Origin of the sequence: Streptomyces sp. NBC_01334, assembly GCF_035983595.1 — a bacterium.
Classification (GTDB): Bacteria; Actinomycetota; Actinomycetes; order Streptomycetales; family Streptomycetaceae; genus Streptomyces; species Streptomyces coriariae.
In genome coordinates, this window is record NZ_CP130718.1 from 4,806,316 (window position 1) to 4,860,514 (window position 54,199).

Here is a 54,199-nt window from a genome sequence, read left to right on the forward strand (position 1 = left end):
TGGGGGCACGGTGGCAGGTGCCGATCGTCGTGGCGTCGCCCACCCATCTCGCCTACGACGGCATCGTCCCGGAGTTCTTCGGCGTGCCCGGCCTCCCGCAACTGCCGGGCTTCGCGCGGTTGGCGGCCGCCTTCGCCGACCAGGGGATCGAGGCCGCGCGGATCCAGGACCTCGTACGGCCCGAACACGCCGTCGCGTTCTTCCCCCGGACCTTCCAGCGCAGGGCGGACACCGTCGAGGCACAGCGCGTCGCGTACGTCGGGCCGGCGCTCGGGGACCGCTCCTACCAGGGTTCCTGGCAGCCGCCGCGGCCCGACGTGCCCGTCCTGCTGGTCTCGCTGGGCTCCCAGTTCACCCGGCGGCCGGAGTTCTACCGGTCGTGCGTCCAGGCCTTCGCCGAGCTGCCCTGGCATGTGGTCATGTCCGTCGGCGCCGTCCCGCCGGACGGGCTGGGGCCGCTGCCCGCCAACGTCGAGGTGCATCCCCACGTGCCCCAACTCGCCGTGCTCGCACACGCGGACGCCTTCGTCACCCACGCCGGAATGGGCGGCACGATGGAGGCCCTGCACTACGGCGTGCCGCTGGTGGCGGTCCCGCAGATGGCCGAGCAGCGGGTCAACGCCGCCCGGATCGAACACCTCCGGCTGGGCGTCCACCTGCCGCGCGAGAGCGTCACCCCCGAGGCGCTGCGCGAGGCCGTCCTGCGGGTCTCGTCCGACCGGGACATCCGCGCGGGCGTGTCCGCCATGCGCCGGGAGATCGCGGCGGCCGGCGGGGCGGCAGCCGCGGCCGACCTGATCGAGCGGGCCCTGTAGACCCGCAGTCCCTGTAGCTCCGGCACCGGTACCGCGTACCGGCCAGGAGGCCGGGACCCCTGTTCCGATGTTCCGAGGAGTGACACCTTGACCCTGACCCATGCCCTGGCGTCCGACATCCGCCGCACCGGCACCGGCCGCCCGCCCCTCGATGTGCCGGACTGCCGACCGCACCTCTATCTGCGCCAGGTACGCATGAGCGACCTGGACTCCATGAACCATGTGAACAACGTCCGGCTGCTGGAGATGATCCAGGACGCCCATATCGACATGTTCTATCTGCGCCCCGGACTGCCCGGGCAGGAGATCCGCCCGAGGTTCGTCTACGCACGCCACGAACTCGACTACACGGAGCCCCTCGTCCTCCAGCCGGAGCCGGTCACCATCACCACGACCATCGGTGACCTGCGCCGCTCGACCCTCCGCGTCACCAGCCGCGTCACCCGCGACGCCCGGGTGTTCTGCACCTGTGTGAGCACGGCCGTCGCCTACGACCCGGACGCCCGGTGCTCCCGTCGGCTCGAGGAGGAGGAACGTGCCCTCGCGGCACGGCACGCCACTCCCGACCCCGCGCGCTGACCGGCCGTCCCGCCGGGGGCGGACCGCTGTCTCAGCGCACGATCTCCACCGGCTTCGACTCGCTCACCTGGTCGGTCTCCGACACCCGTACCGTCACCTTCATCTCCCAGGTTCCGGGCAGTGGCAGGTTGACCGTGTCGGCGGCCCAGTAGCCGCCCCGGTCGGTGACCTTGGCGTCGAGGGGGCCGATGTCCTGGTCGGGCAGGCTGAAGGAGACACGCAGCTCGGGGATGCTGACGAAGCCGCCGTCGGGGCCGTAGACCACGGCCTGGAGGCCGTTGTCGCCGACCCGGCCCGGATCGAGCGTGACCTGCACCTTGCCGCTGACGCCGCGGACACCGGGGGAGTCGGAGCCGATGGTGAAGGGGATGTTGGTCACGGAGGCCACGGGCAGCCCGGCGGACTGTTCCGCCGTCGCCGCCTCGGCCGCCGCCCGGCCGGGCAGGGTGCCCGTCAGGACGGTCGTGAAGACGAGGACCACGACGGAGACGACGACCTCGGCCAGTACGGAGCGGCGCAGCGCCCGGCGTTGGGCGTCCTCGGCCGGGGTGAGGGCCGCACCGGCCGGTGGCCGGTGCTTCTCGGGCAGCGACGGGCCGTCCACCGGGGCGTCGGTCGTGCCGTCCACCCGGCCTTCCGCCAGGCCGTCCGCCGCGCCTTCGGCCCGGCCGCCCACCGGCTCCGGTACCCGCGCCTCCCGCACCTCGGCAGCCTCCACCGTCACGTTCCTCGCCGTCCTTTCCCTTGTCACCGTCTGCCGCGACCGGGCCCCCGCCAGCAGCAGGAGCGTCACCGCGACCAGCTTGGCCAGCAGGACCCGCCCGTACGTCGTGTCCGTCAGCGCGGACACGGAGCCGAGGCCACGCCAGGACTGGTAGACGCCCGTCACCACCAGGACGGTCACCGAGAGGCCCGCCAGCTGCGAGAAGCGGCCGACCACGCGCGACGGGACGGACGCGCGGTAGAACAGGGTGAGCAGGGACGCCAGGCCGCCCAGCCACACCGCCATCGCCAGCAGGTGCAGCACCGTGGACGTCATCGCCACCGGGACCTGGATACCGGCCGACGCGTGTTCGGCGCCGGCCCAGGTCAGGGCCAGGCCCGTGGCCAGCGTGGCGCCGGTCAGCAGCGCCGCGCGGGACGGTCGCCTCCCCTCCCCGAGGGCCTTGCGCTGCCACAGCAGCAGGGCCGCGGCCGCCGCGAGCAGCGCGAGGCGGGCCACCAGGGCCAGGCCCGGCCGGGTGGCCAGCGTGCGGCTCAGACCCGACGGGTCCAGGGCCTGCGCGGGGCCGGTGCCGGTCTCGTAGGGGCCGCGGAGCAGCAGCAGGAACACCGTCGATCCGGCGAGCGCCCACCAGCCGGCCAGCAGCAGCCTGCGCAGCGGCCGGGCGTCCGGCGGGCGGCAGACGGCGATGAAGGCGGCCGTGCCGACGAGGAGCGCCGCGGCGAGGTACGCGAGGTACCGTCCGATGTTGAAGAGGCCTCCGGTGGCCGGGTTCTCCACGGAGGTGCCGGGCAGGGCCGGCGGGATCGCGGAGGGTGTGCCCACCGAGAAGGTGAAGGCGCCGGCGATCGGGTGGCTGTCCGCCGACACCACACGCCAGGCCACCGTGAACGTGCCGGTGCCGAGCTTCGCGGGGAGCTTGATCCGCGCGGTGTCGGCGCGGCCGTCCGCGTGGCCCGCCTCGCCCGTGTCGACCCGCCGGTTGTCGGGGTCGAAGACGCGGAAGGAGTCGTCGAGCAGGCCTACGGACTCGGTGAAGGTGAGGGTGATGGCGTCGGGGGCCGTCTTGACGACGCTTCCGTCGGCGGGATCGGCGCCGCGGAGGGCCGCGTGGGCCGAGGCCGGGCCGCCGCCGAGGAGGAGCAGGACCAGCACGGTGCCCAGCAGCACCAGCCCTTGAAGTCCCCTTCGGCCGTCGCCGTGCCCCCCGCTGCCGTACCGCCCACCACCGTGTCGTCCGCCATCTCGCCCTTCGCTCACGTCACCGCTCCGCCTTGCCTGGGACTCGAGACTCGTGTGCTCGGAGATACGTACGCATGCACGGGGCATCCGGTTCACCACGTCGGCCGCGCCGACACCCCGCCGTCCACCACCAGGTCGTGTCCGGTGATCCAGGACGCGAGCGGCGAGGCCAGGAAGACACAGGCGTCGCCGACGTCCTCCGGGCGGCCCAGCCGGCCGACTGCGACCGCCTCCCGCCACCGCCGCACCCCCTCGGGCCACGCCTCGGCCAGCCCCTCCCGGTCGATCAGCCCGGGCGAGACCGTGTTCACGCGGATGCCGTACGCCCCGTACTCCTGTGCCGCCGCCCGCGCGTGCATCACGACGGCTGCCTTGGAAGCGGCGTAGTGGGCGTGCCCGGGAGCCGGCCTCGCCGCTTCCACGGAGGCGATGTGCGTGATGCTGCCCCCGCGCTCGCGCATCACCTCCGCCGCCGCCTGGGTACAGGCGAACACGCTGGTCAGGTTGGTGTCGACGACCGCACGCCAGTCGGCCGCCGGCATCCCGGGCAGGTCCCGCACCGGCTGTACGCCCGCGTTGTTCACCAACGCGTCGAGCCGCCCGCCGCCCCACTCGGCGGCCCGGTCCACCACCCTTCGGCACTCGTCCTCGACGGTCAGATCGGCGCCGGCCAGGACGACGGCCCGCGCGCCGACCTCGTCGGCGATCTGCTCGGCGAGCGCGTGAGCCGCCTCGGTCCCCGTACGGCAGTGCAGCGCCACCGCCGCGCCCTCCTGGGCGAACCGCAGCGCGATGCCGCGCCCGATACCGCCGCCCGCACCCGTGATCAGGGCCACCCGGCCCGCCAGCAACGTCATGGACGGCACAGTTCCGTGATGAGGGCGGCCCGGTCCGGGTGCCGCGCCGTGAGGTCGGCCGCGTCGCCGTGCTCGTAGTCCCCGTAGGTGAAGCCGGGGGCCATCGTGCAGCCGAAGAAGGTCCAGGCGCCCCCGGTGGCCACCCGCGCGCCCATCCAGGTGTGCGCGGGCACCGTGAGCTGCGGCTGCTGCCCACCGAGGAGGTCCGGGCCGAGCACCGCCGTACGGGAGGTGCCGTCGGGGGCGAGGAGCAGCAGCGTGAGCGGGTCGCCGAGGTAGAAGTGCCAGACCTCGTCGGTGGGCAGGCGGTGCAGGGCCGAGAAGTCGTCGGCGGTGAGCAGCGCGACGATGGCGGAGCCGGCGGGGCGGCCGTCCGGACCCTCCGGACCCGCCCAGGTACGGCGGAACAGGCCTCCCTCGCGGGGGATCGGCTCCAGGCCGTAGTGCGCGACGAGGTCTTCGGGGGTGAGCGGTGAGGTCACCCGGGGAACGCTACCTCCCGGCGCAGAAACGCCAGCTGTGCCTTCTTCTCCGGCAGGTACACGTCCGGCAGGTCGATCTCCGGCAGCGTGACGACCGGCCCCTCCTCGAAGCCCTGCCGGAGGAAGCGGGCGACCGCCTTCTCGTTGCGCACGTCGGGGTCGACCACGACGCGCGGCCGGTCCAGGCCGACCAGGACGTACGAGGCGAACGCGCCCATCAGCACCGCCGACCAGCCCGGCCGCGCCCCGCGCCCGCCGGCCGGTGCGATGAGCACGTGGACGCCGATGTCCCCGGGCTCGACCGGGTAGCACTCGCCGACCCGGTCCTCGGTCGGCTCGTAGGTCTGGAGGAGGGCGACCGGTTCGCCGTCCAGCTCGGTCAGGAAGGCGTGATGGGTGTCGAGGCCGGCCATGTGGGCGTAGATCTCGGCGACCTGGTCCCGCGTCAGACCGTTCATGCCCCAGAACGCGGCCCGCTCCTCGCTCACCCACCCGTGGACGACGTCCGCGTCGCCCTCGGCGTCTAGCGGACGGATGCCGACGGTCCCGAACCCGTCGACCATCTGCTCGTGCACGTAGACGTCCCGCGTGTTCCGGCCGTCCTGGCGGTCACTCATCGTCGCTCTCCTTCTTCAGCTGTGCCCAGTCGGTGACGACCGGGGCCAGTTCGCCCTTGAGCCACAGGGGGAGCTGGTCGTGGTGGTGGGGGTGGTCGGGGAGGCCGGACGCGCCGTACGGGACGACCCACAGGCTGTCCTCGCGGCGGGCCAGGTCCCACACGTAACGGGCGGCCGGGCCCCGCGCGGCGAGGTCGGTCCAGCCGGGCACGGCCGAGGTGCACAGCACGCAGTCGTGATCGCCGGCGAGGGGCGGGGCCTGCCGTCCGGGGTCGGGCAGCGCCTGCCAGGGGGTCAGCCGGTGGGTGTCGCCCCAGCGAGCGGCGGGCCCGCCTGCGACCTCCTCGAGGGCCTCCCGTACGAGTGCCGCCCGGTCGATGCCGTACAGCTCCTCGGCGCGCAGCAGGTGTTCGAGGGCGAAGCCGATGCGCGGGAGCAGGGCCAGCCAGGGGAGGAAGACCTCCGGGTAGGCGGGCGGCGTCGTGAGGGCCGCGAAGGCCGGGTGGGCGGCGAGACGGCGGACCAGGGCGCTGCGCAGGGCCGCGAACCGTGCGGCGTCCTGGCTGTCGGCGTCCATCCGGCGGTCCCAGCGCAGCAGGCGGTCGCGGAGCTCGGCGGCCGGGCCGGTCAGGTCGTCGAGGGCGGACACCCGGTCCAGCAGGGGTGCGGCGGAGGCCAGATGGGTGTCCATGTGGACGGCCGGCATGTCGGACGCGGACCACTGCCGACGCTCCGCCAGCAGCGCCCGGATGCGGTCGGCACGGTGCGGCGGGGCGAACTCGACGCCCAGCTCCGCGGCGGGACCCCGCTGGTTGGCCATCACCGCGACGCCGTCGGCCAGTCCCGCGCGGGGCATCTCGTGCCAGCCGGTCCACTCGTGACCGGGTTCCCAGGCGGGCACCAGCCGGGTGCCGTTCGCCTCGGCGCGCAGCGGCACCCGGCCCGCGACCCGGTGCAGCAGGCCGCCCTCGGTGTCGGCGGCCTGGACGACGTTGACGGGCTCGACCCAGAGGTCGAAGGCGCGGTCCACGTCGGCGACCCGGCGGGCCCTGAGCAGCGGGAGGAGGGCCTGGAAGCCCAGGTCGGCGGTGACGCGGGGCGGGTGGCGCAGGGTCAGCGCGAGCGGGGTGCCGTCGTCGAGGCCCTCCGGGCCGCCCGCGATCACCGGGCCCCGCTCGGTCTCCAGCACCTCCACCTCGACGGTCTCCTCGCCCGCCACCCGTACGAGTTCGGTGTGCCGGGCGACCCGCCGCCAGGTGCCGTCCGGGCCGAGCGCCTCGACGCCCGCGCCGGTGCGGCGCAGCCGTTCGCGGTAGAGGTCCTGGTAGTCGGCCATGGCGTTGGTGATGGCCCAGGCGACCGTGCCGGTGTGGCCGAAGTGGGCGATGCCGGGGACGCCGGGGACGGCGAGCCCGACGACGTCGAACTCGTCGCAGGCCAGGCGGATCTGCTGGTAGACGCCGGGGTCCTCGATGAAGCGGTGCGGGTCGCCGGCGATGACCGCCTGCCCGGTGACCGTCCGCGCCCCTTCCACCAGCCAGCCGTTGCTGCCTGAGCTGCCGGGCCCGTCGGTGGCGAACAGGCCGACCGCCTCGGGGCCGAGGTGCCGGGCGGCCTCCTCGCGCCACAGCTTGGCGGGGAACCCGGCGAACAGGATGTGCGTGGCCAGCCAGACGGCCAGCGGGGTCCAGGGTTCCCAGCGGCCGGGCGCGAGGCCGACCCGGGTGAACTCGGGCGCCTCGCAGGCGGCCAGCCCCTCGTTGACTCCTTCGACGTACGCCCGGACCCAGTCGGCCGTCTCCGGGTCCCGTCTCGCGAGCTCGTCGAAGCAGCGTCTCGCCGTGTCGTCGAGGCGGGCGCGGCGCACGAACCGGTCCCAGGGGAGGGCCTCGGGGCCGAGGAAGGACGCCGAGGTACCGCGCGCCCTGTGCCGTTCGACCTCCAGTTGCCAGGCCCGGTCGCGGGCGGTGACCGATCCCTGGAGACGGGCGAGGGCGTGCGCGCTGTCGGCACGCAGATGCGGGACGCCCCAGGCGTCACGGTAGATCTCGGTGGTCACCCTCTGGCCCCATTTCGCTTTAGGTTAGGCTTGCCTAAGTAGGTTGTGCCGAAATCGTACGCGAGGGGCGGAGAAGCCATGGCGCAGGGGCGGGGCTGGGAGGGCACGGTCCTCAGACTGATGCGTGCGAAGGACTTCACGCTCACCGTCACGGGCGTGGAGGAGGTCACCGGCGAATACCGCAGGCTGCGCCTCTCGGACGGCGGGCTGCTCGCCGCCACCGGCGTCCACCCGACGATCTGGATCCGGCTCTGGTTCGAGAACGCGGGCCGGCCGCACCAGCGGGCCTACACCCTGGTCGAACCCGACCCGACGGCCGGCACCCTCGCCCTGGAGTTCGCGCTGCACGAGGGCGCGGCCAGCGACTGGGCGCGGGCGGCGAAGCCCGGCGACACCATCGAGGCGACCGTCCAGGGCACCGGCTTCGAACCGCCCGCCCCGGCCCCCTCGCACGTCCTCGTGATCGGCGACCCGGCCTCCCTGCCCGCCATCAACTCCCTGCTCGGCGAGGGCGAAGGGGCGCTCGGCTCCGCCCCGGCGACCGTCTGGTTCGAGGGCTCGCCCGACGGTACGGACGGCCTCCCCTTCCGGACCGACCCCGCACGCCACGAGATACGGCACGTGCCCCGGGTGGACTCGGGCGCCCACCTCGTCGAGCGGGTGAAGGCCGAGCTGCCCGCCCTCCTGACGGCCACCCCCGACCCTTACGTCTGGATCGCCTGCGACACCCGCACCACCAGGACGCTGTCGGCCTACCTGCGCAAGGAGCTGGGCCTCCCCAAGGAACGGCTGCACGCGCTGGGGTACTGGCGCGCGAGCTGACGGCCCAGGCGGGATCATCGACGCATGGACGTCACCCTTCACCTCTCCCAGGACCCCGAGGCCGACGAGCTCCTCGGGCGGTCCCCGCTCGCCGCGCTGGTCGGGATGCTGCTGGACCAGCAGGTTCCGATGGAGTGGGCGTTCAAGGGACCCCGGACGATCGCCGACCGGCTCGGCGCCGACGACCTGGACGCGCACGACATCGCCGCCCAGGACCCGGAGGCCTTCGCCGCACTGCTCTCCGAGAAGCCGGCCGTGCACCGCTACCCCGGCTCCATGGCCAAGCGCGTCCAGCAGCTCTGCCAGTACCTCGTCGACCACTACGACGGGGACGCCGGTGCCGTCTGGAAGGACGTGAGCAGCGGCAAGGAGCTGCTCGGGCGGCTCCAGGAACTGCCCGGCTTCGGCAGCCAGAAGGCGCAGATCTTCCTCGCGCTGCTGGGCAAGCAGCTCGGTGTGCGGCCCACGGGCTGGCGGGAGGCGGCCGGCGCCTACGGCGAGCCGAAGTCCTTCCGGTCCGTCGCCGACATCACCGGCCCGGAGTCGCTGACGAAGGTACGGGCGCACAAGCAGGAGATGAAGGCGGCGGCCAAGGCGGAGAAGGCGAACAGGGCGGACAGGTCCGCGAAGAAGTAGCGGGGCAGGCCGGGTGACCCGACCGGGTGGCGGGTCGCCGTCCCCCGGTGCGAACTTGGAACGCGACCGAGGTCGGGACGACACCGTGCCCCCGAGCGGCTCCTCCTGGCGCCCGGGTGCCTCGTTCTTCGCCGTCGGCATCCGCTTCGGTCTCCGCCCGGTGGTCAGCGGGATCGGTCGGCGTCCCGCCCTCGTCGGCGGTGTCCGGCCGGTGGCGGTCGGCGCCGTCGAGATCGTCGCCGTGCCGCGCGTCCGGGGCCGGGCCCGCCAGGTGCCGCACACCGTGTGAGCCGGTTGTCCGCCGAACGGGCGGATCCGACCCCCGGCATGCTGAACCCAGGGCGTGTCGCGGGGAGATGACCTCTCATGAGCCCCGCAGCACGCCTCCCCCGCAGCCGCACCTGGCTGCGGACGCTCGTGCTGCTGCTCGCCCTGCTGGTGCCGGGCGCGGCCGCCGAGGTCTCGGCGGCACCCGTCGCCGCCGCCGAGACCGCCGAGTACGACGTCCTCGACACGGCGCTGCGCCCGGCCCCCTGCGCGCACCGCCCCGCCGCCCCGCTGCGCCCCGCGGCCCTCCCGGCCCCGGCGCCCGGTGTCCGCGCGGACCGGCCGCGCCCCGCGCCGCACCGGCCGTCGTACGCCCTGCACGCCCTGCGCACCGTGGTCCTGCGCTGCTGACGGACGCCGTTCCCAGGCCCGCCGGCGATCACGCTCACGCAAGGAACATGCGAGGGAAAGAGCCATGCCCACAGACCCGTACGCGATCCTGCGCGCCCTGCTGCGCGCGGAGGCCGCGCGCAGCACCCAGAAACCGCAGGTGAAGGAAGCGAAACCGCAGCAGTCCCCGGAGCACCGGGACCGCTGACCGGTCGGCGGAGGCGGTACTACCGCCTCCGCCGGGCCGTACCGAAGAGCGAGCGGGTGATCTCTCGGCCGATCTGCGTGCCGACGGACCGGGCCAGCGACTTGAACATGCCGCTGCCGACGACCTGCTCGACGACGGAGCGGTCCCCCTCTGGCTCCCGGGACCTGGGCTCCTTCGCTGCCTTCGCTTCCCGCGCTTCCTTCGCCTTCTTCGTCTCCCCCGTCCCTCGCGTGTCCTGCGAGCCTCGCGATGACTCTGGTTGCTCGGCGGGCCGGGCCGCCAGCTTCTCGAACGCGGATTCTCTGTCCACAGCCTGTGCATACCGCTCGCACAGCGGGGACTCCCGCACCGCCCGGTCGAGGGCGGGGCCGTCGACCGGCCCCATCAGCGACTCGGGGGCACGCAGCCGGGTCGCGGCCACGGGCGTCGGGGCGCCCCGCTCGCTGAGGACGGTCACGACGGCCTCGCCGGTACCGAGCCCGGTGAGCAGTTCCTCCAGGTCGTAGGCGGAGTTCGGGAACGTCTTCACCGTGGCCTTGAGGGCCTTCTGGTCGTCCGGCGTGAACGCCCGCAGGGCGTGCTGGACCCGGTTGCCGAGCTGGGCGAGGACGTCACCGGGCACGTCCTTCGGAGTCTGCGTGACGAAGAACACGCCGACTCCTTTCGAGCGAATCAGCCGGACGGTCTGCGTGACGGAGTCGAGGAACGCCTTCGAGGCGTCGTTGAAGAGCAGGTGCGCCTCGTCGAAGAAGAAGACAAGCTCGGGCCTGTCGGCGTCGCCGATCTCGGGCAGGTCGCGGAAGAGATCGGCCAGCAGCCACATCAGAAACGTCGAGAAGAGCTGCGGTTTCTCCTGAACGGCGGGCAGTTCCAGGACCGAGACGACACCGCGGCCGTCGGATGCCGTGCGCAGGAGCTCGGCCGTGTCGAACTCCGGCTCGCCGAAGAAGCTCGCCATGCCCTGGGCCTCGAAGGCGGTCAGCGAGCGCAGGATCACCCCGGCCGTGGCCGTCGAAAGACCGCCGATGCCCTTCAGCTCCGCCCTGCCCTCGTCCGAGGTCAGGAAGGCGACGACCGACCGGAGGTCCTTGAGGTCGAGCAGCTCCAGGCCCTTCTGGTCGGCGTAGTGGAAGATCAGGCCGAGGGACTGTTCCTGGGTGTGGTTGAGCTGGAGCACCTTGGCGAGGAGCACCGGGCCGAAGCTGGTGATCGTGGCCCGCAGCGGGATGCCGAGGCCGCCGAGGGCGTAGAACTCGGCCGGAAAGCCGGTCGCCGTCCATTTCTGGCCGACTTCCGCCGCCCGCCCCCGGACCCGGTCGTTCGCCGCCCCCGGCGCCGACACCCCGGACAGATCTCCCTTGACGTCGGCGAGGAAGACCGGCACGCCCTGCGCCGAGAGCTGCTCGGCGATCAGCTGGAGCGTCTTGGTCTTTCCGGTGCCGGTGGCGCCCGCGACCAGTCCGTGCCTGTTCAGCATGGGAAGAGGGATGCGGACGGGGGCCTCGGGCAGACACTTCCCGTCCCACAGCAGCGCGCCCAGGTCGAGGGCGGGCCCGGCGAAGGCGTACCCGGCGGCGATGTCAGCGGCGCTCGTCGGCTCACTCATCGGCAGACCCTCGTTCCGTTTTACCCCCGTTCATCACATCTTTTCCAGCGTCGCACTCCGTCTCCATGGCTGCGCCCGGAACGTCTGGACCGGTAGGCTTTCCGTGTGATCTTCAAGCGCATCGGAAACGGCCGGCCGTACCCCGACCACGGCCGGGAAAGCACCCGGCAGTGGGCGGACGTCGCGCCGCGCCCGGTCCGCCTCGATCAGCTGGTGACCACCAAGCAGCAGCTCGACCTGGAAACCCTGCTCGCGGAGGACTCCACGTTCTACGGCGACCTCTTCGCGCACGTCGTGAAGTGGCAGGGCGACCTGTACCTGGAGGACGGGCTGCACCGCGCGGTGCGGGCGGCACTCCAGCAGCGACAGGTACTGCACGCGCGCGTGCTCGAGCTGGACTGACCCCAGCCAGGAGCCCTGCCAGACCCCCGCCCCGGCCCCGGCCGACCCTTCGGGTTGACCCTTTCGGGTGCTTTCCCGCGCCTCGAGCGGTGTCGGATGATCGTTTATTCGTCACGGCCGCCCGGGCGCACTACGCTGCGCCCATGAGCATGCTGACTCCCCCCGGCATGGGCGGCAAGTACCGGATCACGGGGGACAAATACCCCCGCATGCGCCCCCACCGACGACGCGGCAGGCTGGTCGTGGTGGTCGTCGCCTGCGGCGCCGTGCTCGGCGTGGCCGGCTGGGGCACCCTCCAGCTCATCGACGTCTTCACGGGCGGTGGGGGTACGGCCACGGCCGCCGGAGTCGGCTGTTCGACGAAGGCGACCAAGGCGAGCCCCGCGGCCTCCGCGTCCGCCGCCGCCGTGGTCGGCGCGGCGCCCAAGCCCGCGCAGATCACGGTGAACGTCTTCAACGCCACCACCCGCAGCGGCCTCGCCAAGACCACCGCGGACGAGCTGAAGAAACGCGGCTTCAAGATCGGCGAGGTGGGCAACGCCACCAAGCAGTACGACAAGAAGGTCACCGGCACCGGGATACTGCTCGGCCCCGCCTCCTCGCTGAACACCTCGCTGCCGGTGCTCGCCACCCAGCTCACCACCGCCGAGCGCCGCACCGACGCGGCCCGGGCGGGCACGGCGGTCGACCTGATCATCGGCAACCAGTTCAAGGCGCTGACCAGCCCGACGGCCTCGGTCAAGGCGCTGTCGGCGCTGGCCGCGCCGCAGCCGACGGCGTCCACGAAAAAGGGCTGCTGACAGCAGCCCTTTCCCCCGCCACCCGCCTGTCCGAGTGAGCGAGCGAGCCGAATGTCTCGGCCTGCTCGGGCCGCCGGATGGTCGGGGGTCGGCTATTCGGCCGCGCCGTACAGCCGGTCGCCCGCGTCGCCCAGGCCCGGGACGATGTAGCCGTGCTCGTTGAGGTGGTCGTCGACCGCCGCCGTGACGACGGTGACCGGGGTGCCCGCGAGCTCGCGCTCCATGAGCTCCACACCCTCGGGAGCCGCGAGCAGCACCACGGCCGTCACGTCGTCGGCGCCGCGCCGGATCAGCTCGCGGATCGCGGCGACCAGCGTGCCGCCGGTGGCCAGCATCGGGTCCAGGACGTACACCTGGCGGCCGAGGAGGTTCTCCGGCATACGCGTGGCGTACGTGGACGCCTCGAGCGTCTCCTCGTTGCGGATCATGCCCATGAAGCCGACCTCGGCGGTCGGCAGCAGCCGCATCATGCCGTCCAGCATGCCGAGACCCGCGCGCAGGATCGGCACGACCATCGGGCGCGGGTGGGAGAGCTTCACGCCGGTGGTCGGGGAGACCGGCGTCTTGATGTCGACCTGCTCGGTGCGCACATCACGCGTGGCCTCGTAGGCGAGCAGGGTGACCAGTTCGTCGGCCAGCCGGCGGAAGGTCGCGGAGTCCGTGCGCTGGTCGCGCAGCGTGGTGAGCTTGTGGGCGACCAGAGGGTGGTCGACGACGTGGAGACGCATGTCCACAACAGTAACCGGGCCGAACCCGCCCGGCGTCCCCACTCACAGTGAACCTCTCCGCCTCGACTTTCCCTCGGGTTGGGCCGTTGGCTGGCGTCAAACCGCCCGACGGAGGGAAAGTGGGAGAAAGGTAAGGAGACGGACCGGGGTACCCGGAGTGGTGTGCTGATGCCTGAGCTGCCCAACCTGCCCGACAACGACTCGCCGGAGAAGGCGCGGCCGGACGAGACCGACGCCGAGCGCCGCCGGCGCCGCGCCCGGTTTCTGCGCGAGCTGGCCGAGGCCCGCGAACTGCGTGACCGGGTCCAGCCGCGCCGCGCCAAGACCGCCCGGCTGCGCCACGCGATGCGCATGCGCACCTTCCGCTGGTAGCCGCAGCCGTACGGGACTTGGGGCATACGGGGAAGATCGCCACCGTCACGGGTGTCGCGTGGGGCGGGCGTGCGTGGGCGCAAGGCAAAGCCGCGTACGATCCGCTGGTGGCGGCAACGAGAGCGCTGGTGAGTCACTCGACGGACGTCTCGTGTACGTGCTCATGGACGTACTCGTGGGCGTGCGATCAAAACCACCGGACACAGGGAGCCGAAGACGTCCCCTGGACGCTTGGTTTCTGCCACGATTCCGAGTGGGTGGGGCTCGGAGCCTGAGCTCTCTCCGCCCGCAACCTCCGCCGGGGGGACCCCCAACCGGCACGCCTAAGACCAGTGGGAGAGTCACGGTGTACTTCGCCGCACTGCTCGCGCGCACCGAAGACGGGTGGGAAGCGAGCGACACAGAGCTCGACGATGTGGAGACCCTGTCGGATCTGGCCGACCTGGCCCGGGAAGCCTCTCCCGACGACGACACGGTGCTCGTGCTGATCGAGCAGGAGGACTCCTGGTTCGGGGTCGTCCGCATCGACGGCGAGGAGGACCCTCGCATCTTCGTCTCCGACGCCGCCGCCGCCGCCCGCAGCTCGTACGGCGAGATCCTGCTCACCGACGAACTGCTCGGAAGGGACCCGGGTGACGACGACGACCTGGACGCCCTCGACCTCGACGGCACCGAGGACGGTGAGGACGAGGACGATGCCGACGACACCGAGGACGAGGGTGCCGTCGGCGTCGTGAACGGCAGCCCGGCCGAGGCCGTACCGCACGGCCCGGTCGGCGACGCCGGCATCCTCGACGACCTCGGCGTCGGCGAGAAGGAGCTGAGGGCGCTGTCCTCGGACGCGGTCACCGAGATCGCCGACGCCCTGGGCGCCTCGGAGGTCCTGGAGACCGTCCGCTGACCGCACCGCGAACGGCGCCGGATCCCGTACGCGACCGCTGGCGGGCCGCGATGCGGCTCGCCCTGGACGAGGCACGGCTGGCCGCCCGGGACGGAGACGTCCCGGTCGGCGCCGTCGTGCTGGCTCCGGACGGTACGACGGTCCTCGCCAGGGGCCACAACGAACGGGAGGTCGGCGGCGATCCGACAGCCCACGCGGAGGTGCTCGCCGTCCGGCGGGCGGCCGCCGCGCTGGGCGAGTGGCGGCTGTCCGGCTGCACGCTCGTCGTGACCCTCGAACCGTGCACGATGTGCGCGGGCGCGCTCGTGCAGTCCCGGGTGGACCGGGTCGTCTACGGCGCCCGTGACGACAAGGCGGGCGCGGCCGGCTCCCTCTGGGACGTCGTCCGCGACCGACGGCTCAACCACCGCCCCGAGGTCGTCGAAGGCGTCCTCGCCGAGGAGTGCGCGGGGCTCCTCACGGAGTTCTTCCGTGACCGCTGATCGCCCCCGAATACCGATTTCAAACCAGGGCCCGCCTTGCTGTAAGGTCTCCCTCGGTAGCGTGTCCGAGCGGCCGAAGGAGCTCGCCTCGAAAGCGAGTGTGGCGCAAGTCACCGAGGGTTCAAATCCCTCCGCTACCGCTGGTAGACGAAGGGCCCGGTCCGTTGGACCGGGCCCTTCGTGGCCTTCCGTCTCAGTTTCCGTCTCAGTTCGTCCTCTCGAGCGGCTTCAGGATCACCGACTGACATGCCGGCGCCCGGCCCGCTGAGGGCCGGGCGCCGAGTCCGACTGCTGGACTTACCCTCCCAAGGCGATCTGCCGCAGGAGATCATGATCATCGATCGGGTAGCAGCGGTTGGCCCGTTCTCCCGGACCGAACGACCTGAGCGCCTTGGCCTGGCGGAGTTCAGCGATCGCCTTCTCGACGGTTGCCCGCCCCAAGCAGAGAGCATCGGCGATATCAGCCTGGCTCGGTCCCGAGGCAACCAGCTCCTCGGCGGTCGTCATCACCATCACGCCGTCCCCCCGAGGCTTTATCACGTTCCTCCGGGAAGGCTCAGCGAGGTAGTTCAACAGTGCAGCGACGCGGGTGACCGGGGCTGCCCGACTCGCGGTGTACAGCCGTTCTGTCAGGGTGTGTCGCTTGGTCGTCATGCGCGCGAGCATGAGAGCGATCGCGGGGTCGACCATCGCCAGCGAGATGAGCTTGGAGTTGGGAACCTCGACGAAGAGACACCGTGACAAAGGAGTCCCGGCAATCACCTCCCTACGGTTTGCGCTCGGCCTCTCCTCGCTGTGCGTGCCGGAGAAGGACGCCGTGCTGCTGACACGCTCGAAGAGCATCACCTCGCGCCACAGGCGGACCTTGCCAGGCTGCACCAGTTCCGCCACGCGCCCGTCGACGAGGAAGTGGGCGGCTCTCGAGACCCCAAGCGTCATCGAGCGGCCGCGACTCCTCCTACGTAGGCGGGACACGTCGGCGAGGGCCTCCACGGAGTCGGACGGCAGGCCATGCAGGGCAAAGAAGTCCGCGATGACTCTGGACTCGCTCGCCCTCCGGGTGGCACTGGTGGTGTACGGAGCCATGATCACCTCCCAGCAGTGGGAGGCAGAGCCTCCGAGCCAGGCACCGACTCCTCGGAGGCAGGGGGCGTCGTCGGCGAGTCGGTCGTTGCCGGCGGTGCCGGTGCCACGACTTCGACGGGCCGGGCTGCCGACTCGGCCAGGAGACGTACGACAGGCACCAGCGCCCCGATAAGGAGTGCGAGCGCCGCGAGGACGGAGGCGATCCGAGCCGGCCTGGTCTCCAGGCGTCGTACGGCATAGCAGGCCGCGGCCAGCACGATCACAAAGATCAGGATGACCGCGACGTAGACGTCGTTGAGCACACTTGTCTCTTTCGAGAGGCGGCCGAGCTTCGATCAATTGACCGAAGCTCGACCGCGGGTTTTTTGGGAAACCTCGCTCTGACCAGTGACGTTCATGATCGCGGCTAACGATCAGCCACCGGACAGGCGTGAACATTACGCCATCGGCGTGACCCGACGACAATTCACGCTCTGGGGAGGGATTTTCCCAATGCAAGATCCCGAAGGGCCGTCACGAATGTAGGTAAATATGACTCATGACGGCCCGCATCTGGAATGCGGGATACCGGCATGCCTGATGTATAGGAGAATCGTTACAGCAAGACTCTCCGATCACCCGAGAACACCGAAAGCCCCACCCAGCAGTTGGGTAGGGCCTTCTGATGCGGCATCATCAGCGTTGCCATCGGCGAAGCTGGGCCGGGGGCCTTGTCGGGGGAGCCACCCCCGATGGGCCACCGGCCAGTGCTGAGCGAGGGCTCCCAAAAGCCGTGTGTTCAGCGCTGCTAAGGAAACACCATGCGCGGTTGTGAAAGTGCCTGCTGGGAGGGATTCCACGCTTCGAGCGGGTAAGAATCCCTCTCAGTATGGGTTTTCGGCCCGCTTTTAGGGCTCGCATACCTCTCACAGAGGGGCGCAGTTCGAATTATTGGATCCTTCGAGAGCGCTCTTCTCCCACTCAGGCAGACTCCATGACCCCGTCTGAAGTCAGTTCGCAGCCGAGTGCTTCGTAGGGTCACTGCCGACCGGTGAGTCGACTGTCGTCGTCCGATCCGTCTCTTGTCGGATTCCAGATGAGTCCGTCGACCCGCTGAGCCACTTCATTCCGGACCGAATCCACCATGTGCTGGTACCGCGCGGCCATGGCAGTCGTGGACCAGCCCATGAGTCCCATGACAGCCCGCTCGGAGACTCCGAGGATCAGCAAAACCGTGGCGGCGGTATGGCGGGCGTCGTGCAGTCGGCCGTCTCGGACTTTGGCGTCGTCAAGCAGCCCCTTCCAGTCGTCGTAGTCCGTCCGGGGTGATGTGCCCCGCCCGGTCGGCGTAGCGAAGAGCCACCCTTCGTCGGTCCAGTCGGCGCCGGCCGCCGAGCTTTCGACTTGCTGATTGGCTTGGTGGGTGCGCAGGAGGTCTACGAGCTGGGCCGGCAACCCGACTGCTCGCCGTCCGGCGCGCGACTTCGTGTCGGCCGTCTCCGGGTTGGTCCGCTGGCGCTTCGGGCAGTAGCCGGCCTTCCTGCCACAGGTGTCCGCGCACCCATGGGTGTAACGCGGCCGGCGGCGGCTGCGCCGGACCATGAGGACCCCTCGTTCAAGGTCCACGTCCGACCACTTGAGCCCGAGTGCTTCCCCCTGGCGAAGCCCGAGAGCGAGCGCCACGGCCCACCGCGCGGAGTTCCGACGGTCGTCAGCCGCACGCAACAACTGCTGGACCTCTTCGACGGTGTAGGGCTCGATCTCCTCTTCGCTGACACGGGGGGCCTTGGCGAGTTGGACGGGGTTCCGGGCGAGATAGCCACGCCGTACGGCTTCGTTCAGCGCCGTGCGGAAGGTGCGGTGGATCTGGTGGATCGTCCCGGCCTTGCGACCGTCGGCCACCATGCGTCCGTAGAAGGTCTCGATGTGCTCCGGCTTGAGTTTGTCCAGCCGGTGAGCACCGAGGGCGGGGAGCAGGTGCCTTCGCACGGCCACGCCGTACCCGACCATCGTGTTCTCGTTCACGGCGAGCGGGGCGATGTTCTCGACCCAGTGGGTCAGCCACGTCTTGACCGTCCAGGGCCGCCCCGCCTTTCGGATGCTCTTCGCGTCGCGCTGCTGCTCCAATTCACGGACGGCGGCGGTCACCTCCGCACGGGTCTTCCGTTCGACGTGGCGACGGTCCGGCTTCCCGTCATCCCGAATGCCGACGGTCACGCGACCGTGCCACTTGCCGTCCGAGCCCTGGTAGATGGACGAACGCCCGTTGGGCTGTCGGGTGCGCTTCTTGTCGCTCTCGTCTTCTGCCATGCGTGCGTACTCCTCAGGCGGCCGTGGTGACGGTGATCGTGCGGGTGGGGTTCTGCCTCTTGCGGAGCCGTGTGGCGAACTCCGGAACGGCATCGGCGGGAATCCTGCGGAGGTGACCGAGGGTGATGGACTCCAGCTCGCCAGAACTGACGAACCGGTAGCAGAGGGTGCGGCCGATCTGGAGACGGCGAGCGGCCTCTTCGACGGTGAGCAGAACGAGGGAGGGGTCAACAACTTCGGCAAGGTCGACCGTGGCCATGCGCGTGGTGCTCCTTCGGCTCATAGGAGGGAGCGGGGGCATTCATCCCCCTTCTGGAAAGTCCGCTACCTGCGCTACTTCCGCTTCCTTGCAGGTCAGAAGCCTGTTTCGGGTAGCGGGAGGGGGTAGCGGTAGCGGATGGCGTAGCGCGGGGTAGCGGGCCGCGGGGGTGCGGCCCGCTACCGGTTTTCTGCTGGTCAGGCCCCGGATTCGGTGTCCGGTAGCGGGAGTAGCGGACTTTCCGGGGGCGGGGGGCAGTAGCGCTGCCATGCGTCGTGGAGATCAGTGGCGTAGTAGCCCTTGAGGACGCTTCCACCGGTTTTGATGTTGCGGGAGGTGACGGGGTCGCCTTCGGTGGTGACGTACTCGGAGAGCATCCGGGAGAGGCGGCGGGAGTCGAGGGGCTTGCCGCCCATGTCGGCCCAGGGGGCGTCGTCGAGAGCGTTGAGCCGGTCGAGGATGGCGACGGTGGGCAGGCGGTCGATGCCGCTCAGCACGTGGTCACGTAGATCGGTGAGCAGGCGGATTCCGATGCTGCCTTTGTCGTTGGCCTGCGAGGCCTTGACCAGCGTCGCGCAGGCCGTCCGTGCGCGGTCCGGCCAGTCTCCGCCGGCCGCGTCGGCAATGGCGATGAGCGGTTCCCACACGTCTGCGGGCCGGTCGGCGACCCCTTCGGGCATCTCTGGGAAAGCGTCGGTGACCTGCTCTTGAACCGCTTCCGCCCACTTGGCGAGCCGGTCACGGATCTGGTTGCCCTCGCGGACATGGATGCGGGTGCGGAACTGCTCCACTCGCTCGTTCCGTGCGCGGCGGCGCATGCGGACGATGACGGACCGGGTCATGATCGTGTCGGGCAGGTAGCCGAGTCCGGCGACGGCAACGGCGCAGTACGAGGGGAAGCCCTGTACCTGCTGGTTGGCTCCGTCTCCGACGCATCGGTACATCACCCGGCCGCGGGTGTGGCCGGCGTTGATGAACCCCCGGAGCTGTTCGTTCTCGCCTGCCTTGGGCCCGAAGATCGTGTCGATCTCGTCGAAGAGGATCGTGGGCCGGCCGCCGTCGACCCCGGACACGGACCGGAACAGGGCAGCGGCGGAGGCGTCCACAGCCGCCATGGAGCGCGGCACGAGGGTTTCGACGACTTCCAGCGCCCGCGACTTCCCCGATCCAGGCTCCGGGGAGAGGAAGGCGAGGCGGGGGGTGGAGTCGAACGCGTCGAGCAGGTGCGCGTGCGCGTCCCACAGCGTGACGGCGACGTAGGCGGCTTCGGTGGGGAAGACGTTGAAGCGGCGATGGAAGGCTTCGACCTCGTTGAGCAGTGCGGCACCGTCGATGTTCGTGGCGGTCATGCGGCGGTCCTCCCTTCGGGGAGTGAGGCGGGCGCCCCGGTGCAGGCGGCTTTGTGGGCGTCGCAGTCGGCGATCAGGGCGGTCACGGCGCGGAGCCCGGTGGCGGTGTGGGCGCGTCCGCACGGGCAGGCATAGGCGCCGGTGGGGGTGTCGCCGGTCCGCTTGGACCAGCGGGCGCCGTCGTTGTGGTCGCGGTAGGCCGGCGGGGCGTAGATGCGGATCCCGGGCCGCTCCGGCGTCGGATCCTCCGCACCGCGGCGCGCGGCCGTGCCGGGGAACGGGTTTGGGCGTTGAAGAGCTGAAATGACGCCCTGACGGGCGGCACCCCTCGGCCCGCCCACGGCCGGCGTGCCCACAGGCTGTGGAGCAGCGGACGTCGATCGGTGGCCGGGGAGGCTCTTAGTAGGCGGGGGGTTGGTCATGCCGTCCGCCTACCGGCCGGGTTGTGGGCGATCGACCAGTCCAGGCCACGGGTGATGACGTCGTCGTAGTAGCGCTGCGACTGGGTGGCGTTCCCCGATGCCGCCCTACTAAGAGCCTCCTCGACCTCCCCGCGGTCGAGGTCGCCGAACGCGATCAGCCGACCCAGCGCCCGTGCGGCCCGCAGCAGGGTCGCATTGCGGGTGCCGTCCGCGGCCCCGGCCACGTTGTCGACCTCCCCCCGCAGTGCTGCTGCGGCGTACCCGCTCGCGCGGGTCGTGAGCGGCACCGACGCGCCCCCTGTAGGGCGCTGAGGGGGGTTCAGAGCGTCGTGCAGCCATCCGGGCAGGACGGCGGGCGGCCGGTCGTCCAGAAGCGTGTACGTCCCGTCGGGGGTGGTGCTGCCCGCGGCGACGACATACCCGCCCCACCCGCGGGTGTCGATCTTCCTGGCCAGGCGTCCCGCGGTGTTGTGCAGGCGAGCGTCGGGGGGTTGGGTGAAGTACAGGTGCTCGCCGCCGCGCGCGGTCCGCACCCGGTAGGTGGCAGGCGCGTCCTGTCCGGCGCGCTCGCAGAGCGCTGCAAAGGAAGTGGCGCCGTCAGGCGTTCCTTTCAGCTCTTCAGGCTTGAGCGTGTCGAGGTCGACCACGAGCAGCCCGGACGGGCCGGTCGCGATGCCCACGTTGTAGGGCTGCTGCGCCCACGCCGCGGTCAACAGATCGTGGTCGGTAGTGGCACGCTCCTCCGGGGTCTTGTGCCCGTCGGTGCAGCGGCCGGTGCCGGGGCAGTACTTGTCCGCGTGACCGGCCGGGCGCTTGTCCCGGGGGCGTAGGGGGATGACGTGCCAGTCCCGGCGCGCGGCTTCCAGCGCGCAGGCGAGCAGCTCGAGCGGAGAGGGTTCCGTGTGGCGGGGCGGTAAGCCGGGGGCTCGCTTGTTGTCGGTGGGTTGGGTCATGCTGGGTGTCTCCAGTCCTGTTGAGGGTGCTGGTGAGGAGGGCGGCCCCGCGTTCTTGGCGGAAGGGGGGTCGCCCTTTTGCCTGCACCCCGGGAAATGGGGCGGCAGGGTGTCAGTGGGGGTGGTTAGGGTCGCGGCATGACGACGACCGTTGATCTTGTGCCGGGTTGGGTGACGACGCGCGATGTGATCGCTGCGACGTTCGGCTGTAGCAAGTTCCAGGGGATCGAGCCGGCCGATGCTGCGGGCAAGGTGTTCGTGTTCTCCGATCCGTCCGCGGGTGAGGAGTACGGGTACACGTTCGATGGTCGTGCGGAAGACGACGAGTTCGGGCCGCTGTACCTGTACACGGGTGCCGGCGCCAACGGTGACCAGAAGCCTTCCGGCCGCAACGGCTCGCTGCTCAGCCACGTCGAAAAGGGCCGTGAGCTGCATCTGTTCGTCGCGCACGGCAGGCTGCCGGGCAGTGGAGCGATGCGGCAGCGCTACATCGGTCAGATGGTGTTGGACCCGGTGAAGCCGTACGACGTTCGGCGCGGGCCGGGCAAGGACGGTGCGATGCGCGATGTGCTGGTGTTCCGGTTCCGGCCGGCTGAGGGAACGACGCCGGCGTGGACGGAGGCGGACCGTATGCCGGCCGCCGCGCAGACGGCGTTCGAGATCGTTGATCCCGCGGTGACGGTTGCGCAGCCGGTTGTGCTGCCGGAGCAGAGCGGCGCGAAGGTCAAGAGGACCGAGCAGCACAGCACTGCTGAGACGATGGCGGACATTCCTGCCGGGCAGCGCAAGGTACTGCGCCGCGAGGGTGAGTTGGTGAAGGCGTTCGTGGCGCATCTGGCCGCGGCGGGCCACGAAACCCACAGCTTTCAGATCACCATCAAGGGCGAGCCCGGGGCGCTCACTCCCGACCTCTACGACGCGACGGATCACGCGCTGTATGAGGCGAAGGGGCAGACGACGCGGGCCAATGTGCGGATGGCGATCGGGCAGTTGGCGGACTATCGCCGGCACATCCCGGGCCGCAAGGAACTGCGCGTTGCTGTGCTGCTGCCCAGCGAGCCCACCGAGGACGTGAAGGATCTTCTCGGTGAGGAGTACGTGGAGTTGGTCTGGCAGACCGAAGACGGCGGATTCGCCGGCTGGCCGCTCGCCTACAACCAGCCGTAGCCGGCCGGGGCGGGCCGCGGGCCGGCTAGCCGCGAAAGTGGCTGCGCTTGATCACGGCCTTGCGGATGTTGACCGTGGTCCCGCCCCCGCCGGCGCGCCGTGTGCCGCCGAAGATCTGTACGGCGATCCATCCGCCGAAGATGACCGCGGCCAGCGTGATGAGCTGGCTGATGAACGCGGTCAGTGCGGCGATGAACGTAGTGAGCAGGACCAGCCCGCCGCACACCGCGGCGAACCCGACGCCTCCGAGGGCGACGTTCACCGCTGTGCGGGAGACGGCCGGCCGCGCGTCGACGAGGGCCGGGGCGGGTGCGGGGGTGAGGGTGTAGCCGGTGACGACACGGCCGTCGGGCAACACGATGCTCTGCACGGCCGGCGTCGGGCCCGGCAGGACGGGCACGAGGGGCGCGACGGTCGGGTGGACGGCGAGCGGCTGCGGGTGGTGCACCTCGAGGGCCGCCGGCCGGTTGGTGTGCGTCATGGAACGTGCCTCCCGGGATGGGCCGCGGGCTCGCGCCGTGGTGGCGCGAGCCCGCGGGGTTCGGGTGTCAGGTGCAGGTGTCAGGGAGTGTCAGGCAGGGGTGTCACGGGTTTCTGACAGCGGGTTTGCCTAGGGGTTTGGGTGTCAGGGGGCCGTGACGGTGTCAGGTGTCAGGCGGCCGTCAGGGCGGGGACGATGCGCCACCGGCCGGTGGTGTTCGTCGCCTCCAACCGGCCGTCCATGGCGGCTTCCTTCAGCCGCTCGGAGACCCACGGGCGTGAGAGGTGGTGGCGGTCGCACCAGTCCATGAAGTCCTTCGGTCCGACGACCATCTGTCCGGCCGCCTCGAAGTCGGCGAGCGCATCGGCGAAGAACCGACGTGCCTCCTCCGGGGACGGCTTGCGCCCGGTCTCCTGTCCGAAGATCGGTGCGTCGTCGCCGTCCTCGGTGTCGGGGAGTTCGGCGTCCGGGTCGATGCCGGCGTCCTCGGGGTCGACGAGCAGCCCGGCGCCGTACTCGGTCATGTCGTCCCCTTCATGGACGGCCCGCAGCGCAGGCGGTTGCGCGGTCGGCGAGTCGCTCGAGCGGCCGGAGTATGCCTGTCCGGCCACGCTGGCGGCTGCGCCGGCGGTGATCGGGTCGGCGTGCGCGCCGTTGTGCTGCGCCCACGTGGCGAGCTGTTGCATGACGGGTACGGCGCGGAGGGTGAAGCGGCGGGTGCGGCCCGGGGAGGGGTAGCGGTCCTCGGGGATGCCCGGGGAGACGGTGTAGCAGTAGCCGGGGCGCCGGTTTCCCCATGCTCCGGGGTGGGCGCCGGCGTCGAGCACGGTGTCGGGGAGGCAGAACCCTTCGTCGCGGGGGTCGCAGCCGAGTGCGATCACGGACGGCAGCGATGCCCGGGTGCTGGTGGACATTTGGTCGTAGGAGGGCCGCTGAAGCGAGACGATCAGCGAGATTCCTGCCGATCGGGCTTCCTGCGCGATGCCGGTGAACGCGTCGTCTCCGAGGGCGCGCAGGGTGTTGGCGGCCTCCTCGAACCAGGCGACCAGGAACGGCATCCCTGCACAGCCGCACGCCTGGCCGCGCTGGCAGGAGTGTGCGGGGTCGTTCTGCTGCTGGGCTGCGGCCGGTACCCACTGGCGGTAGCCGTGGGCGCCCAGCCACCGGGTGCGGGCGGGAATGGCGGCCTTGACGGCCTCCACCATGACCTCAGTGTCGGTGCCGCCTTCGGCCGACCAATCGAGCCCGGGGCGGAGCGGGGCGTAGTCCTGGAAGGCTTTCGGGTCGGAGAGCCACACGATGACGTCCCGGCGCGAGAGGATCTCGGTGAGCAGGTTCAGGGCGGCATCGCCCTTGCCCGATCCGGACTGGCCCGCGATCAGACCATGGGTGGAGTTGCGCTCTGCGTCCGGGTCTCCGGGCAGCCAGAGCATGAGCGGGGCGCCGTCGTCGTAGCGGCCGATGACCAGCGGGTCGGCGATCGAACCCCCGAGGTTCGACGGCCCCTCCCACTCGACCACGTCGGCCAGCATGTCTTCGGGGACGATGACCAGCTCGCCGCGGCGGGAGGATCCGGCGTCGGGGGTGTAGCGCACAGCGGACGTTGGCAGGTCCAGCGCGGACGCGATCCGGGCCAGTGCCTTGGTGACGTCGTCGTTGGTCTGCTCCCCGGCCACGACGGCGAGCGGCGCGGTGACCCGGTTCGGCTCCACCTTCGCCGCACCGATCTGCGCCCGGGCCAGCCCCACCTTCTCCAGCAGGCCACCGTCAGAGCTCCCGTTCACGGCGCCTTCGGGGTTGTGGCGCAGCATCATGCGCACGTTCCACGACAGCGCCACGACCGGCCCGCCCATCAGGAACATGTCGTCGATGGCGCCGGCCGTCGGGCCAGCGAGGCAGGCGGCGGTGACCCATGCGGAGCCGGCGGCGACGGTGACGGCGGAGTGCAGCCGGCGTTGCTGGCTGGTCGACTTCCCCGCCCACCACGTGGCGCCGGTGAGGGCGACGGAGGCGAGGGTGAGGCCGGCGCCGGCGCCGGCGCTGCCCTCCCAACGCCAGTTTCCGAGGGCTCCGGCGATACCGGTGCCGGCGAGTCCGATCCATGGGGGCAGGTGGGGCTTGGCCCGGTGCAGGAGGTAGGCGCCTACGCCTCCGCCCGTCGAGCCGTCGGGGACGGTGTAGGTGGCCATGGTCCGCCCGTCGTCGAGAAGGTCGGTGGCGTTGCGGCGGTTGTTCCTGGTCATGTGGCTGCCTCTCTTACTGCTGGTGCCAGTTCATGACCGGCTGCTGCGGCTTGCGGGCACGGTGACGGACGCGGTTGATCTCCTCCTCGAACTCCTGCTGAAAGGTCGAGTAGCAGGCCGCGGCGTTCTTCGCCGCGTCGCGCAGTGCGTCGGCGGAGCGCTGCATTTTGCGGGCCACCTTCGCGGCGCGGACGCGGGATCCGAAGGTGCGGCCCTGCGGGTCAGGGACCGCGGCCAGGACGCCTTTCATGATCTCGGCGCCCATGGCCACCTCGATCGAGAGCGTCACGGCGGCGGCCCGCAGGGTGTTGCAGTACTGCCGCACCTGAGCCGGCGACCCGAACTCCGGGGAGGGAAGCAACGACTCCGAGTGCGGCCGGCCGCCGCCGCTGTTGCGGGCGGTCTGCTTGCTGTTGTTGACGGTGACGTTGATCGGCGGGACGAACGAGCCACCGAGGGCGCCGACGAACCCGCCGGCGGCGGCGCCGGCGTTGGCGAACTTGTGGCCCTTGCCGTCGTTGGTGCTGCGCGGCCGGCTGGTGGTCTGCGCCCGCCGGTGGGCGGAAGCGTTGTCTGCCATGGGGAGATCTCCTCAGGTCAGTGCGAGCGGCGGACGATGAGCCACGCGGTCTGAGCGGCAATCCACATCAGCAGCCAGACCAGCTCCAGCGGGCCGGCGAGCGGCCCGAAGCCGGCCGCGAACGCAGCCCACGCCAGCGCGAGGGCGGCGAGCAGGGTCAGGGCGGCGCGCCACAGCACGACCGTGCCGCGGCCTGGCCGGCGCACCTGCATGACCGCCAGCCACACCAGCGGGACGACGGCGAGCGGGGCGAGGATCAGGGACGACCACCAGGCCATCAGGTGGAGCAGGCCGACGACGGCGAACGCGAACAGGGCGAGCGCGGTCGGGGCGAGCGCGCGGCGCCCCTTCCACAGCGCGCGACCGAGGAAGCCGAGTGCCTCGCGGGTCAGCGAGGGCGACTCGGGGACGACGATCACGAACGGCTGCGCGCCACGGCGGCCACGCTGACGCGGGATCGAAACGGTGTGGACGGCCCCCCGGGGACGGCGGGCACGGGTACGACTGGACACAGCAAGACTCCTAGGTCGGAGAGTGGATGAGGGGTGCTGTGCAGGTGAGTCAGGCCGCGGCGGCCTGGTCCTCGGGGTACGCGCAGGGCACACACATGCCCAGCTGTGCCGGGATGACGTAGCCGGCATCCCGGCCGCACTCGGGGCAGGTGCGGCGAGCCCGGTTGGCCTTGTCCAGTGCCGCCTGCTTGGCCGGCGTCATCGGGCGAACGGGCTTCGCGGCGTCGACACGGTAGAGGTAGGCGACCAGCGGGCCGCGCCGGTAGCGAGGCCGCTCGATCTGCGCGACCACGGCTTGCCCACCCGGCCGAAGCCCCTTCGCACGGAGCTGACGGCGGGTGGCCAACCCGTCCGGCGCGAGGCGCCACGGGTAGACCGGTAAGGCGCTCATCCCTGGCCCACGATCGCGAGTTGCGCGCCACCGTCACCGGGGTCTCGGTACTCCGCGTAGCGGGCGGACACCCAGCCAACCGACCAGCCGCACAGATCAGCCGCGCGCCGCACGGACACGCCCTCGGCCACCGCGGCGGCGACGATCCGCCGGGCATGGTCCTCGGGCAGCTTGGTGTTCACGGGCGGACCATCCAGCAGCGCGGCGTGCTCACGGCGGGCGGCCTCCGCACGCTCCCGGGCCTCCTTCGCTACCCGTTCGGCGGCCTCGCGTTCAGCGTGTTCACGATTGCGCTCGCGCTGTTCACGCTCGCGTTCACGGCGTTCACGCCCCTCGCGTTCGGCAGCCTCGCGGGCGGCCTGATCCTCGCGCTCCTCCCGCCGCCGGCGCTCCTCCCGCTCGGCTGCTTCCGCGGCCAATCGGGCTTCGTGTTCACGCTGTTCACGCGCCAGCGTCGCGGCGTGCTCGCGCTCCTCGCGCGCCTCCCGCCGGGCCGCTTCGGCGCGCTCGCGGGCGGCCTGCTCGGCTACCTCGCGTTCCGCCCGCTGCCGCGACTCCAGAGCTGTGACGGCGGCGGTGATGGCGCGCCGGTAGGCAAGCCCGGTTTCCGCGGTGACGATCAGCAGCAGCGGCGCCACCGAGTGGACCGCCACGCCGACCAGGTCTTTCTGCAAGGCAGAGTCCGCGGTGTTCAGGGCGAGCGTCATGGTGCCCGTCATCCACCGCAGCGCGATCGGCCAGCGTCCGCCGTGCCCACCGAGACGGGCAAGAACGGAGTCGAGACGGACCACGATGACCACCGCAGCGTCGACCACGAGCGGCAGAATCGGCGCCGTCCACCCCCACTTGACGGGGGTGTGGGCGGACATCAGCGGGGTGACGGTGAGGATCGAATACAGCATCGCGCCGCACACGATCAGCCACGTCCCCACGTTCAGCGCGCGCTCCGCTGAACGGATCTGAACACCGTTCACGCGGCAGCCTCCGCCCGAGAATCGACCCAGGTGGAGGCGAGCAGCCACACCGGCGAGGCAGGGTTGGCGGGGTCCGTGCTGAACTCCGTCCACTCCCACAAAGCCGCCGGCGCCTGAACGAACCCCAGCGCCGTGAGCGCCTGCGCCCGCTCCGTGAACGTCGGCACCCGATCGCCCGGGCCGAAGCTGTACTCAGGCCACCCAGCGAGCGAGCCGCGCACCACCACCACGTACAGGCGCCAACCGCCCTGACTCGCGGACAGTTGCGCCCGCAGTTCCCGCGCCATCACGCCACCGCACCCGAGATGGCGCGGTTGGCGAGCGTCGCTCGCTCGGACAGCACCCGGCGCCGGCCGCGGCGAGCGCGCCGCTCATCCAGCTCGGTGGGCGCCTGGTCGAGCAGGGCGATCTGCACGTCGAGGGCTTCGACGTCCGCGAGGATCCGCGGCATCTCACTCTCGATCGCGTCCAGCTCGCCGTCCGTCGGCTCCATCCAGTCCGCAAACGCGGTAACAGCTTCCTGAACAGTCACGATGTGTTCCATGGGTCGTGATCTCCCTGCAAGGCGGCAACGGCCCGAAAGCGGCTCCCGGGGGGCAACCCGGGAGCCGCGCGCCGTTGAAGGTGAAGCCGCGTACGACACGCGGCGCGACCGCAGGGCAGCGGTCGGAGAGCCCCGGGCGGGATTCGATCCCGCGCCCTCACGGCTGGTTGCCGGGGCTGAGGTCGTGCAGGTGGTGCGGGTGTCTCCTTCGGGAACACGAGCTCCCGTTTGTAGGCATATGGAGACGGTGGCCTATCGGCCTAGCCATCCGGTTGACCAGGGATCCGGTGCCCTCAGCCCGCTCTGTCCCGGGCCCCTAGCCGCAGATGTGAAGACAGCTCAAAGAGAGCCCCTCCATCTCGCTGTCCTAGGACTGCGAGCGGCCTGAGATGAGAATGCCACGCAGTCCTAGGACAGTCAACAGTCCTAGGACTGTGCTTCACTGGACGTCATCGAGAGGAGTTCGGCGTGGCACCCAAGTGGCGCGACCTGGCGGACAGGCTCGCGGAGCAGATCAGAAACGGTGAGTACGCACCGGGCGATCAGTTGCCCCAGATCAGAGAGTTGGTCGAGTCGGGAGAGGGCTCAAAGGCCACGGTCAACCAGGCTTACAAGGCCTTGGAGACTGAGGGTCTGGTGACCTCGACGCGCGGCCGCGGGACCGTCGTGCGCCCGCGCACGCCCCTCAAACGGCTCGGCATCGCTCGCTATGACAAGGCCAAATGGCGCGACGGTGACGAGGTCGCGTTCATCGCTGATCGCGTGGCATCCGGGCGCTCGTACGACCGGAACGAGCAGACGCAGACGGTTAGCCGCGTGAAGGCGCCGGCCGCCGTAGCCGCCGCTCATGGCCTGCCTGAGGGAGCGAACGTTTACGCGCGGGCGCGCCTGGTGAAGGAAGGCGCACAGCCGACCCACACCCTGACGAGCTACTACCGGCCCGAACACGTGGAAGGAACCCGCATCGTGAACCCGGAGCCGGGGCCGGCAGGGCGGGGCGGCGGGTTTCGCGTCCTGTACGACGCTGGATACGAAATCGACCATATGACCGAGGAGCTCTTCGCTCGTGTGCCTACGGCCGAAGAGGTTCAGCTGCTCCAGCTCTCACCGGGTGAGTGGGTGGTGGAGCTGCACCGGACGACGCGCACGTCAGATGGAACCGTGGTTGAGTTCGCCATCGGGGTGCACGCGGCGACACGGTTCGCATGGTCGTACGACTTCAAGGTGCCCGACTCGGCAAAGACAGAGGTGGAGGGCGAGAGCAAGTGATCTCAGCTCAGGCATGGGCGGACGCTCAGAAGCTGTGGGATTTCCAGCAGATGGGCCATGAGCCCCGCACGTGCTCTGTGGCTGTCGGTCTCGGCAGTCACGACCTCGGGGTTGCCGACACCACGGCGGACCTGTACCAGCGGGGCATGTTCCCGCTCGTCGTCTTTACCGGAGCGACCAGCCGTACGACTCAGGAGCGGATGCCGCGCGGCGAAGCCGAACACTACCGCGAACGCGCCGTAGAGCTGGGGGTTCCGGCGGGCGCGATCCTCGTGGAACCCAATGCGCGGAATACCGGAGACAACATCCGCTTCTCTCGCGCGCTCCTCGAGGAACGGCGCGTGCCCGTCTCGTCAGTCCTCCTGGTCAGCAAGCCGTACGAGGAACGACGCTCGTACGCGACGGCCCGAAAGCTGTGGCCAGACGTCGAGTGGGTGTGTGCGTCCACTCCCATGACGCTTCCCGAATACGTCGACTCGATCGGGGACGCGCGCCTTGTCCTCGACATGATGGTCGGTGCTCAGCAGCGCCTCATGATCTACCCCCGGCAGGGATTCGCGGTCGAGCAGGAGATTCCCGACGACATCCGGGCCGCGTTCGTGCGGCTCCGCGACAGCGGTTTCACGAGTCGGCTCGTGCCGGAAACCGCAGATCACCCCTGACAGGGTCGGTGGCCACTCCGTCTCAGTTTCCGTCTCATTCACCCCCGTCCGGAGCCGTTCACGGCGGTCCGCACCCCGGGCGGGAGTACGGGAATGAACGAGGTTGAACGGCTGTGGATCACGCTCTGACCAGCACGAACAGACCTCGAAAGCGAGTGTGGCGCAAGTCACCGAGGGTTCAAATCCCTCCGCTACCGCTTCTGGACGAAGGGTCCGGCTCTGTGAGCCGGGCCCTTCGTCGTGTTCTCCGGGTTTTCCCGCGGCTCGGGGTGCTTGCCCAGGTACACCCAGGCGAGGCCGCCGACGATCGGGGCGCTGAGCAGGAAGAGCAGCCAGAGCACCTTCGGCACGTACCGGACGCGCTCCCCGGGGGTACGGACGCAGTCGAGCAACGCCCCCAGGCACAGCAACGCCACGAGGACCATCGGGGCGACGGTCAGCGGTTCCAGCAGTCCCAGCATTTTCCTCCCCTTCCCTTCTTCCACTCCGCCCGGCACGCACCGGCGTTCACCCCCTCATCGGACGAGGACCCGCGAACGGTTCACGAACGCGCCGTGGACGCTCAAAAGCGGTGTGAAAATCGCACTTCCGGTTACACTCGCCGCCGTCAACAAGGCCCGGGTGGGCTCATACAGGGGAGGCCAGGTGGCGGTGAACGCCAAGAAGATCGCCGTCTACGTACTCGTGGTCTTCGTGCTCTACGTGATCATCACGGACCCGGCGAAGGCGGCCGACTACGTCCAGATAGGCTTCCAGGGCATATCGGACGCCGCCAAGGCCGTCGGCGACTTCTTCACCTGGCTGGCCGACGGGGCCGAGTAGCTCGCACTGGGAGTGCCCATGATCCGCCACCTGGTCCTTTTCAAGCTCAACGAGGGCGTCGAGCGCGACGACCCCCGCGTCGTGCAGGGTGAAGCGGCCTTCCGGGCACTCGACGGCCGGATCGAGGAACTGCGCTTCTGGGAGCTGGGCTGGAACATCAGCGACCGGCCCATCGCCTACGACTTCGCGATCAACTCGGCGGTCGAGGACGCGGACGCGCTGAAGCGGTACATCGAGCACCCGGCCCACCAGGAGGGCGTCGCCCTGTGGCGCGAGTTCGCCACCTGGGTGGTCGCCGACTACGAGTTCTGAGCCGCCTTCGGCGTTCTTCCGGCAGTCCTCTCGTCGGTCCTTTCGTCGGTCCTCTCGTCGGTCCGGAGCCCTCCGCGGGAACAGCGGGGGGCTTTCGCGCGTCGGGAATCAGGGTGCACGGCTCAACTTCTCCCTCAACACGGCGTTATGGGGTGCTTGCACACAGTGCACATGTCTTGTGATGCTATGACCGCTTTTGACGGATGAGTTGACCGATGTTGACCTGACGAAGAGGTGGCGTTGACCGTGTCGGCCAGTACTGCGCCGCCTCAGGAAGAGGCACCCCCGGCACCCGCCCCCGCGCCTGCCCTGGAAGCCGTCCCGCAAGCCCCTGCGACAGCCCTCACGGAAGCCCCTACGGAGCCCGTCCAGCCGCCCGAGCGGCGCCGGGGCGCCGACACCCGGGCGTTGACCCAGCTGCTCTTCGGCGAGCTCAAGGAGCTCCAGCCGGGCACGCCGGAGCACAACCGGGTGCGCGGGGCGCTCATCGAGGCCAACCTCCCGCTCGTGCGCTACGCGGCCGCCCGCTTCCGCTCCCGCAACGAACCGATGGAGGACGTCGTCCAGGTCGGCACCATCGGCCTGATCAACGCCATCGACCGCTTCGACCCGGAGCGGGGCGTGCAGTTCCCGACGTTCGCCATGCCGACGGTCATCGGCGAGATCAAGCGGTACTTCCGCGACAACGTCCGCACGGTCCACGTACCGCGCCGGCTGCACGAGTTGTGGGTGCAGGTCAACAGCGCGACCGAGGACCTGACGACCGCCTTCGGCCGCACTCCGACGACGGCCGAGATCGCCGAGCGGCTGCGCATCGGCGAGGACGAGGTGCTCTCCTGCATCGAGGCCGGCCGCTCGTACCACGCCACCTCGCTGGAGGCGGCCCAGGAGGGCGACGGTCTGCCGGGCCTGCTGGACCGTCTCGGCTACGAGGATCCGGCGCTCGACGGCGTCGAGCACCGCGACCTCGTGCGCCACCTCCTGGTCCAACTCCCCGAGCGCGAGCAGCGCATCCTGCTCCTGCGCTACTACAGCAACCTCACGCAGTCCCAGATCAGTGCGGAACTCGGCGTCTCCCAGATGCACGTGTCCCGGCTACTCGCGCGTAGCTTCCAGCGGCTTCGCTCGGCGAACCGCATCGAGGCGTGACGCGGGACCCGAAGGACACGTCACTCGATCAGGTCTCGGAAGCATGAGCGAGTTGTCACCGTTGAGAGCGAATCGCTCACTCGATCCCTTCCTGGCAGATCTGCGCTGAAATGCCGTCAGACCCCCTTTTTCCAGGGCTGATTCGTCACTCACATGTCGACATGTCACTACAGCGTGTTGCCGACATGTGACATTCTGCCGGAAGCGCGTTTGCCGGGGCTTCGGCTCCGGTATTCAGGTGAAGGCTGACGTTCCTCAAGCGGGAATGTTCGCCGCGACCGTCCCGCGACCCAAAGGGGGTGGCATGTCCGCAGATCAGGGCAGCTCCGAGGTGCTCACGCTCACAAAGAGCGAGTCCGCGCCAAGCGCGCCCGTCGAGCCCGCCGTGCTCGACGTGCTCGACGACGTCACGGCCCCCGAGGCCGCTCCGGCCCCGGTACTCACGACAGGGGCCATCGACACCCGCACCCTGTCCCGCTCCCTGTTCCTGCGACTGGCCACCCTCGCCGAGGACAGCCCCGAGCGCATGTACGTCCGGGACACCCTCATCGAGCTCAACCTCCCCCTCGTGCGTTACGCGGCGGCCCGCTTCCGCTCGCGCAACGAACCGATGGAGGACATCGTCCAGGTCGGCACCATCGGCCTGATCAAGGCGATCGACCGCTTCGACTGCGAACGGGGTGTGGAGTTCCCGACGTTCGCCATGCCGACGGTCGTGGGCGAGATCAAGCGCTTCTTCCGCGACACCTCGTGGTCGGTGCGCGTCCCGCGCCGCCTCCAGGAACTGCGCCTGGCGCTCACCAAGGCCAGCGACGAGCTCTCCCAGAAGCTGGACCGCTCGCCGACGGTCGCCGAACTCGCCGCGGTGCTGGGCGTGTCCGAGGAGGACGTCGTCGACGGCCTCGCGGTCGGCAACGCCTACACGGCCTCCTCGCTGGACTCCCCGGCCCCTGAGGACGACGGCGGCGAGGGCTCCCTGGCCGACCGCCTCGGCTACGAGGACACGGCCCTGGAGGGCGTGGAGTACCGCGAGTCGCTGAAGCCGCTGCTGGCCAAGCTCCCGCCCCGCGAGCGCCGCATCATCATGCTGCGCTTCTTCGCCAACATGACCCAGTCCCAGATCGGCGAGGAGGTCGGCATCTCCCAGATGCACGTCTCCCGTCTGCTGACCCGGACCCTGGCACAGCTGCGCGAGGGCCTGATCTCCGACTAGCCGGACTCGGACCGAGGACTTCCCTCCTGACGGAGCGTCAGCGACACTGACGCGATGCGAAGTCCGACACGGGATCCGACACGGGCACGTGGCCGCCGGGGCGCCGTATGGGGCGCGTCGGCGGCCGCCGTCGTGATGGCGGTCGGTCTGCCGGCCGCCTGCGGGGGAGACGGGCACACGGGCGGCTACGTCGCCATCGGCGGGGCGGGCGACACGGCGCACCCGAACACGCGGACGGGCGACTCGGCGGATCCGACGGGTGGAGTACGGCTCGTCCCGCTGGACGACGAGAGCGGCTCCCCTGCGGGGCCGTCCGGTCCGGGGGCCCCGGCGAGCGAAACAGCCGGACACGGGTCGGAGGGCACCTCGGGAGGCGACGCCGGGTCCGGCGCCCCAAGGACCGCCACTCCTGGCACCCCGGGCGGCTCCCCGGGCGCCGAGGGCGGCTCCGGAAGTGCCGGGGGCGGCTCCGCGGGCGGTACGCCACCGGACGCGCCCTCACCGGCGCCCACGGCCCCGCCGAGCACCGCGCCCGCGGGACCGGCCTCGCTGGCCGTGAGCGATCCCGTCCGCGCGGGTACGGATCAGCGGTGGTGCGAGGAGGTGACCCTCACCTTCGACAACTCCGGCGGCACCGCGGTGCGTTCCGGCACGGTCACCTTCGGGACCCATGTCATCGACGCGATCGGCATCGACTGGGCGACACGCGAGTCGACGGCCGCGCTCCCGACGCCGATCGCCGCGGGAGCGCGCAAGGACAAGACCTGGACGGTCTGCGTCGACGCGTGGCGCGTACCGCTGGGCATGCACATCGAGACGCGGGACGTGTCGGTCCGGTGGGAATGAGCGGGCGGCGCCGGACACGCAAAGAGACGGGGGCGTGCGCGCCGACCCCGCCCTGACGCACGGCGGTCGACGCGCTCGGTCACCCCGTCACCCGTCACCGTGTCCGGTGCGGGCCGGCGGTTACTTCAGCGCCAGCCAGGCGACCGCCGCGACGATCACGACCACGGCGACGATGCCGACGATCAGGCCGATGCGGGGCCCGGACTGAGTGGGGGCCGGCTGGGCGGCCCGGGGGGCGCCGTCGTCGACGAACGCGCGGAACATCTGGGTGCTGCCGGCGGGGTCGTGGTTGCCCTGGGGGCCCTGCGTGTTAGCCATGGGCCGAGACACTAGCGAAAATGCGCGGGGCGGCCCAAGTGAGGGTAGGAACTCCGGCCGACCGGAACCCCCCGGCCCTGCCCGCCCACTTGGGCACCCGAGGCGCATCCGCCGCCCGCATCGCACCCAGGGGCGGCCCGGAGCGATCACCCCACCTCGGAAGTCGGCCAGGACGTGATCACCCACCCCGGCATACGGCCCAGACGGAATCGCCCGGCACCCGGAGACAGCCCGGACCGAATCACCCCCCTCGGAAGTCGGATCAGGCCGCACCGGCCACCCCCGCTGTCGAGCCCCCGCTGCGCTGTGGGCTCCCGCTGCCAAGTCCCGCCGCCGGGCCCCGCAGCACCGCACCCGCTACCGCCCCCGCCCCAACCACCCCCGCTACCGCCCCGATCCCGCCCGGTCGGGCACCACAGCGCCCCCACCTGCACATTTACCGTCGCAATACTTGCCTTTGCCAACTTTTTGCGGGCCTCACGGCCCTTTTATTTGCCTGTAGCAACCAACCGCTCCTATGGTTGCCCTAAGCAACAAATTGGGAGGTGTGATGGCAGGGCAGGCGCAGTACGAGGAGCTGGCGCGTCAGCTCAGTGCCGTCGGGGCGGTGAAGCGTGACCTCGGGCGGATCCTGCCGCCCGACTGCTCCGCGGGCTCGGCCGGCGTACTGGCGCTCCTCGGCCGCCACGGCGACATGCGCATGAGCGCGCTCTCCGAGCTGCTCGCCGTCGACATGTCCGTGACCAGCCGACACGCCGCGCACCTCGCCGACCGGGGCTGGATCGAACGCTCCCCCGACCCGGCGGACAAGCGCTCCCGCATCCTGCACCTCACGCCCGAGGGCCACGCGATGCTCGTCGAGCTGTCACGCCGGAGCACCGAGTTGCTGGCGGAACGGCTCGGCGACTGGACCGACGCCGAGGTCGGCCGGCTGATCGCCCTGCTGACCCGGCTGCGCGCCAGCTTCGGCGACTGCCGGACGGTCACGCACCGGCCTCCGGCCCCGCCCGCGCCGCCGCCTCCCGTTCCCGTAAGCGAACAGACACAGACCACCCGTACACCCGCACAAGCAACATAGGAAAAGGAAGCCCATGGCAACGACCACACCAGCCGGTGTGCGGGCTCACGCGAAGCACGGCGGAGGGTCCCACGGCTCCGCCGAGGCCACTCCGATGACCCACCGGCAGATCATGGAGGCCCTCTCCGGGCTGCTGCTCGGGATGTTCGTGGCGATCCTCTCGTCCACGATCGTCTCGAACGCCCTGCCGGAGATCATCGGCGACCTCGGCGGCGGCCAGTCCGCCTACACCTGGGTCGTGACCGCCACTCTGCTGTCGATGACGGCGACCACCCCGCTCTGGGGCAAGCTCGCCGACCTGTACCCCAAGAAGGCGCTCGTCCAGATAGCGCTGGTCATCTATGTGCTCGGGTCCGCGGCCGCCGGTCTGTCGCAGAACCCCGGCATGCTGATCGCCTGCCGTGTCGTGCAGGGCGTCGGCGTCGGCGGTCTGTCCGCCCTCGCGCAGATCGTCATGGCGGCGATGATCTCCCCGCGTGAGCGCGGCCGTTACTCCGGCTACCTCGGCGCGACCTTCGCCGTCGCCACCGTCGGCGGTCCGCTGCTCGGCGGTGTCATCACCGACACCAGCTGGCTCGGCTGGCGCTGGTGCTTCTACGTCGGCGTCCCCTTCGCCGTCATCGCGCTGATCGTGCTCCAGAAGACCCTGCACCTGCCCACGGTGAAGCGGGACGTGAAGGTCGACTGGGCCGGCGCGTTCTTCATCTCCGCCGCGGTGTCGCTGCTGCTGGTCTGGGTCACCTTCGCCGGTGACAAGTACGACTGGCTGTCGTGGCAGACGTACGCGATGGTCGCGGGCTCGATCGCGCTCGGGCTGATCTTCGTGCTCGTCGAGTCGAAGGCCACCGAGCCGATCATCCCGCTGCGCCTCTTCCGCAACCGCACCATCACCCTGTCCTCCATCGCCTCGATGTTCGTCGGCGTCGCGATGTTCTCCGGCACGGTGTTCTTCGCCCAGTACTTCCAGCTGGCCCGGGACAAGTCCCCGACCATGTCGGGCGTCATGACGATCCCGATGATCGGCGGCCTGTTCGTCTCCTCCACCGTCTCCGGGCAGTTCATCACCAAGACCGGCAAGTGGAAGGCCTGGCTGGTCAGCGGTGGCGTGCTCATCACGGCGGGCCTCGGTCTGCTGGGCACCATCCGCTACGACACGGAGTACTGGAAGACCGCGGTCTTCATGGCCCTGCTGGGCCTGGGCGTCGGCATGATGATGCAGAACCTGGTGCTCTCGACGCAGAACCAGGTCGAGCCGAAGGACCTCGGCTCCGCCAGCTCCACGGTCACCTTCTTCCGGTCCCTGGGCGGTGCGATGGGCGTCTCGGCGCTGGGCGCCGTCATGGCCGACCGGATCACCGACTACGCCAAGGACGGCATCACCGACCTCGGCCCCAAGTACGCCTCCCTCGCCTCCGGTTCGAGCTCCTCCAGCTCGATCCCGGACATGGACAAGCTGCCCGCGCCGCTGCGCACGGTCATGGAGAGCGCGTACGGCCACGGCATCGCGGACGTCTTCCTGATCGCGTCCGTCCTGGCGCTGCTCGCCCTTCTGATCACCCTGTTCATCAAGGAGGTCCCGCTGCGGACCAAGGGCGCGCTGGCGCAGGCCGCCACGGCGGAGTCGGAGACCCCGGCCACGGCCACCGCGGACATCACGGCCGCCGCGGCTCCGGCCGCGGTCACCGCTCCCGCCGAGGAGCACGTCCCCAGCTGGGCGGTCGCCGAGACGGCTGCCGAGCCGGGCCGGGAAGCCGGTCCGCAGGGCACACAGCGGCTCGCCGCCGTCGCCACCGCCGAACCCCTCCAGGCGCCCTCGGGCGGTATCCCGGTGCACGGCTTCGTGCGCGGCGCGGAGAGCGCGCCCGTCCCGCAGGCCGCCGTCACCTTGATCTCGCTCGCCGGACGCCAGCTCGGCCGGTCGGTCGCGCAGGCCGACGGTTCCTACGGACTGGACGCGCCGGGCACGGGTTCGTACGTGCTGATCGCCTCCGCCGACGGCTTCCAGCCGCAGGCCTCCACGATCGTCGTGAACGGCGAGCCGGTCGCGTACGACATCCTGCTCAGCGGGACCAGTGGCCTCAGCGGTGTCGTGCGCGCCGCCGAGTCGGGTGAGTTCGTCAAGGACGCGATGGTGATCGTCACCGATGTGCGCGGCGATCTGCTGGCCACCGCGGCCACCGGTGAGCAGGGCGAGTTCTCCTTCGCCGAGCTGGTGCCGGGCGCCGTGACCGTCGCGGTGAACGCCGTCGGGTTCCGGCCGCGCGCCCTGCCCGTCGAGGTCGGCGCGACGGGCGTGACCCGCGCGGAGGTCGTCCTCGAAGCGGGTGCCCAGCTCCAGGGCGTCGTCCGGGCGCCGTACGGTCCGCTGGCCGACGCGCGCGTGACGCTCGTCGACGCGGCGGGCAACGTGGTCGGCACCGCCACCACCGGCTCGGACGGGGCGTACGCCTTCGCCGACCTCGACGGTGGCGAGTACACGGTCATCGCGACCGGCTACCCGCCGGTGGCCACCGCGCTGACCGTGGCGGGCGCCGGCGTCGACGGCCACGACATCGAACTCGCCCACCCCGGCGAGTAGTTCCGACAGTTATCGGCTCCGGCCCGGTGCGGGGGTTTCTGCCCCGCACCGGGCCGGTTCCAGTTCGAGGAGTACATCAGATGGGACTGACCGCGAAGATCCGTACGCGGGACGGGTGGGCCGTGTCGCACGCGGTCGTCACGGTGACCGACACGGCGGGCGGCCAGGTGCTGCGCGCCGAGGCCGACGGGGAAGGAGCCGTACGGGACGCGACCGCGCTCGCCCCGGGTGCGTACACCGTCATCGTCACGGCCGTCGGGTACGCGCCCGCGGCGTCCAGCGCGATCGTGACGGCAAGCGGCCGCGCGGAGGTGGGGACGGTGACCCTGGCCCGGCAGGGCGGCACGGAACTGCCCCCGCCCGGGCCCTGGACCGCCGACCCGGCGCACTCCGCCGTAGGCGCGGTCGCCCAGCACCTGGGCATCTCCAGCGTGCGCGGACGGTTCACCGAGTTCTCGGCGGCGATCGATGTCGCCCCGGACGACATCGCCAAGTCCCGCGTGGACGCGGTGATCCGGGCGGCGTCCATCGACACCGGCAACGCCATGCGCGACACCCACCTGCGCTCGGTGGACTTCCTGGACGTCGAGACGTACCCGGAGATCACCTACCGCTCCGCCGGCCTGACCCCGGCGGGCCCGGACCGCTGGACCGTCCACGGCGAGCTGTCCCTGCACGGCGTCGCCCGTCCCGTCGACCTGGACCTCGCCTACCTGGGCACCGGCTCCGACCCCTGGGGCGGCACCCGGGCCGCCTTCCGGGCCACGACGGAGCTGCACCGCGAGGACTTCGCGATGAACTACAACCAGGTCGTGCAGGCGGGCATCGCGGCCATCGGCACGACCCTGAAGGTGGAGCTGGACGTCCAGGCGGTGCAGGGCGACGCGCTGCCCCAGGCGTAGGCACGGCAGGGTCAGCCGGAACGGGCACCGCTGCGCCTAGGCTGACGCCATGGCACCGAACATCGCGACGAACACCAAGGTCTCCCTGGACGAGTTGCTCGACTTCGTACGGCCCCGGCACCGCGCGATCCTGCTGACCCGGCGCGCCGACGGCAGCTCCCAGGCCTCGCCGCTGACCTGCGGGGTCGACGACTCGGGGCGGATCGTCGTCTCCACCTACCCCGAGCGGGCCAAGACGCGCAACGCCAAGCGGGACGAGCGGGTCGCCGTGCTCGTGCTCAGCGACGACTGGAACGGGCCGTGGGTCCAGGTCGACGGCAACGCCGAGGTGATCGACACGCCCGACTCCGTCGAGCCGCTCGTGGAGTACTACCGCAACATCGCCGGCGAGCACCCGGACTGGGACGAGTACCGCCGGGCCATGCTGAAGCAGGGCAAGTCGATCATCCGGGTCACCCCTGAGCGATGGGGCCCGATCGCAACCGGCGGCTTCCCGGCCCGACTGGTCACCGACCAGTAGGGGGGCCGGCGGGCCGGGAACCCCGAGGCCGCCGGGCCAGATGCCCCGAGGCCCGAGCCAGGAGGCCCGAGGCCGCCGGGCCACGGAGCCCGGGGATCAGCCGCGTTTCACCATGGCCTCGATGCCTGCGATCAGCAGGTCCAGGGCGAAGGTGAAGTCGCGGCTCATCATTTCCTCGACCGTGTCGCCGCCACGGGCCTCCATGAGGGCCTTCGACTCCTCGATGATCTCGGCGGTCTGCGGGGCGCCGGCCGTCGCGGTCATGGCCTGGTGGAAGTACTCGTCCGGAGTCAGACCGGTGTCCGCGACCCGCGCGAAGAAGTGGCCCTCGATCGTGCCGTAGCCGTACACGAACTGGAAGACGGCCGAGATCGCGCCGGTGATGCCGTACGCGGGCAGGCCGGTGCGGCGGACGACCTGCTGGACCGTGCGGGAGAAGACGAGCGAGTTCGGGCCGATGTTGAGGTAGTGGCCGGCCAGCGGGGACAGCCACGGATGGCGGACCAGCAGCCCGCGGTACTCCGTCGCCAGCGCGCGCAGCTGCTCACGCCAGTCCGCGTCCTCGTCCGTGGGGTCGGGCAGCGCCGTCAGCTCGCCGAAGGCGCTGTCCAGGGCGAGTTCGAGGAGGTCGTCCTTGGTGTCGACGTACCAGTACACGGACATCGCCGTCACGTTCAGCTCGGCCGCGAGCCGCCGCATGGAGAACTTGGCGAGCCCCTCCGCGTCCAGGAGCCGCACGGTGGCCTCCGTGATCCGGTCCCGGTCCAGTCCGGAGGGCTGCCCCCCGCCACGGCCACGCCGACGCGCCCTGCCCTCCAGCCACACACTGCGATGCGCGGCGCCCTTGGCGGTCTCGGCCATGGCAAGGCACCTTCCTTCCGGTAACTGGGGAAGATGCTAGGCCGAGGCCTGCCGTCGTGGCGCGGGGGACCGCCCTGACATGCGACTCCGTCGCGCCGGCAAACCGACCGGGCTCGGCATGCCGGATCCCCCCGTCCTCACGCGGCGGCGGGCACCGACGGCTCCTCCCTGCGCTCCGCCCGGGTCAGCAGGGCCGCGGCCACCACCCCGCCCAGCAGTACGGCGGCCGCCCCGATCAGGAGGCTGACCTCCAACCCGGAGGAGAACGAGTCGATCACCCGCGCCTTCTCCGCCACCGAGTTCGCCGCCGCCAGCGCCACCGGCAGGGACACCGCCGCGAACCGCGCGTTCAGCACGGCGCCGAGCACGGCGACCCCCAGCCCGGTGCCGAACTCCGCCAGCGTCCCGTTGACGCCCGCGCCCACCCCCGCCTTCGCCGGCGGGATCGAGCTCATGATCGCGTACGCCATCGCCGGGCTGGCGACCGACGTCCCGGCGCCGATGAGCAGCAGCCCGATCAGCATCCCGGAGTAGCCGCCGGAGGCGAGCGTGGCGACGGCCGTCAGGCCTCCCGCCACCAGCGCCATCCCCACCAGCACCGACACCGGGCCACCGAGCCTGGCCATCACCTTCGCCGACAGTCCGGTGAAGTTGAGGGCCACCACGGTCAGCGCCAGCGGCGCGGTCCGCAGGCCCGCCTCCAACGGGCCGTAGCCGAGGACGAACTGAAGCTGCTGGGTGAGCAGGAACAGCGCGCCACCCATCCCGAAGGTGACCAGCACCGCGCCGGCGACCGCGCCCGTGAACCGTCGGTCGCGGAAGAACGCCAGGTCGAGCATGGGATACGGGATCCTCGTCTCCCAGTAGGCGAACAGAGCGAGGACGACGACCGCCAGCCCCGCGCTCACCAGGACCCGCGACGAGGCCCAGCCGTGCGAGGGGCCGGAGATGATCGAGAAGACCAGCGAGGTCATCCCGACGGTCGACAGGAACGCGCCGAGCAGATCGGGACGGTCGCCCTGCGGGTTCTTCGTCTCGGGGACCAGGGCGACGACGGCCACCAGGCCCAGCGCCGCCACCGGCAGGTTGATCAAGAATATCGCGCCCCACCAGAAGTGGTTGAGCACGAAGCCGCCGATGAGCGGTCCGGTCGCGAAGCCCAGCGAGTTCACCGCGGCCCAGACGCCGATCGCCTTCGGCTGCTCCTCGGACACGAAGACCTGCATCACCACGGCGAGGGTGGTGGTGAACAGCAGCGCCCCGCCCACACCCATACCGGCCCGCGCCGCGATCAGTTGGGCGGTGGTCTCCGACAGACCGGCCGCCAGCGAACCGATGCCGAACAGTGCCAGACCCGCGACCAGCATCTTCTTACGGCCGTAGCGGTCGGCGGCGCTGCCTGCGGTGAGCAGCAGACCGGACTGCACCAGCGAGTACGCGTTGATCATCCACTGGATGTCGGCGGTGGCCGCGTCCAGCTCCCGGGTGAGTGAGGGGATCGCGACGTTCAGGACGGTGTTGTCGAGCAGCACGGTGAGCTGCGCGAGGCAGATGACACCGAGGATCAGCCAGCGCTGGGGATGGCCGGGAGAGCTTCCCAGGAGGGACGGGGTCGGGGACGTAGTCATGTTCTACACCGTAGAGCTGTCCCCATACGCTGTACAACAAAGTTGTTCGGGACATGCGGCGGGGACGCGAGGAGCGAACACGGGGAAGGGCGGCGACCGTGGTCACCGCCCTTCCTCACCTGCGAAACCCGCGAGGCGTCAGCTGCTCGCCTTCTGCGTCAGGTCGTAGAAGGTGGCCGAACCGACCGTCACCTTCTTGAAGTTGGCCTCGACCCAGGAGGTGATCTGCGAGGACGTGCCGTCGCTGCTGCCGCTCATGCCGCCGCCGGAGCCACTGCTGATGAAGTAGTGGATCTTGCCGTCGGTCACGTACTGCTTGAACTGCGCCAGCGTCGGGGACGGGTCGGTGCCGTTGAAGCCGCCGATCGCCATCACCGCGTCACCCGTGGCGAGCTGGTAGCTCGCGGCGTTCTGGGCGCCGATCGCGGCCGCCGCCCAGGTGTACTTGCCGGAGTCGGCCTCCAGCAGCTTCTTGGCCTCGTCGGTGACCGAGGCGCCGTTGAGCAGACCTCCGACACCGCCACCGCCGCCCATGCCGCCGCCGTCGCCGGTCTGGCCGCCGGGACCGCCCTGCTGGTTCTGACCCTGGCCCTGCGTACTGCCGTTGCCGTTCTGCTGGTTCTGGCCGGGCATGCCCCCGCCGGGGAAGCCGCCGGTGCCGCCACCCTGCTGGTTCTGGCCCTGGCCCTGGTTCTGCGTGTTGCCGTTGCCGTTCTGGTTCTGGCCGCCGCCGAAGCCGCCTCGGCCACCGCCACCGCCGCCACCCGGGCCGCCGCCGCCCATCATGCTCGCGCCGGACGGACCGGCGGTCACGATGGAACCGGTGTGGCCCTCCTGGAGCGTGCTGATGGTGTACGCCGTCGGTCCGGCCAGCGCGGCCACCAGGCCCACGGAGGCCGCCGCGAGGGCGAGCTGACGGTTGATGCGGCCCGCGAAGGTCAGGCCGAGCGCGGCGGCCAGGCCGCCGATCAGCACCAGCCACTTCAGCCAGGGCAGGTAGTCGGAGGTGCGGTTGAGCAGGACGTACGACCAGGACGCCGCCGCGACGACCGAGGCCGCGAGGGTGATCGAGGCCCACAGCTCGGACCGCTTCTCCCACAGCAGACCCGCGCCCATGCCGATCACGGCCGCCATGTAGGGAGCGAGGGCCACCGTGTAGTACTGGTGGAAGATTCCCGCCATATAGCTGAAGACGACCGTGGTGATCAGCAGCGAGCCGCCCCACACCAGGAACAGCCCGCGGGTCGTCGACGTCCGCTTCAGCTTCCGCGTGGCCACCAGACCGCCGACCAGCAGGATCAGCGCGGCCGGCAGCAGCCAGGAGATCTGGCCGCCGATCTCGGAGTTGAACATCCGGTCCCAGCCGGTCTCACCCCACTGGCCGGTGCCTCCGCCGCCACCGCCACCGACGCTGCCGGTCTCCTCGCCGTTCAGGCGGCCGAGACCGTTGTAGCCGAAGGTCAGCTCCAGGAAGGAGTTGTTCTGCGAGCCGCCGATGTACGGGCGGGAGGAGGCCGGCCACAGCTCGACGATCGCCACCCACCAGCCGCCGGACACGATCAGCGCGCCGGTGGCGACGGCCAGCTGGCCGAACCGCTTCTTCAGGCCCACCGGGGCGCACACCGCGTACACGATCGCCAGCGGCGGCAGGATCAGGAAGGCCTGGAGGGTCTTGGCGAGGAACGCGAAGCCGATCGCGACCCCGGCCCACACCAGCCACTTCGTCCGGCCGTCCTCCAGCGCGCGGGCCACCGTGTAGCAGGCCACGGCCATCAGCAGGGCCAGCATCGCGTCCGGGTTGTTGAACCGGAACATCAGCGCGGCGACCGGCGTCAGCGCCAGCACGGCGCCCGCGATCAGACCGGCCGCGGCACTGAACCGGCGGCGCACCGAGGCGTACACGACGGCGACCGAGCCGACGCCCATCAGCACCTCGGGGACGAGGATCGCCCACGAGTTCAGACCGAAGAGCCTGACCGACAGCGCCATCGGCCACAGCGAGGCCGGGGGCTTGTCGACGGTGATGGCGTTGCCCGCGTCCAGCGAGCCGAAGAACAGGGCCTTCCAGCTCTGGCTGCCGGCCTGGACGGCCGCGGAATAGAAGGAGTTGGCGTAGCCCGAGGCGCTCAGGTTGTACAGGTAGAGCAGGAGGGTGGCGGCCAGCAGGCCGAGGAAGGCCGGGCGGGCCCAGCGGGGGTCCTCGGGGCGGCCGCGCCACAGTCTGCGATGCCAGGGCTGCTTCGGCTCACCCGCCTCGGGGGCCGGGACGGCCGCCTCCCGGGCGTCGGGATGCGTGCCGACCGGCGCCGCGGTCGGCGGCGGATCCCAGGTCGTCGTCGTCCGGTCGATGTCGGTGCTCATCGGGCGTCCCCCGGGTCGGTGTCTTGGGGGCGGCGGACCGGCAGCATCTGCATGGTCGCGTCCCTCCAGGTGCCGTCCGCGGCTTCGCCGGCGCGGAACTGAGTGGTCGTGTTGTGGTCGTGCGGGTGCACGATGTGCCGCTGCGGCAGCGGCACGGACGGGCCGCCGGCCTGCGGAGCACCGGCCTGCTGGGCGCCGGCCTGCGGAGCGCCGGTCGGGTACGTCGGTGCGGAGGCGCGCGGGAAGGAGGCGCCGGGAGCGGAGGCGCGGGGGGCCGGGCCGGAGGCGCCCGGGGCGGAGGTGCCCGGGGCGGCCGTCACGCCGTTCGTCGGCTCGTCGCCCTCGCGCCGGTCGGAGAACACCCAGACGCGGAAGAGCAGGAAGCGCAGCACGGTCGCCGCGAGGTTGGCGGCGATCAGCACCGCCAGTTCGGTGGAGTGCGCGGGGCTCGACGTCGCCGTGTTCAGGGCGAAGAGCGAGCCGCTGGTCAGCGCGAGGCCGATGCCGAAGACGACCAGACCCTGGGCCTGGTGCTTGACGGCCCCGCCGGGGCCGCGCACCCCGAAGGTGAGCCGGCGGTTGGCGGCGGTGTTGGCGACGGCCGACACCAGCAGCGCCAGCGCGTTGGCGACCTGGGATCCGCCGAACTGGCGGAACACGGTGTAGAGCAGGAGGTAGAAGAGGGTGGAGAGGCCACCCACGACACAGAAGCCGACAAGCTGGCGGGCCAGGCCCTTGGGTACGTCCATGATGTCGCGGTCGCGGGGGTCGTCGCCGAACGGCCTGGTCAGCCGGTCCAGGGAAAGCGAACCGGTGGCCAGCGCCCGGCCCACGCGCCATACCCCCTTCAGGTCGTCCGTCGCCGTCTTCACGATGTGCACCGTGGAGTTCGGGTCGTCGACCCAGTCGACCGGCACCTCGTGGATACGAAGGCCGGCACGTTCGGCGAGTACCAGCATCTCAGTGTCGAAGAACCAGCCGGTGTCTTCCACCAGCGGGAGCAGAATCTGTGCGACATCACGCCGGATCGCCTTGAACCCGCACTGCGCGTCCGAGAAGCGGGCCTGGAGCGAGCCGCGCAGGATGAGGTTGTAGGCGCGGCTGATGAACTCCCGCTTCGGCCCGCGCACCACGCGGGAGCTACGGGCCAGCCGGGAGCCGATCGCCAGATCCGAGTGGCCGGAGATCAGCGGTGCCACCAGCGGCAGCAGCGCGTTGAGGTCGGTGGACAGGTCCACGTCCATGTACGCGAGGATCGGGGCGTCCGAGGCCGACCAGACGGTCCGCAGCGCACGGCCGCGGCCCTTCTGCTCGAGCCGGAAGTTCCTGACCTCCGGGATGCGCGCTTCCAGCCGCTGCGCCACCAGAGGGGTGGTGTCCGTCGACGCGTTGTCCGCGATCGTGATGCGGAAGGAGTACGGGAACGTTCGCGTCAGATGGTCGTGCAGTCTCCGGACGCACGGCTGGAGGTCCTTCTCCTCGTTGTAGACGGGGATCACTACGTCCAGGACAGGCGTACCGGCGGTGTCGGCCGGGAGGTGCTCCCGCGCCGGCAGGGTGCCGGGAGAAGAGTCGGTTCGCATGACATCGACTTTCGTCAGGCGCCCTGTTGCACCCATGTGGTGGCACTGTGCTCGACCTGTGAGTCGAGTTGCCAGTTCGTTTCGGGGGAGGGCTGGGGAACGGCGGGGGCAAGGGCGGGCAAATGCACGGTGAAGACGGTCTGTCCGGGCACGCTGTCCACCGTCACGGCGCCGCCGTGCGCGGTCGCCACGGCCTGCACGATGGCGAGGCCGAGGCCGGTCGAACCGGTGTTGCGGGAGCGCGCGGAGTCGCCTCGGGCGAACCGTTCGAACACATGCGGGAGCAGATCGGCCGGGATGCCCTGACCGTTGTCCTGGACGTCCACGCACAGCCACGGCCCGCGGCGCTGCACACGTGCGGTGACGGTCGTACCGGGCGCGGTGTGCGTCCGGGCGTTGGCGAGGAGGTTGACGAGGACCTGTTGCAGGCGTGCCGCGTCGGCGGAGACGAGCGCGGGCTCGTCGGGAAGTTCGAGGCGCCAGACGTGGTCGCGTCCGGCTGCACGGGCGTCGCTGATGGTGTCGATGACCAGCGGAACCAGGTCGGTCTGCTCGAACTGCAAGGGGCGCCCCGCGTCGAGCCGGGCGAGCAGGAGCAGGTCCTCGACGAGGAAGGTCATCCGGCCGGCCTCGGACTCGATACGCCCGAGGGCGTGCCGGGTGTCGGGCCCGACCTCTTCCCGGCCGCGCCGGGTCAGCTCGGCGTATCCCCTGATGGAGGCGAGCGGCGTACGGAGCTCGTGACTGGCGTCCGCGACGAACTGGCGGACCCGCATCTCGCTCTCCTGGCGGGCGTGCAGGGCGCCGTGGACATGGTTCAGCATCCGGTTGAGCGCGGCCCCGACCTGCCCGACCTCGGTGTGCGGATCGGTCTCGGCCTCGGGCACCCGCTCGCTGAGGTTGACCTCGCCGGTGTGCAGGGGGAGTTCGGAGACCCGGGTGGCGGTGGCGGCGACCCTGCGGAGGGGGCGGGTGGCCACTCCGACCATGACGTAGCCGGCGATGCCGGCGGCCACGAGACCGGCGGCGGTGACGCTCAGTTCGACGAGGATGAGGGTGGTGATGGTGCTGTCGGTGTCCTGGGTCGGGATGGCGACGTAGTAGGAGCCCTTGTCTCCGGAGACGTACTGGACGAGGTAGTCGCCCAGCCCGGGAATCTCGATGCTGTGCGACGAGCGGTCCTGGGCGACGGTGCCGAGGGCGGCCTCCTGGGCCTCACTCAGGTTCTTGTCCACCATGGGGTTGATGTCGGTGCTGGTGGAGTCCTTCTTGCCGACCTTGGAGTCGGTGATGCTCCCGTTCACGACCTTCGCGATCACCGTGCCCTGCGGCTGGGGGCCGCGCGTCACGAACTCTTTGAGGTCGACGGTGCCGGAGGTCCCGGTGGTGTTCTGTCCGGGCTGCCCCTCCTTGATCCCGCCCGGCGGCCCGCCCATCCCGGCCGCGCGGCTCGACACGTCCTGCAGCTTGTCCCCGAGCTGGTCGTACAGATGAGACCGCAGCGCCAGGGTCGTCACCGTGCCGATCACCGCACAGACGACGGCGATCAACGCCACGGACGCGACGACGAGCCGCGTTCGCAGGGTGCGCGGCTGTCCCGCTCGTCTCTTCTGCGCACGCGGTCGCCGTCGCCCGCTCATGACACAGCGGGCTTGATCAGGTACCCGGCGCCGCGCCGGGTGTGGATCATCGGTTCGCGTCCTGCGTCGATCTTCCGCCGCAGGTAGGAGATGTACAGCTCGACGACGTTGGCCTGACCGCCGAAGTCGTACGACCAGACACGGTCGAGTATCTGGGCCTTGCTGAGCACGCGCCGCGGGTTGCGCATCAGGAAGCGCAGCAACTCGAACTCGGTGGCGGTCAGGTGGATGTTGTCCCCGGCCCGCGACACCTCGTGGCTGTCCTCGTCGAGGGTGAGGTCCCCGACGACGAGCACCGAGTCGGAGCGCCGGTCGGCGGCACCGGAGCGCCGGATGAGCCCACGCAGCCGCGCCACGACCTCTTCGAGGCTGAACGGCTTGGTGACGTAGTCGTCGCCGCCCGCGGTGAGACCGGCGATCCGGTCCTCGACCGCGTCCTTGGCCGTCAGGAACAGCACCGGCACCTCGGGCAGCTCACGACGCAGCCGTCCCAGGACGGTCAGCCCGTCCATGTCGGGCAGCATCATGTCCAGGACGACGGCGTCGGGACGGAACTCCCGCGCGGTCTGGATGGCACCCGTGCCGTCTCCCGCACTCCGGATCTGCCATCCCTCATAGCGCAGAGCCATGGACAGCAGTTCGGTGATCGACAGCTCGTCGTCCACCACAAGCACTCGGACGGGGCTCCCGTCCGGCCTCAGCAGTTCGGTGCGCCCCTGGGGCGAGGTCGTGGTCATGGTGAACACCTTGGCCGGGTCCCCTGAGAGCACTCTTTCACTAATCTGTGATTTCCCTGAGAAACGCACAGGCACCTCTCAGGCAACACCTGGGAACCCTTTGCTCCGCATCGACTTCGGAGGGCGGTATGCCCGGTACGGCATGCTGTGCCGCCCTCAGGACGCGCGCTCCGTGAGAATCGCCTGGGGTGTCCGCTCGAACCCGTGGCTGTGTTCCACCTTGGCGATGTGCAGGCAGTACCGCTCGTACCAGTGCGCCCGTCCGTACTCCTTGGCCGCCCGGTGCTCGGCGTGCGTCCGCCACTGCTCGATCCCGTCGAGATCGCGGAAGTACGCGACGGTGATCGCGAGTCCGCCCGGGGTGCGGGCCGAGTCCTCCCCCAGGAACCCCGGGACGTCCTTGACCAACTCGCCCATCCGCTCGGCGGTCTCTCCGTAGCCGGCGTCTCCCTCGGTGCGCAGGGAGGTGAAGACCACGGCGTAGTAGGGGGGTTGAAATGCGGAAACAGGTGCCACGCGCTGTTCGCTCATGTCACCCACGATCAGCCGGGCGCCCCACTCCGGTCCACACTGCTTGCCGAAAGGGATCCCGGCGGGATCCAACTCTTTACCCGAGCCGACTCTTTACCCGAGCCGACGCTCTGCCCGAGCCGACACTCTGCCCGAGCCGACACTCTGCCCGAGCCGACGCTCTGCCCGAGCCGACTCGCCATCCGAGCCGGCTCCTTGCCCGACTCGTCGTAGGCCCGCGCGTCCTCAGAACAGCCCGTCCTGACGATGGTCCGCCGCGACCTCGAAGTGCCGCACGGGAAAGGCGGGTTCACCACCCGCAACCGGCACCAGCTGCCACCCCCGCATCAACCGTGTGTCGAGCACGACCACCCCGCCCGGGGTCGCGAGGTGCAGATCGGGTCCGGCGGCCGCCACGAGCTCCCCGCTCACCGCTCCGCCGGGGACGAGCTCACCCACCTCCCCGAGCGCGGGCGGCGCTCCGGCCAGCCCGAACGCCCGCACGTGATCGACCGGCCGGAAGGGCGAGCGCTCCAACGACTCGGGCCAGCCGCCCAGTTCCACGGCTCGCGCGTACACCTCGCGTATCTCTTCGGCCCGTTCCGCCTCCGCTTCCGGCAGCGCGGCCCGCACCGCACGCTTCACGGCGTACGGAATCCGGTCCGGCACCCGCAGAGCGGCCCGCAGCAGCTCCTCGGTGCGCCGGGCGGCCATCAGCGGCCCGCTGCCGAGCCAGCTGAAGCAGACGGCGCCCTGCTCCAGCAACCGCACCGAGCCCCGCTCGACCGCCGTGATCCCGACCTTGACCAGACCGGGCCCGAACCACGCGAGGTACACGCGGTACGGCCGCGGGTCGTCCGCGACCCGGTCCGCGGCGACGGAGTGCGCCCGGTCCAGCCGCGCACACTCCTCGCACCGCCCGCCCGCGCCCCTCCCCGGCACCACCACCCGCCGGGGACACGCATGCCCCCGAGCCCCCGCACACTCCCGCACGCCCCCGTCGACCACCGCGAAGGAGATCCGCTTCCCCCAGGACAACGGACTACGACGCCCCCCGTCCCACGTCAGCTCCGGCCCCTCCGCCGACCACCGCAACCCCGCGCACTTCCATGCCTGTGCCATCACCCACCACGGTAGGCCCAGGCACTGACACCACGGGCCAGGCCTTGGGCGCGCGCCCCGCGAGCCGGCATCCGACGCACCCCGGATGCCCGTCCCGGGCCCACGGATCCCGGACCCGCATCCCCCACTCCGCCCGCGGCCGCACCCCCGGCGGCTTGCCCCACCCGGCGAGATGCAGCCCCCAGGTGACCAACGCGCCCAGCCCCACGACCACGAGCCCGCCGGCCAGGAGAACCCCGGACACGACACACACCCCCACCCCCGCCACGGCGGTCCCGACGGTCACGATGCCGACGCCGGTCCAGCCGGCGACCGTATGCCCCTCGTCGTACAGGTGACCCGCCACGCTTGCCTCACCTTCTAAGAAGTTGCAGTACTAAACCTCTTAGAGGGTAAGAGAAACCGAAAGCAGATAACAAGGACCCAGCAGAAACCAACGCCCCGCAGACCGCAGACCGCAGACCCGCACCCCTCAGCCCCGCGGATCCGCAGCCCCGCGCAGACTCCTCAGCCAGGAACAGGAACAAGAGAGCCCCGAGATGCCAGACGCGCCGACACCGCCGCACCACGGCCGCCCCGCCGCCACCCCCGCGCAAGCGCTCGCGGCGATGGACGACCTCATCGCGGCCAGCATGGTCGGCCAGCAGGAGATGGCCCAGCGCCTGGGCCTGAACGTCACCGACCTGACCTGCTTCGCCTACGTCATCCAGGCCGGCGACGACCTCCTCACCGCCGGCGACCTGGCGACCCGCGTCCACGTCACGACCGGCGCCGTGACCGGCATCCTCAACCGCCTGGAACGCGCCGGCTATGTCACCCGCCGCCCCGACCCGGAGGACCGTCGCCGCGTCCGCGTCGCCGCGATCCCCTCCGCGGTCGCCCGCGTCCACGCCTTCTACGCGCCGTACTACGCCCGCCTCGACGCCCTCTTCGCGGACTACTCCGCCGAGGAGACCGCCGTCCTGACGGACTGGTTCACCCGCGCCACCACCCTGGCCAACACCTACCGGGAGGAACTCCGCCTCCACGACAGCTGATCGCGGTTGCCGTCCTTCGTCGCCGTGCAGCAGGATCGAACGATGTCCCGATCAGCAGGCGCACACACGGCCGACCCGTGCCCTCGGTGCCGCGTCGAGGCGGTCCGCCCCGGCAGCCCGACGACCGCCGCGGGACGCGATGTGGTCCGCTACGGCTGCGATCACTGCGCGCATACGTGGACCCGCCCGGTCGAGGACGACCTGGAGGTCCACGACACCGTCAGGGTGGACCTCCCCGACGCCACGCTCTACGGCACCGCCTGGCAGGTGGAACCCGACCGCGTCCAGGTACGCGGCACGGGCGGCGCGTGGCTGCTGTGGGTCGAGCGCTGGAGAGTCATCGTCTACTGAACGAGGTTCTTCTTCGGACGGACCACACAGAACTCGTTCCCCTCCGGATCGGCCAGCACGACCCACGACTCGTCGCCGCTCTGCCCGACATCCGCCCTGCGAGCACCGAGTGCGAGGATCCGCTCGATCTCCGCCTCCCGGTCCTCCGCCGCGGACGTCAGATCAAGATGCAGCCGGTTCTTGACGACCTTGCGATCCGACACCGGCATGAAGCAGATCTCCACCGGCGCCGCCTCGTCCGCCCCGATCACCACCTCCCGCTCCCGCTCCGACAGAACCCGCCATCCCAACACCTCAGCCCAGAACCGAGCCAGGCCGGGCAGATCATGAGCGTCGATGACGATGTGATGCAGCGAGACAGGCATGCCGGACGATCTCCCCTCGAACCTCACGAACGGATGCGGCTTCGGCGCCCTTGCCGCTCTGCCGACCGTGATCAACACCGTGCGGGTCTTCCTCGGCCGTCAGCTTGTCAGGCCTTCGCCGAGCAAGCGTTCCATTCGACGACTTCGGGCCGAATCGGCTGCTGACAGTGACGCCCAGGGCTCCGGAGCCCTGCGGAGCCTGTCCTTCAGAGCTGCGGTTCCCCGGCGGAATTCGGCAGCTACTGGCGGTGGCGGCGCGTGCCCTGTCTCGGTGGCAGGGTCAACGTGATTTGCCGGACGAGTTGCTGGAAGCATGCGAGAGAGGCGAGAGCCGGCAGGGAAGCCCCGGCGATACCGGTGAAGGTCCTGTCCGCCTGCGCTACGCACAGCATTATCGCAACGGAGGAGAAGAGCAGAACGATGAACCATGAGTGCACGGCTCGGCGCTGATGCAAGGCAGTCCGGAGGATGGAGAGAGAGGCCACCGTCCAGGGGCCGTACACGAGAAGAGGCCACGACGGGACCATTCCACCTCCCGTTCCGGACGTGATGTTCTGCAGAGGCGTGTAGGCCACCATGCCGCCGAAGACGCTGACCATCGCCACCATGACGGCAACGAGTGCGACGATGACGAAGCTGCCGGTCTGCAGCCACTTGCGTCGGAATTTTCCCCCTCGCATCTTCCGATGCCCGGCAGAAGAGCCTCGGGTGGGCGGCAGCTGAGCGGTGATCTGCGCCAGGCCCTCCATCGGGTCGGTGAAGTCGACGCCGGACGAGGGCTCGCTGCGAGGCGGTGGCACCCTGGCCGTCTGCTCCGCCGGCACAGCCTCCTGCATGAGGTAGGCGAGTTCCTCGACCGGGTCCCAGCCCGCGTCGGGTGGGGTCAGGGAAACCCCCGCGTGCACCCCGTCGACAGGTCCACCGTTCCAGCCGGTGCCCGACCCGTAGGAGTATGCGTCGGAATACCATTCACGATGCGCAAAGGAAGGATCTACATAGTCATGATTCATAGGAATGCGCCCGTCGGGCATGGTTCACGTGACGGCCGAAGTTCCCCTGGCCGTTCCATCGCGAATTGAGTTCCTCCTGGATCGCCTCCAGCAGCGCAAGGAACTCACGGAGCAGTGGCTCGGTGATCTGACATTCGGCCAACACGCCGCCCCCGATCACGGTGCCCTGCACCGCAGGCTCCGAGCTTGCCGCACGTGACGGGAGAGTATATTTCCGCACTGTCAGATCACGGACCGCAGGCAGATTATCCGTCCTCGCGTGGCGTTGAGGCAGGCCCTGAGACCTTGCTTTCGTCATATCCCGCTAACGCCGCTCCCCCTCCTCCAGATGCGCGGCAAATGAGTGACCCTGGCGTCGTGGAATACAAGGAGAGCGTTTCTTCATTTATTTCCGACGAATCCCACTCCGCACTTTATGGGTCGAGCAGGTTTTCTTCTCGATTCCTCTTGAGCAATAAATAGGATTCGCCACCGGTGGACACGGCGCGGACGACCTGGAGAGGCCTGCCTGACAGGCCACGACGACCGTGGGGCGTGGTCGCGGGCGCCCGGTTCCTTGATGGACCGGCGCATGTGGGGGCGCCGTCAGCGGGTTGAGCGCGAGGCGCTCGGCCCTTGCGACGTTCCCCGCCGACCGGCGGAAGGAGCTCCCGTAGCCGCGCCTCGAAGGCCTGACCTACGCCCCTTTGTCCGTACCGGGGCCGCCCGGTCGCCCCTCCGAGGCGATGGAGCAGCCATGAACGCGCGCATGGCCACGCGTGCCCTGTCGCGGTGGAAGGGTCACTCAGCCGTTGCCGAGGGGGCACCGGGGGACGCGGGCTCGGCGGCAGACATGGTGTCCTTCCGCCCTGTCGGGAGCACGACTGGATGCGTCGAGCCGGACGCACGGCCCGGCCCGCCCTGCGCGGGTACGGCTCCGGGGCGTGCCGCTGGTCCGGGCACCGGCCGGCTGCCGTCCGTCCGCCGCAGCGCGCGTCGACAGAGGTGAAGCAGGGAGGCGTAGAAGCGGTCGGGAAGGAACACGGCGTCCGCGACGATCATCGCGCCGGAGAAGAGAGGCAGCCCCATGAGCACGGCGATGCCGAT

General features: G+C 70.7%; 63 protein-coding genes and 1 tRNA gene (2 of these 64 running past the window's edge). 27 read left to right on the plus strand and 37 right to left on the minus strand.

What is annotated here, in order from left to right; translation table 11 throughout:
• Nucleotides 1-815, plus strand: the 3' portion of a protein-coding gene (locus OG736_RS21465; RefSeq protein WP_327183873.1) for a macrolide family glycosyltransferase. It extends 346 nt beyond the left edge of the window; only the last 815 of its 1,161 coding nucleotides appear in the window; the start codon falls outside the window, past its left edge; its stop codon occupies nt 813-815.
• A gap of 87 nt (nt 816-902) precedes the next feature.
• Nucleotides 903-1,394, plus strand: coding sequence for an acyl-CoA thioesterase (locus OG736_RS21470; RefSeq protein WP_327183874.1), 492 nt, complete (start codon nt 903-905; stop codon nt 1,392-1,394).
• Nucleotides 1,395-1,425: 31 nt separating this feature from the next.
• Here OG736_RS21470 and OG736_RS21475 read toward each other — a convergent pair whose 3' ends face one another.
• From OG736_RS21475 to OG736_RS21495, 5 genes are all read right to left on the minus strand, one after another.
• On the minus strand, nt 1,426-3,288 hold the full coding sequence (locus OG736_RS21475; protein ID WP_327187674.1) for a copper resistance CopC/CopD family protein: 1,863 nt from the start codon (nt 3,286-3,288) through the stop codon (nt 1,426-1,428).
• Nucleotides 3,289-3,452: 164 nt separating this feature from the next.
• The gene (locus OG736_RS21480) at nt 3,453-4,217 is read right to left on the minus strand and encodes an SDR family NAD(P)-dependent oxidoreductase (RefSeq protein ID WP_327183875.1); all 765 of its coding nucleotides are present in this window, start codon (nt 4,215-4,217) and stop codon (nt 3,453-3,455) included.
• Nucleotides 4,214-4,699, minus strand: a complete 486-nt coding sequence (locus OG736_RS21485; protein WP_327183876.1) for a cupin domain-containing protein — start codon at nt 4,697-4,699, stop codon at nt 4,214-4,216. Before OG736_RS21485 ends, OG736_RS21480 begins: the two co-directional genes overlap by 4 nt.
• Nucleotides 4,696-5,316 (minus strand): GNAT family N-acetyltransferase, encoded by a 621-nt coding sequence (locus tag OG736_RS21490; RefSeq protein ID WP_327183877.1) that lies wholly within the window; start codon nt 5,314-5,316, stop codon nt 4,696-4,698. Before OG736_RS21490 ends, OG736_RS21485 begins: the two co-directional genes overlap by 4 nt.
• Entirely contained in the window at nt 5,309-7,375 is a 2,067-nt protein-coding gene (locus OG736_RS21495; RefSeq protein ID WP_327183878.1) for a penicillin acylase family protein, read from the minus strand. Before OG736_RS21495 ends, OG736_RS21490 begins: the two co-directional genes overlap by 8 nt.
• Before the next feature lie 78 nt (nt 7,376-7,453).
• Between OG736_RS21495 and OG736_RS21500 the strand changes: the two genes are divergently transcribed.
• The 5 genes from OG736_RS21500 (at nt 7,454) to OG736_RS21520 (ending at nt 9,698) form a co-directional block, all read left to right on the plus strand.
• Complete coding sequence (locus OG736_RS21500; RefSeq protein ID WP_327183879.1) at nt 7,454-8,197, plus strand: siderophore-interacting protein; 744 nt, start codon at nt 7,454-7,456, stop codon at nt 8,195-8,197.
• Between the two features lie 24 nt (nt 8,198-8,221).
• Nucleotides 8,222-8,833, plus strand: a complete 612-nt coding sequence (locus tag OG736_RS21505; RefSeq protein ID WP_327183880.1) for an HhH-GPD-type base excision DNA repair protein — start codon at nt 8,222-8,224, stop codon at nt 8,831-8,833.
• Between the two features lie 55 nt (nt 8,834-8,888).
• Nucleotides 8,889-9,122 carry a hypothetical protein gene (locus OG736_RS21510; protein WP_327183881.1) on the plus strand — a complete coding sequence of 78 codons (234 nt, stop codon included), beginning with the start codon at nt 8,889-8,891 and terminating at the stop codon, nt 9,120-9,122.
• 77 nt (nt 9,123-9,199) lie between these two features.
• Nucleotides 9,200-9,511, plus strand: coding sequence for a hypothetical protein (locus OG736_RS21515; RefSeq protein ID WP_327183882.1), 312 nt, complete (start codon nt 9,200-9,202; stop codon nt 9,509-9,511).
• Between the two features lie 64 nt (nt 9,512-9,575).
• Complete coding sequence (locus OG736_RS21520; RefSeq protein ID WP_327183883.1) at nt 9,576-9,698, plus strand: hypothetical protein; 123 nt, start codon at nt 9,576-9,578, stop codon at nt 9,696-9,698.
• 19 nt (nt 9,699-9,717) lie between these two features.
• Here the strand turns inward: OG736_RS21520 and OG736_RS21525 are convergent, their stop codons facing one another.
• Complete coding sequence (locus OG736_RS21525) at nt 9,718-11,304, minus strand: helicase HerA-like domain-containing protein (protein WP_327183884.1); 1,587 nt, start codon at nt 11,302-11,304, stop codon at nt 9,718-9,720.
• A 105-nt stretch (nt 11,305-11,409) separates the two neighbouring features.
• On the opposite strand from OG736_RS21525, the gene OG736_RS21530 reads away from it, so the two are divergent.
• Nucleotides 11,410-11,706, plus strand: a complete 297-nt coding sequence (locus OG736_RS21530) for a type II toxin-antitoxin system VapB family antitoxin (protein WP_004943146.1) — start codon at nt 11,410-11,412, stop codon at nt 11,704-11,706.
• Nucleotides 11,707-11,849: 143 nt separating this feature from the next.
• On the plus strand, nt 11,850-12,506 hold the full coding sequence (locus OG736_RS21535; protein WP_327183885.1) for a LytR C-terminal domain-containing protein: 657 nt from the start codon (nt 11,850-11,852) through the stop codon (nt 12,504-12,506).
• Nucleotides 12,507-12,598: 92 nt separating this feature from the next.
• Here the strand turns inward: OG736_RS21535 and upp are convergent, their stop codons facing one another.
• On the minus strand, nt 12,599-13,234 hold the full coding sequence (gene upp, locus OG736_RS21540; RefSeq protein WP_327183886.1) for a uracil phosphoribosyltransferase: 636 nt from the start codon (nt 13,232-13,234) through the stop codon (nt 12,599-12,601).
• 168 nt (nt 13,235-13,402) lie between these two features.
• Here upp and OG736_RS21545 point away from each other — a divergent pair, with 168 nt between their 5' ends.
• The 4 genes from OG736_RS21545 (at nt 13,403) to OG736_RS21560 (ending at nt 15,129) form a co-directional block, all read left to right on the plus strand.
• Nucleotides 13,403-13,606 (plus strand): hypothetical protein, encoded by a 204-nt coding sequence (locus tag OG736_RS21545; RefSeq protein ID WP_310433737.1) that lies wholly within the window; start codon nt 13,403-13,405, stop codon nt 13,604-13,606.
• A 346-nt stretch (nt 13,607-13,952) separates the two neighbouring features.
• Entirely contained in the window at nt 13,953-14,507 is a 555-nt protein-coding gene (locus OG736_RS21550) for a tRNA adenosine deaminase-associated protein (RefSeq protein ID WP_327183887.1), read from the plus strand.
• Between the two features lie 50 nt (nt 14,508-14,557).
• Complete coding sequence (tadA, locus tag OG736_RS21555) at nt 14,558-14,989, plus strand: tRNA adenosine(34) deaminase TadA (protein WP_327183888.1); 432 nt, start codon at nt 14,558-14,560, stop codon at nt 14,987-14,989.
• 55 nt (nt 14,990-15,044) lie between these two features.
• A tRNA-Ser gene (locus OG736_RS21560) sits at nt 15,045-15,129 on the plus strand.
• A 157-nt stretch (nt 15,130-15,286) separates the two neighbouring features.
• Here the strand turns inward: OG736_RS21560 and OG736_RS21565 are convergent.
• From OG736_RS21565 to OG736_RS21595, 7 genes are all read right to left on the minus strand, one after another.
• Complete coding sequence (locus OG736_RS21565; RefSeq protein WP_327183889.1) at nt 15,287-16,075, minus strand: cyclic nucleotide-binding domain-containing protein; 789 nt, start codon at nt 16,073-16,075, stop codon at nt 15,287-15,289.
• Nucleotides 16,076-16,077: 2 nt separating this feature from the next.
• Nucleotides 16,078-16,377, minus strand: a complete 300-nt coding sequence (locus OG736_RS21570) for a hypothetical protein (protein WP_327183890.1) — start codon at nt 16,375-16,377, stop codon at nt 16,078-16,080.
• A gap of 715 nt (nt 16,378-17,092) precedes the next feature.
• On the minus strand, nt 17,093-18,364 hold the full coding sequence (locus tag OG736_RS21575) for a tyrosine-type recombinase/integrase (RefSeq protein WP_327183891.1): 1,272 nt from the start codon (nt 18,362-18,364) through the stop codon (nt 17,093-17,095).
• A gap of 13 nt (nt 18,365-18,377) precedes the next feature.
• Nucleotides 18,378-18,623: an excisionase family DNA-binding protein gene (locus OG736_RS21580; protein ID WP_327183892.1), complete on the minus strand. Its 246-nt coding sequence runs from the start codon at nt 18,621-18,623 to the stop codon at nt 18,378-18,380.
• A gap of 197 nt (nt 18,624-18,820) precedes the next feature.
• Nucleotides 18,821-19,972, minus strand: a complete 1,152-nt coding sequence (locus tag OG736_RS21585; protein ID WP_327183893.1) for a DUF3631 domain-containing protein — start codon at nt 19,970-19,972, stop codon at nt 18,821-18,823.
• Entirely contained in the window at nt 19,969-20,328 is a 360-nt protein-coding gene (locus OG736_RS21590) for a hypothetical protein (protein ID WP_327183894.1), read from the minus strand. Before OG736_RS21590 ends, OG736_RS21585 begins: the two co-directional genes overlap by 4 nt.
• Before the next feature lie 62 nt (nt 20,329-20,390).
• Entirely contained in the window at nt 20,391-21,347 is a 957-nt protein-coding gene (locus OG736_RS21595) for a bifunctional DNA primase/polymerase (RefSeq protein WP_327183895.1), read from the minus strand.
• A 138-nt stretch (nt 21,348-21,485) separates the two neighbouring features.
• Here OG736_RS21595 and OG736_RS21600 point away from each other — a divergent pair, with 138 nt between their 5' ends.
• On the plus strand, nt 21,486-22,514 hold the full coding sequence (locus OG736_RS21600) for an SRA domain-containing endonuclease (protein WP_327183896.1): 1,029 nt from the start codon (nt 21,486-21,488) through the stop codon (nt 22,512-22,514).
• Nucleotides 22,515-22,539: 25 nt separating this feature from the next.
• Here OG736_RS21600 and OG736_RS21605 read toward each other — a convergent pair whose 3' ends face one another.
• From OG736_RS21605 to OG736_RS21640, 8 genes are all read right to left on the minus strand, one after another.
• Nucleotides 22,540-22,995 (minus strand): hypothetical protein, encoded by a 456-nt coding sequence (locus OG736_RS21605; protein ID WP_327183897.1) that lies wholly within the window; start codon nt 22,993-22,995, stop codon nt 22,540-22,542.
• Between the two features lie 170 nt (nt 22,996-23,165).
• Nucleotides 23,166-25,184, minus strand: a complete 2,019-nt coding sequence (gene traB, locus OG736_RS21610; RefSeq protein ID WP_327187675.1) for a plasmid transfer protein TraB — start codon at nt 25,182-25,184, stop codon at nt 23,166-23,168.
• 67 nt (nt 25,185-25,251) lie between these two features.
• Nucleotides 25,252-25,818: a plasmid transfer protein TraA gene (gene traA / locus OG736_RS21615; protein ID WP_327183898.1), complete on the minus strand. Its 567-nt coding sequence runs from the start codon at nt 25,816-25,818 to the stop codon at nt 25,252-25,254.
• A 17-nt stretch (nt 25,819-25,835) separates the two neighbouring features.
• A complete protein-coding gene (locus OG736_RS21620) occupies nt 25,836-26,330 on the minus strand; it encodes a hypothetical protein (RefSeq protein ID WP_327183899.1) in 495 nt (164 codons plus the stop codon).
• 49 nt (nt 26,331-26,379) lie between these two features.
• Nucleotides 26,380-26,721: an RRQRL motif-containing zinc-binding protein gene (locus OG736_RS21625; RefSeq protein ID WP_327183900.1), complete on the minus strand. Its 342-nt coding sequence runs from the start codon at nt 26,719-26,721 to the stop codon at nt 26,380-26,382.
• Nucleotides 26,718-27,695, minus strand: a complete 978-nt coding sequence (locus tag OG736_RS21630; protein WP_327183901.1) for a DUF2637 domain-containing protein — start codon at nt 27,693-27,695, stop codon at nt 26,718-26,720. Before OG736_RS21630 ends, OG736_RS21625 begins: the two co-directional genes overlap by 4 nt.
• Nucleotides 27,692-27,982: a DUF6303 family protein gene (locus tag OG736_RS21635; protein WP_327183902.1), complete on the minus strand. Its 291-nt coding sequence runs from the start codon at nt 27,980-27,982 to the stop codon at nt 27,692-27,694. Before OG736_RS21635 ends, OG736_RS21630 begins: the two co-directional genes overlap by 4 nt.
• On the minus strand, nt 27,982-28,239 hold the full coding sequence (locus OG736_RS21640; protein ID WP_327183903.1) for a DUF6284 family protein: 258 nt from the start codon (nt 28,237-28,239) through the stop codon (nt 27,982-27,984). Before OG736_RS21640 ends, OG736_RS21635 begins: the two co-directional genes overlap by 1 nt.
• A 468-nt stretch (nt 28,240-28,707) precedes the next feature.
• Here OG736_RS21640 and OG736_RS21645 point away from each other — a divergent pair, with 468 nt between their 5' ends.
• Entirely contained in the window at nt 28,708-29,508 is an 801-nt protein-coding gene (locus OG736_RS21645) for a GntR family transcriptional regulator (protein WP_327183904.1), read from the plus strand.
• The gene (locus OG736_RS21650) at nt 29,505-30,170 is read left to right on the plus strand and encodes a YdcF family protein (protein WP_327183905.1); all 666 of its coding nucleotides are present in this window, start codon (nt 29,505-29,507) and stop codon (nt 30,168-30,170) included. The genes OG736_RS21645 and OG736_RS21650 overlap by 4 nt, the downstream gene beginning before the upstream one ends.
• Nucleotides 30,171-30,361: 191 nt before the next feature.
• Here the strand turns inward: OG736_RS21650 and OG736_RS21655 are convergent, their stop codons facing one another.
• Nucleotides 30,362-30,631 (minus strand): PLD nuclease N-terminal domain-containing protein, encoded by a 270-nt coding sequence (locus tag OG736_RS21655; RefSeq protein WP_327183906.1) that lies wholly within the window; start codon nt 30,629-30,631, stop codon nt 30,362-30,364.
• Nucleotides 30,632-30,815: 184 nt separating this feature from the next.
• Between OG736_RS21655 and OG736_RS21660 the strand changes: the two genes are divergently transcribed.
• From OG736_RS21660 to OG736_RS21680, 5 genes are all read left to right on the plus strand, one after another.
• A complete protein-coding gene (locus OG736_RS21660; RefSeq protein WP_020131312.1) occupies nt 30,816-30,992 on the plus strand; it encodes a hypothetical protein in 177 nt (58 codons plus the stop codon).
• Nucleotides 30,993-31,010: 18 nt separating this feature from the next.
• Nucleotides 31,011-31,304 carry a Dabb family protein gene (locus OG736_RS21665; RefSeq protein ID WP_327183907.1) on the plus strand — a complete coding sequence of 98 codons (294 nt, stop codon included), beginning with the start codon at nt 31,011-31,013 and terminating at the stop codon, nt 31,302-31,304.
• Between the two features lie 246 nt (nt 31,305-31,550).
• Complete coding sequence (locus OG736_RS21670; protein WP_442817059.1) at nt 31,551-32,453, plus strand: RNA polymerase sigma factor SigF; 903 nt, start codon at nt 31,551-31,553, stop codon at nt 32,451-32,453.
• A gap of 304 nt (nt 32,454-32,757) precedes the next feature.
• A complete protein-coding gene (locus OG736_RS21675) occupies nt 32,758-33,666 on the plus strand; it encodes an RNA polymerase sigma factor SigF (RefSeq protein WP_020131315.1) in 909 nt (302 codons plus the stop codon).
• A 54-nt stretch (nt 33,667-33,720) separates the two neighbouring features.
• On the plus strand, nt 33,721-34,512 hold the full coding sequence (locus tag OG736_RS21680) for a hypothetical protein (RefSeq protein ID WP_327183909.1): 792 nt from the start codon (nt 33,721-33,723) through the stop codon (nt 34,510-34,512).
• A 120-nt stretch (nt 34,513-34,632) separates the two neighbouring features.
• On the opposite strand, the gene OG736_RS21685 is transcribed toward OG736_RS21680, so the two are convergent.
• Nucleotides 34,633-34,830 carry a hypothetical protein gene (locus tag OG736_RS21685; RefSeq protein WP_327183910.1) on the minus strand — a complete coding sequence of 66 codons (198 nt, stop codon included), beginning with the start codon at nt 34,828-34,830 and terminating at the stop codon, nt 34,633-34,635.
• Nucleotides 34,831-35,380: 550 nt separating this feature from the next.
• Here OG736_RS21685 and OG736_RS21690 point away from each other — a divergent pair.
• The 4 genes from OG736_RS21690 (at nt 35,381) to OG736_RS21705 (ending at nt 39,908) form a co-directional block, all read left to right on the plus strand.
• On the plus strand, nt 35,381-35,908 hold the full coding sequence (locus OG736_RS21690; protein WP_327183911.1) for a MarR family winged helix-turn-helix transcriptional regulator: 528 nt from the start codon (nt 35,381-35,383) through the stop codon (nt 35,906-35,908).
• Nucleotides 35,909-35,921: 13 nt separating this feature from the next.
• Nucleotides 35,922-38,486 carry an MFS transporter gene (locus OG736_RS21695; protein ID WP_327183912.1) on the plus strand — a complete coding sequence of 855 codons (2,565 nt, stop codon included), beginning with the start codon at nt 35,922-35,924 and terminating at the stop codon, nt 38,484-38,486.
• Nucleotides 38,487-38,566: 80 nt separating this feature from the next.
• A complete protein-coding gene (locus OG736_RS21700; protein ID WP_327183913.1) occupies nt 38,567-39,388 on the plus strand; it encodes a YceI family protein in 822 nt (273 codons plus the stop codon).
• Between the two features lie 49 nt (nt 39,389-39,437).
• Nucleotides 39,438-39,908 carry a PPOX class F420-dependent oxidoreductase gene (locus tag OG736_RS21705; RefSeq protein WP_327183914.1) on the plus strand — a complete coding sequence of 157 codons (471 nt, stop codon included), beginning with the start codon at nt 39,438-39,440 and terminating at the stop codon, nt 39,906-39,908.
• Between the two features lie 96 nt (nt 39,909-40,004).
• On the opposite strand, the gene OG736_RS21710 is transcribed toward OG736_RS21705, so the two are convergent.
• The 9 genes from OG736_RS21710 to OG736_RS21750 form a co-directional block, all read right to left on the minus strand.
• Complete coding sequence (locus tag OG736_RS21710; RefSeq protein WP_327183915.1) at nt 40,005-40,769, minus strand: TetR/AcrR family transcriptional regulator; 765 nt, start codon at nt 40,767-40,769, stop codon at nt 40,005-40,007.
• A gap of 137 nt (nt 40,770-40,906) precedes the next feature.
• A complete protein-coding gene (locus tag OG736_RS21715) occupies nt 40,907-42,397 on the minus strand; it encodes an MFS transporter (RefSeq protein WP_327183916.1) in 1,491 nt (496 codons plus the stop codon).
• Between the two features lie 138 nt (nt 42,398-42,535).
• Nucleotides 42,536-44,758: a glycosyltransferase family 39 protein gene (locus OG736_RS21720; protein WP_327183917.1), complete on the minus strand. Its 2,223-nt coding sequence runs from the start codon at nt 44,756-44,758 to the stop codon at nt 42,536-42,538.
• Entirely contained in the window at nt 44,755-46,341 is a 1,587-nt protein-coding gene (locus OG736_RS21725) for a bifunctional glycosyltransferase family 2/GtrA family protein (protein WP_327183918.1), read from the minus strand. The genes OG736_RS21720 and OG736_RS21725 overlap by 4 nt, the downstream gene beginning before the upstream one ends.
• 14 nt (nt 46,342-46,355) lie before the next feature.
• Nucleotides 46,356-47,981: a sensor histidine kinase gene (locus OG736_RS21730; protein ID WP_327183919.1), complete on the minus strand. Its 1,626-nt coding sequence runs from the start codon at nt 47,979-47,981 to the stop codon at nt 46,356-46,358.
• Nucleotides 47,978-48,718: a response regulator transcription factor gene (locus tag OG736_RS21735; protein WP_020131327.1), complete on the minus strand. Its 741-nt coding sequence runs from the start codon at nt 48,716-48,718 to the stop codon at nt 47,978-47,980. The genes OG736_RS21730 and OG736_RS21735 overlap by 4 nt, the downstream gene beginning before the upstream one ends.
• Nucleotides 48,719-48,874: 156 nt before the next feature.
• On the minus strand, nt 48,875-49,249 hold the full coding sequence (locus OG736_RS21740; RefSeq protein ID WP_327183920.1) for an antibiotic biosynthesis monooxygenase family protein: 375 nt from the start codon (nt 49,247-49,249) through the stop codon (nt 48,875-48,877).
• A 225-nt stretch (nt 49,250-49,474) separates the two neighbouring features.
• On the minus strand, nt 49,475-50,350 hold the full coding sequence (locus OG736_RS21745; RefSeq protein WP_327183921.1) for a DUF2797 domain-containing protein: 876 nt from the start codon (nt 50,348-50,350) through the stop codon (nt 49,475-49,477).
• Nucleotides 50,271-50,696, minus strand: a complete 426-nt coding sequence (locus OG736_RS21750; RefSeq protein WP_327183922.1) for an HGxxPAAW family protein — start codon at nt 50,694-50,696, stop codon at nt 50,271-50,273. Before OG736_RS21750 ends, OG736_RS21745 begins: the two co-directional genes overlap by 80 nt.
• 193 nt (nt 50,697-50,889) lie before the next feature.
• Between OG736_RS21750 and OG736_RS21755 the strand changes: the two genes are divergently transcribed.
• Together OG736_RS21755 and OG736_RS21760 are read left to right on the plus strand one after the other, a co-directional pair.
• Nucleotides 50,890-51,387, plus strand: a complete 498-nt coding sequence (locus OG736_RS21755; RefSeq protein WP_327183923.1) for a MarR family winged helix-turn-helix transcriptional regulator — start codon at nt 50,890-50,892, stop codon at nt 51,385-51,387.
• A 42-nt stretch (nt 51,388-51,429) separates the two neighbouring features.
• On the plus strand, nt 51,430-51,738 hold the full coding sequence (locus OG736_RS21760) for a hypothetical protein (protein WP_327183924.1): 309 nt from the start codon (nt 51,430-51,432) through the stop codon (nt 51,736-51,738).
• Here the strand turns inward: OG736_RS21760 and OG736_RS21765 are convergent.
• The 4 genes from OG736_RS21765 to OG736_RS21780 all read right to left on the minus strand — a co-directional run.
• Nucleotides 51,732-52,103, minus strand: a complete 372-nt coding sequence (locus OG736_RS21765) for a VOC family protein (protein ID WP_327183925.1) — start codon at nt 52,101-52,103, stop codon at nt 51,732-51,734. The genes OG736_RS21760 and OG736_RS21765 overlap by 7 nt on opposite strands.
• Before the next feature lie 239 nt (nt 52,104-52,342).
• Entirely contained in the window at nt 52,343-53,113 is a 771-nt protein-coding gene (locus OG736_RS21770; protein ID WP_327183926.1) for a DUF2637 domain-containing protein, read from the minus strand.
• Nucleotides 53,103-53,285, minus strand: coding sequence for a hypothetical protein (locus OG736_RS21775; protein WP_327183927.1), 183 nt, complete (start codon nt 53,283-53,285; stop codon nt 53,103-53,105). Before OG736_RS21775 ends, OG736_RS21770 begins: the two co-directional genes overlap by 11 nt.
• A gap of 608 nt (nt 53,286-53,893) precedes the next feature.
• Nucleotides 53,894-54,199, minus strand: the 3' end of a protein-coding gene (locus OG736_RS21780) for an HTTM domain-containing protein (RefSeq protein WP_327183928.1). Its footprint extends 891 nt past the window's final position; only the last 306 of its 1,197 coding nucleotides appear in the window; its start codon lies off the right edge, out of view — the gene reads right to left on this strand; its stop codon occupies nt 53,894-53,896.

What these genes read in the sequence shown, in the direction of transcription:
- OG736_RS21480 (WP_327183875.1), bottom strand. Translation starts at nt 4,217, where the DNA reads ATGACGTTGCTGGCGGGCCGGGTGGCCCTGATCACGGGTGCGGGCGGC.
- OG736_RS21490 (WP_327183877.1), bottom strand. Translation starts at nt 5,316, where the DNA reads ATGAGTGACCGCCAGGACGGCCGGAACACGCGGGACGTCTACGTGCAC.
- OG736_RS21500 (WP_327183879.1), top strand. Translation starts at nt 7,454, where the DNA reads ATGGCGCAGGGGCGGGGCTGGGAGGGCACGGTCCTCAGACTGATGCGT.
- OG736_RS21505 (WP_327183880.1), top strand. Translation starts at nt 8,222, where the DNA reads ATGGACGTCACCCTTCACCTCTCCCAGGACCCCGAGGCCGACGAGCTC.
- OG736_RS21515 (WP_327183882.1), top strand. Translation starts at nt 9,200, where the DNA reads ATGAGCCCCGCAGCACGCCTCCCCCGCAGCCGCACCTGGCTGCGGACG.
- OG736_RS21520 (WP_327183883.1), top strand. Translation starts at nt 9,576, where the DNA reads ATGCCCACAGACCCGTACGCGATCCTGCGCGCCCTGCTGCGCGCGGAG.
- OG736_RS21525 (WP_327183884.1), bottom strand. Translation starts at nt 11,304, where the DNA reads ATGAGTGAGCCGACGAGCGCCGCTGACATCGCCGCCGGGTACGCCTTC.
- OG736_RS21535 (WP_327183885.1), top strand. Translation starts at nt 11,850, where the DNA reads ATGAGCATGCTGACTCCCCCCGGCATGGGCGGCAAGTACCGGATCACG.
- upp (WP_327183886.1), bottom strand. Translation starts at nt 13,234, where the DNA reads ATGCGTCTCCACGTCGTCGACCACCCTCTGGTCGCCCACAAGCTCACC.
- OG736_RS21545 (WP_310433737.1), top strand. Translation starts at nt 13,403, where the DNA reads ATGCCTGAGCTGCCCAACCTGCCCGACAACGACTCGCCGGAGAAGGCG.
- tadA (WP_327183888.1), top strand. Translation starts at nt 14,558, where the DNA reads ATGCGGCTCGCCCTGGACGAGGCACGGCTGGCCGCCCGGGACGGAGAC.
- OG736_RS21565 (WP_327183889.1), bottom strand. Translation starts at nt 16,075, where the DNA reads ATGGCTCCGTACACCACCAGTGCCACCCGGAGGGCGAGCGAGTCCAGA.
- OG736_RS21575 (WP_327183891.1), bottom strand. Translation starts at nt 18,364, where the DNA reads ATGGCAGAAGACGAGAGCGACAAGAAGCGCACCCGACAGCCCAACGGG.
- OG736_RS21580 (WP_327183892.1), bottom strand. Translation starts at nt 18,623, where the DNA reads ATGGCCACGGTCGACCTTGCCGAAGTTGTTGACCCCTCCCTCGTTCTG.
- OG736_RS21585 (WP_327183893.1), bottom strand. Translation starts at nt 19,972, where the DNA reads ATGACCGCCACGAACATCGACGGTGCCGCACTGCTCAACGAGGTCGAA.
- OG736_RS21595 (WP_327183895.1), bottom strand. Translation starts at nt 21,347, where the DNA reads ATGACCCAACCCACCGACAACAAGCGAGCCCCCGGCTTACCGCCCCGC.
- OG736_RS21600 (WP_327183896.1), top strand. Translation starts at nt 21,486, where the DNA reads ATGACGACGACCGTTGATCTTGTGCCGGGTTGGGTGACGACGCGCGAT.
- OG736_RS21605 (WP_327183897.1), bottom strand. Translation starts at nt 22,995, where the DNA reads ATGACGCACACCAACCGGCCGGCGGCCCTCGAGGTGCACCACCCGCAG.
- traB (WP_327187675.1), bottom strand. Translation starts at nt 25,184, where the DNA reads ATGGCCACCTACACCGTCCCCGACGGCTCGACGGGCGGAGGCGTAGGC.
- traA (WP_327183898.1), bottom strand. Translation starts at nt 25,818, where the DNA reads ATGGCAGACAACGCTTCCGCCCACCGGCGGGCGCAGACCACCAGCCGG.
- OG736_RS21625 (WP_327183900.1), bottom strand. Translation starts at nt 26,721, where the DNA reads ATGAGCGCCTTACCGGTCTACCCGTGGCGCCTCGCGCCGGACGGGTTG.
- OG736_RS21635 (WP_327183902.1), bottom strand. Translation starts at nt 27,982, where the DNA reads ATGGCGCGGGAACTGCGGGCGCAACTGTCCGCGAGTCAGGGCGGTTGG.
- OG736_RS21640 (WP_327183903.1), bottom strand. Translation starts at nt 28,239, where the DNA reads ATGGAACACATCGTGACTGTTCAGGAAGCTGTTACCGCGTTTGCGGAC.
- OG736_RS21655 (WP_327183906.1), bottom strand. Translation starts at nt 30,631, where the DNA reads ATGCTGGGACTGCTGGAACCGCTGACCGTCGCCCCGATGGTCCTCGTG.
- OG736_RS21665 (WP_327183907.1), top strand. Translation starts at nt 31,011, where the DNA reads ATGATCCGCCACCTGGTCCTTTTCAAGCTCAACGAGGGCGTCGAGCGC.
- OG736_RS21675 (WP_020131315.1), top strand. Translation starts at nt 32,758, where the DNA reads ATGTCCGCAGATCAGGGCAGCTCCGAGGTGCTCACGCTCACAAAGAGC.
- OG736_RS21680 (WP_327183909.1), top strand. Translation starts at nt 33,721, where the DNA reads ATGCGAAGTCCGACACGGGATCCGACACGGGCACGTGGCCGCCGGGGC.
- OG736_RS21685 (WP_327183910.1), bottom strand. Translation starts at nt 34,830, where the DNA reads ATGGCTAACACGCAGGGCCCCCAGGGCAACCACGACCCCGCCGGCAGC.
- OG736_RS21690 (WP_327183911.1), top strand. Translation starts at nt 35,381, where the DNA reads ATGGCAGGGCAGGCGCAGTACGAGGAGCTGGCGCGTCAGCTCAGTGCC.
- OG736_RS21695 (WP_327183912.1), top strand. Translation starts at nt 35,922, where the DNA reads ATGGCAACGACCACACCAGCCGGTGTGCGGGCTCACGCGAAGCACGGC.
- OG736_RS21700 (WP_327183913.1), top strand. Translation starts at nt 38,567, where the DNA reads ATGGGACTGACCGCGAAGATCCGTACGCGGGACGGGTGGGCCGTGTCG.
- OG736_RS21705 (WP_327183914.1), top strand. Translation starts at nt 39,438, where the DNA reads ATGGCACCGAACATCGCGACGAACACCAAGGTCTCCCTGGACGAGTTG.
- OG736_RS21710 (WP_327183915.1), bottom strand. Translation starts at nt 40,769, where the DNA reads ATGGCCGAGACCGCCAAGGGCGCCGCGCATCGCAGTGTGTGGCTGGAG.
- OG736_RS21715 (WP_327183916.1), bottom strand. Translation starts at nt 42,397, where the DNA reads ATGACTACGTCCCCGACCCCGTCCCTCCTGGGAAGCTCTCCCGGCCAT.
- OG736_RS21720 (WP_327183917.1), bottom strand. Translation starts at nt 44,758, where the DNA reads ATGAGCACCGACATCGACCGGACGACGACGACCTGGGATCCGCCGCCG.
- OG736_RS21725 (WP_327183918.1), bottom strand. Translation starts at nt 46,341, where the DNA reads ATGCGAACCGACTCTTCTCCCGGCACCCTGCCGGCGCGGGAGCACCTC.
- OG736_RS21730 (WP_327183919.1), bottom strand. Translation starts at nt 47,981, where the DNA reads ATGAGCGGGCGACGGCGACCGCGTGCGCAGAAGAGACGAGCGGGACAG.
- OG736_RS21735 (WP_020131327.1), bottom strand. Translation starts at nt 48,718, where the DNA reads ATGACCACGACCTCGCCCCAGGGGCGCACCGAACTGCTGAGGCCGGAC.
- OG736_RS21740 (WP_327183920.1), bottom strand. Translation starts at nt 49,249, where the DNA reads ATGAGCGAACAGCGCGTGGCACCTGTTTCCGCATTTCAACCCCCCTAC.
- OG736_RS21745 (WP_327183921.1), bottom strand. Translation starts at nt 50,350, where the DNA reads ATGGCACAGGCATGGAAGTGCGCGGGGTTGCGGTGGTCGGCGGAGGGG.
- OG736_RS21755 (WP_327183923.1), top strand. Translation starts at nt 50,890, where the DNA reads ATGCCAGACGCGCCGACACCGCCGCACCACGGCCGCCCCGCCGCCACC.
- OG736_RS21760 (WP_327183924.1), top strand. Translation starts at nt 51,430, where the DNA reads ATGTCCCGATCAGCAGGCGCACACACGGCCGACCCGTGCCCTCGGTGC.
- OG736_RS21765 (WP_327183925.1), bottom strand. Translation starts at nt 52,103, where the DNA reads ATGCCTGTCTCGCTGCATCACATCGTCATCGACGCTCATGATCTGCCC.
- OG736_RS21770 (WP_327183926.1), bottom strand. Translation starts at nt 53,113, where the DNA reads ATGAATCATGACTATGTAGATCCTTCCTTTGCGCATCGTGAATGGTAT.